This window comes from Streptomyces sp. NPDC046727 (assembly GCF_040645635.1).
Classification (GTDB): Bacteria; Actinomycetota; Actinomycetes; order Streptomycetales; family Streptomycetaceae; genus Streptomyces.
This window is the reverse complement of sequence record NZ_JBEYYR010000006.1, coordinates 113934-169191: the sequence shown is the minus strand read 5'-3', so window position 1 is coordinate 169191 and position 55258 is coordinate 113934. Positions and strand designations below refer to the sequence as shown.

The following is a 55258-nucleotide window of genomic DNA, read 5'->3' as shown; positions in this document are numbered from 1 at the left end:
CTGTGCAAGCGCCACGACCTGCCCATGGGCGAGTGCCAGAGCCCGCCGTACGCCCTGGTGCACAACGGGCGGGAGATCGGTGAGGCGTCGCAGCGTTTCCGCGAGGAGCTGTACCAGGTGCAAAAGGTGAACCGGACGTGGGACCCCTGGTGGCCCGATGAGATCCACGACATGCGGGTCGACACCCTGGAGACCGTGACGGGCAGCATCGCCGCCGGCGCGAACGCCGGCCTCGGCGAGCGAGGCGTGTGGGTCGTCCCCCGGATCACCGGCATCGGAAAGTATCGACGGGCTGACAACGAGGAGGAGCAGCGCGCATGACGCACGTAGCAGGTCGGCACTCCGAGCACTATCGGGTGCGGGACGAGGAACTTCTGGTGGGGCTTCGCCGGGAACTCCTAGGACCTGCTCCGGACGCTGCGCCGGACGACCGGGACGAGATCCTCACCCAGGACGCGCCGATCGACCGCTACCTGACCGGCGTCCTCTACCCGCGATCGGCGAACGCGGACGCGAAGCAGCGGATCCGTGAGGACGACGAGGAGCACGAAGGCCTGGACGTCGCACCGCAGCGCACCGGTGACAACCTCGAGGAATCCGGTACCGCGGACGAGGTCGGCGCGGCGGGGTCCCGCCGTCCCTCCTCGATGGGCCTCACCTTTGCGGTCGACCCGGCCATAAGCGACGCGATCGTGGTCTCGGCGCGCGCAGCCGTCTACGAGCCCACCGATGCCGACGGCAGTCCGATCCCGCCCCGCCGCGCCGAGGCCCGTACCACCGCCGACCAGCGGGAGCGGTGGCGGCGCAGGGAACTCGCCCTCCCGGACCAGCGCATCGACGTGACCCGGCCGGCTCCGAAGGACCCGATCGAGCTCGCCCCGGAAACCGCCGCGTTGCACGTCAACGTCCGGCGCCCCGACCCGACCACCGGAACGGTCACGATCACGGTCACGCTGATCAACACCCAGAAGATAGGCGAACGGGATCTCCAGGACGCCTTCTCCCTGTTCCAGTGTGGTCTGACGGTCCGAGCCGCCGACGGCTCCACCGCGTTCGTCGAGCGTTCCGCCCCGACCGCCGCTCACGACCCGGAGATCGCCACGAGTCGGCTGCTGCACCGTCATGCCCCGACCTTCGCTGTCGGTCACGGTTGCGCCGCCGAATGGGACTGGACTCCCCCGCCGATCGGCATGACCGACACCGTACGGGCCGCAGTCGCCGAGGTGCGGAGCGAGTTCGTGCCCACCGTCGAGGTGCTGCTCACCGACTCCAATCCGGAGATAGACAGCTCGGCTCTGTCCATGTTGGGGCTGGCGGAGAAGCCCGACACCGAGGTTCTGGCTGCTCTGGAGGAGCTCGCCGCGGGCTACGAGCGCTGGATCGACCGCAAGACGGCCGAGGCGAATGCGCTGACGGGCGGCACGCACGAGAAGCCCGCGCGGGACCAGGTGGAGGCCTGCTGTGTTGCGCTCGACCGGATCCGCGAGGGCATCGAGCTGCTGCGGGCGAAGCCCGATCTCATGAGGGCGTTCCGGCTCGCCAACCGCGCCATGGCCGACCAGCGCGCCCGCAGCGCGTGGGTGAAGGGCGGCCGCAGCGGTGCTCCCGACGTGGCGGCAGGCCGCTGGCGCCCCTTCCAGATCGCGTTCGTGCTGCTCTGCCTGGCCGGCATCGACGACCCGGACCACCGCGACCGGCAGGTCTCCGATCTGCTGTGGTTCCCCACCGGTGGTGGCAAGACAGAGGCCTACCTCGGGCTCATCGCCCTCACGTCGTTCCTGCGCCGTATCCGCAAAGGTGCGGACGGCGGCGGTGTCACCGTTCTCATGCGCTACACGCTGCGACTGCTTACCCTCCAGCAGTTCGAGCGCGCGGCGATCCTGCTCTGCGCCATGGAGCACATGCGACGCCACATGCCCGAGCTGGGACGTGAGCAGTTCTCCATCGGCATGTGGGTGGGCCGCTCGGCCACCCCCAACACACTGGTCGAGGCCGGCCAGAAGCTCGACGAGCTGCGCAAGAACCTCGACAAGCGCCTCGCTACCGAGAATCCCGTCCAGTTGCACGCCTGCCCTTGGTGCGGGACCCGCCTCGACGCCCGGAACTACGAGGCCGACGAGGACGCCAAGCGGATGCACGTCCGCTGCCCCGGCACGGACTGCGACTTCGCCGATGGCCTGCCCGTCCATCTGATCGACGAGGCGGTGTACGACGCCCGACCCACGCTGGTGATCGCCACCGTCGACAAGTTCGCATCCATGCCGTGGCGTCCGGCGACCTCCGCGCTCTTCAACCTTGATGACCCGGACGACGGAACCCCTCCCCCGGAATTGATCGTTCAGGACGAACTGCACCTGATTTCTGGGCCGTTGGGAACGCTCACCGGTCTCTACGAGACTGCTGTGGACGCGCTCGCCGGCCGGCCCAAGGTGATCGCCTCTACGGCGACCATCCGTCGTGCCGCCGACCAGGGCCGTCACCTCTTCGCCCGCGGAGTGCGGCAGTTCCCGCCTGCCGGGCTGGACGCCCGCGACTCGTGGTTCGCCGTGGAGACACCGCGCGAGGACAAGGCGAGCCGCCGCTACGTCGGCCTCCTGGCGCCCGGCACCAGCCAGTCCACCCTGCTGATCCGCACATACGCCACCCTGCTGCACCGGGCCAAGCACGCGGAGACCGACGACGAGGTGCGCGACGCGTACTGGAGCCTTGTCGGCTACTTCAACAGCCTCCGGCTGCTCTCCGCGGCCGAACTTCAGGTCCACGACGACGTGGTGGCCTATCTGGAGCTGCTCGCCGAGCGCGAAGGGGTGGCGGTCCGCTCGGTCGCCAACTACTCGGAGCTGACGAGCCGTGTCGACGCGAGCGAGATCCCGACCCGCCTCAAGGGCATCGAGAAGAGGCTCCCCGACGAGGACGCCGTGGACGTCCTCCTGGCCACCAACATGATCGCGGTGGGCGTGGACGTGGACCGCCTCGGTCTCATGGCCGTGATGGGCCAGCCGCAGACGACCGCCGAGTACATCCAGGCCACCAGCCGAGTCGGCCGCGCACACCCCGGCATGGTGGCGGTCATGCTCAACTCGGCCCGTTCTCGCGATCGTTCTCACTACGAGAGCTTCCAGCACTTCCACTCGGCCCTCTACCGTGAGGTCGAGTCCACCTCCGTCACCCCTTTCTCCGCCCGCGCCCGCGAGCGGGGCCTGCACGCGGTGATCGTCGCACTCGCCCGCGTCCTGATCCCGGCTGCCCGCCCCAACGAGGGTGCCGGCAAGGTCGAGTCTTACGAGCACATTCTCCGGGGCCGCATCAAGTCCGTACTTCTGGACCGCGTGGACGCAGTCACCCCGGAGGAGACCGACGCCGTGTCCCAGGCCTTCGACGAGTTCGTCGAGTGGTGGTGCGAGGAGGCCGACATCCACAGCGGCCTGCTCTTCGAACCCCGCAGGGGCAGTCGTGCCCCCTCGCTGCTGAAGGCGTACGACGACGAGTCCGAGGGTGCCGATGCCTGGTCCACTCTGTGGAGCCTGCGCGACGTCGACGCCGAGTCCGCCCTGTTCATGGAGGGAACCCGATGACCCCGCCCCCCGCCCGCCGTCGCAGGACCGGTGCGAAAGGCGCCGCACCCGCCCACAACCTCCCACGGCGCGGCACGGTCCGCCGCGCCCAGGCGATCACCACGTACGGCGTCGGATCGCTCATAGCCGTCGACCACGAGTCCTTCGTCGTCTCGGGGCTGGACGATGCCGAGGGCAGCTGGAGCATCCATGAATCCCCGCGGATCCACGAACGCCGCCTGGCCCGGCTGCTCGGCGTCGACTACTTCCGGCTGCCGCCCGCGTCCGACGACAGCAGCGAGGACGGCCTGCGGGTCCGTCGCTTCCCCCTGATGCACTCCTGCCCCGAGTGCACGGAACTGCAGCGACACCGCGACTTCAATCCGCCCGCCGGTCGTAGCGTCTGCGGCACGTGTGAGGTCGACCTCGTCCCCTCCCGCTTCGTCGTCGCCTGCGAGGCCGGACACCTCGGGGAGTTCCCGTACTGGCAGTGGGTGCACCGTTCCATCGACCGCGGTGCCACGACGGCGGGACAGTGCGGTGGGAAACTCAACCTGCGTACGTCCGGACGTACGTCTTCGCTCCGCTCGATCCTCGTCTCCTGCACCTGTGGACAGGCTCCTGAAGTCTCGATGGAGGGCTCCTTCCGCAGGAACGCGCTCAAGGATCTGGGGCTCACATGCCGGGGCTTGCGCCCGTGGCTCGGCACGTCCGCCCCCGCCCAGGAGTGCGGACTCCCCCTGCGCACGCTTCAGCGCGGTTCATCAACGGTGTGGCAGCCGGTGCTGAAGTCGGCACTCTCCATCCCTCCGTGGAGCGACGGCCGCGCGGATCCGCTCGCCGAGCACTGGGACACACTCCGCGAGTACGACAACCGCGAGCACGTCGAGATCTATCTCAAAGGCGTTTTCAAAGGAAAGTGTCCCGTCCCGCTGGACGAGGTGATGGCGCTGCTCGACGCGGAGCGTGAGGAGGACCCCGAGGGCGAGGCAGGCCCCTCCTTCGACCACCGCTACCGCGCCCTGCGCAACAAGGAGTACGAGCGTCTCCGCTCGGGCAACGACGAGCGCGAGCACTCCCGCGACGAGCAGTTCATCTGCGAGACCCCACTGGGCGACCAGAGCGTGCTCGGTCCGCTCGGCGTCACCGGCCCGATGCTGGTCAAAAAGCTTCGCGAGGTACGTGCTCTGAAGGCGTTCACCCGGCTCGCCGACCCCGATTCGACGACCGAATCGAAGGAGATGCCGCTCTCCGACTCTCCCTTGCGCTGGCTCCCGGCCATGGAGGTGCGCGGCGAGGGGGTCTTCCTTCGCCTGAAGGAAGACCGACTCGGCACCTGGGAGAAAGCCACGGCGGTGGCGGCCCGGATCGAGCGGATGCGTACCGCTCACCAACGGGTGCTGGAGCAGCGGGCCGGCGACCCGAGCCGGGTCGTCCCCTCCCCGGCCACTCCACGCATGGTGCTGCTCCACACCCTGGCCCACGTGCTCATCAACGAGTGGAGCCTGGAGGCGGGCTACCCGGCCGCTTCCCTGCGCGAGCGCCTGTACGCCGCCGACGACATGGCAGGGATACTCGTCTACACAGCGACGAGCGACTCTGCGGGCAGCCTCGGCGGGCTCGTCGCCCAGGGCGAACCGGACCGCCTCGACCGGACGATACGTTCGGCCGTCCGCCGTGCCGAGTGGTGTTCCTCCGACCCGCTCTGCGTCGAGACCGAGGCATCCGGCACTGGCAGCACCAACCTCGCCGCTTGCCACGCCTGCGTCATGCTCCCCGAGACGAGTTGCGAGCACAACAACATCCTGCTGGACCGCGCGCTGCTCGTCGGCACGCCGGACGATCCTGACCTGGGCTTCTTCACGAACATACTGGAGCACTGATCTCCGGCTGCCCCTCAAGAGGGGGACCGGAGCGGCAGTTCACGCTCCGCCTCCGGCCCCCGCCGAACCATCGTTCGGGACATCAAGGAAGACAGAGCAGACCACCTGCTACGGTCGATCCATGCCCCTCTCCGTGTCCACGGCGCGTGCTGTAGACCTGCGGACCGAGCCAGTTGATCAAGTTCTCGGCCATGTGGAGCGGTCGCTTCGGACTCGCATGGACCGGGACACAGTGGTGCGCAAGCGCCGCACGGTCGGTGCACGGACCGACCGCGGCACGTGGGTTCGTATCGAACGGCGGTCACTCGACAGGATCGGTGTCCAGGGCTGGAACGGCAGCGAGTGCGCCGCTCGTCTGGAAGGCGTCACACAACCGGCATGGCTCGGATGCCTCGTCTGGCGCGACGCGGACGAGCCCGTGATGTGGCGGGCCGACGAGACAGAGCTCCTGCCGGGGAGACCCGTCGGAACCGCCGTTCCGGGTGACGACCCGAGACTGCCGGACGAGTGGTGGCAAGCACTCAACGCCTCGCTGGACGCCCTCACCTCGCAGGAGACAAGGCGGGTGGCCACGCCGGACACCGTCACCATCACCCAGGACCACGTCACCGAGTCCATCCGCAGCGTCTTCCGCGATGACTTCGATACGACCGTCGAGCACTGGCTGCCGGCCCACGCCGACCTCAACTGGGCGAACATGACGGCGCCGGTCTTCAGCCTCTTCGACTGGGAGGACTGGGGGAACGCACCGCAGGGACTGGACTCCGCCTCGCTGTGGGCAAGCTCCCTGGCCGTCCCGGCTCTTGCCGATCGCGTACGGCGAGAGCGGCGGGCCGACTTCGGAAGCCGGGACGGCAAGCTGATGACCCTGTTCGTGTGCTCGAAGATCCTTGGGCCGCACTCGCATCCCGAGGATCCCCGGCTCGGCCCCGCGCGCCGGATGGCAGAGAAGACCATCGAGGAACTTCGGTCCGGCTGACCGCGCCTCACGCCGGCACGGGGCAAGGTCGATGCCTACACCCAGGTGTAGTTCTCGTCGGTGACGGCGTCCAGTGCGGCATCACCGACGGCGGCTCGGGGGTCGGGCAGTGCCGCCAGGGGGGAACCGACGGGCGGGAAGACGGGCAGTTCGGCGACCTTGCGGTAGTTGATCCACTCGATGATTCCGACCTCGTGGCTGCCGTCGGGGAGTTCGTCCAGCTCCTGCTCGGCGAGGGTTGCGCGGATCTCGGGAGTGATGTGGAGGCGGTAGATCAGGTGGATTTTCCGCGGTGGCGGGGTGGGCCCGGGGCGGGTGACTCGTTGGTCGACGACCCACAGGAGATCACCGCCGTCGGCCTGGTCGATGTCCAGGTTCAGTTCCTCGGCGAGTTCCCGTGCCAGGGCCTGACGGAAGTCCTCGCCGTCCTCCACGTTGCCGCCGGGCGGGGTGTAGTGAATGGATCCGGCGCGGTCACGGCGGATGAGGGCGACCTCGTTGCCGCAGAAGACAAGGGCCCCGGCTCGGACCTTGATGCGAGAGAAAGCTGCTGCCGGCGTGTCGGGAGTGCTGGTCATGGCGGCCAGTATCGCGGGGAGCAAGGTCATAGCGTCAGCCATCAGCTGAGCAGCGCCCTCTGTCGTAGGGCCGGGAAAACGGAGGTTGTCATGGCCGGACTCGTCTACTTCAAGAAGGAATCCATGCACGCCGGATTCGTTCGCTACCGCTTCGGGGCCGACCCATCCGAGATGGATCGGCGGCTCGTTCTGAACACCGTCACATGTGCGTCGGAACCGGTCGACGGGCACGTCGACTATCTGTTTCTCAAGGCCTCGCGGAAGATCAGTTCGTTGTACGAGGAGAGGGGGAGCTGGCCCGAGCGAGGGATGAGTGCCAGCTGATGTCGGGGGAGAGTGCCGGTGGTGGTGAGGCCCGAGTTGCGGGCTCCCCGTCCCCGGGGTCACGGTGGATGAGGGGTGGTCAGGGGCATCGCGTTCGTACTCGGTGGAGCCATCCGATTGTTGAATCGTTGAGTTGAGCCTGGCCGGGCGTCGGCGCATGTCCGTGTTCTGGAGATGCACGGCTACGACGTTCTGAAGCGCACAGCACGCGGCGCGGAAGCGGAGAAGGCAATGGCGGACAACATCGGGACGCGTCTCGGCGGTGAGCCCCCGGAGCGGGCAGGTGGCGGAATGGAGCCGGGCGCGGAGTACACCGGACGGTACGTGGTTCTGCTGGACCAGACGGACCCCGAGCGCGGAATGAACGCGCTGCGTTCCTCGGCCGGTGTCGCCGTCGCCGAACGGGTCAGCGGGGCCAGGCCCGAGAGCATGATGGAAGGGCTCGGGCGCCCCGACGTCTCGGTGGTCTTCGACGAGATCGGCGTCGCGGTCGTCGACGCGCAGCCGGATCAGCGGCACGCGCTGGTGACCACCGCCGAGGCGGAGCCCACGATCCTCGCGGCCGAACCGGAGCGCTATGTGTACGCCTCCGTGATCACCGAGGCCCAGCAGACGCTGACCGGGTTCTTCCCCGCCTACCGCAGCGACGAGGAAGCACTCAGCCACTTCACCGAGGCGCAAGTCGCCGCCCATCTGGGCCCCGCCTGGGACTCGTCGAACACGACGTGGGGCCTCCAGGCCATCCGCGCCAACCTGACCACGCTGACCGGGCAGGGCACGAAGATCGCCGTTCTGGACACCGGCGTCGACACCGACCATCCCGACCTGGCCGGGTGCCTGGAGGACACCGCTTCCTTCGTCCTCGGCGAGAGCGTCGAGGACGTCCACGGGCACGGCACGCACTGCATCGGAACGGTGGCCGGTCCGGCGAGCCCCGCCGAGGGACCCCGCTACGGCGTCGCCGTGCAGGCACGGATCCTCGCGGGCAAGGTCCTCGGCCGCTCCGGCAGCGGCACCGACGGCCAGATCCTCGCGGGCATCAACTGGGCGGTCGCGCACGGGGCACGGGTGATCTCCATGTCGCTCGGCGCACGGGTGATGCCCACGGAGCTGTACCCGCAGACGTACGAGCAGGTGGCCCAGCGCGCCCTCCAGCGCGGCACCGTCATCGTCGCCGCGGCCGGCAACGGCAGCCGCCGGCCCTGGAACGTCCTGCCGGTCGAGCGTCCGGCCAACTGCCCGTCCATCCTCGCCGTGGCCGCCGTGGGCAAGGATCTGTCGACGGCCCGGTTCTCCTGCTGCGCCTTCAACCTGCAGGGCGGCGAGGTCAACATCGCCGCGCCCGGTGTCGACGTGTACTCGGCCGCCCCGAACGGCGAGTACGCGACCATGAGCGGCACCAGCATGGCCACCCCGCACGTCGCCGGCGCGCTGGCCCTCATCTCCCAGGCGAACCCCGACGCCTCGGCGGCCGACCTCAAGTCCCGGCTGATGTCCGGCGCGTACCCGCTGCCGCAACCCGTCGAGGACGTCGGCGCGGGTCTGCTCCAGGTCCCGTGAGCCGGACGCCCGGAGCGGCGGAGCCGGCCGGGGTCGTCGGGGTGATTCTCTCCGTCGACCCCGACCGGTTCGCCGACGTGGTCGAAGCCGCCCGGCGCAGCGGGCTGACCGTCACCGGTGAGCAGCCGCTGATCGGTTCGCTGGCGGGCACGATCGCCGCCGACCGGATCCCGGAACTGGCGGGCCTCGACGGTGTCGAAGCCGTCGACCGCGAGCGCACGTATCAGCTCCCGCCCCCGGATTCCCCTCTCCAGTGACCCGGACCCCGGAACTTGACACACCCCGACTCAAGCTCGGTCCGCCGGCCGGCCTCGGCGTTAGCCTCAGGACGCAGACACGAGGAGGCAGGCATGGCGAAGATTCCCAGCTCGGCCATCGCGGCGACCGGGCTCGTCGGCGGCTATGGCGTCGCCCGCTGGACCAAGAAGCGGCAGCTCGGCGGGGTCGTCCTGGCGGCGGCCGGGGCCGCCGCCGCGCAGCGGTGGCGGGCGCAGGCCGGCGGCAAGGCCGCGGGCGCGCTGAGTGCCGCGTACGTCGCCGCGTTCGCCGGGTCCCACCCGCTGGCCAAGAAGATCGGCGCCTGGCCGTCCGTCCTCGGTGTCGCCGGCGCCGTCGCCCTCGCCTCCTGGGCCGTCGCCGACCGCCGGGCCGCCTGAGCCCGACCCGCCCGCTACGACACCCCCGCCCGGAACGCCCTCCGGTACGCCTGCGGGCTCGTCCCCGCCACCCGGCGGAAGCGCTCCCGGAACGCCGTCGGCGAGCCGAAACCCGTCTGTACGGCGATCCGTTCGACAGGGTGGTCCGTGGTCTCCAGCAGGTACTGGGCGCGCCGCACCCGCGCCCGGTGCAGCCACTGCAGTGGTGTCGTGCCGGTCTGCTCGCGGAAGCGGCGGTTGAGGGTGCGGGTGCTCATGCCGGCCTTCGCCGCGACCTCGTCCAGCGTCAGATTCTGGTCGCAGTGGTCCTCCAGCCACGCCAGCAGAGGCTCCAGGGTGGTGCCGGCCGGGGCCGGCGGCAGGTCGTGGACGATGAACTGGGCCTGCCCGCCCTCCCGTTCCAGCGGCATGACCGACATCCGGGCCGCGTGCGCGGCGACCGCCGAGCCGAAGTCCTTGCGGATCATGTGCAGGCACATGTCCATGGCCGCGGCGGCGCCCGCCGACGTCAGGAACTGGCCGTTGTCCACGTACAGCACGTTCGGGTCCACCGTCACCTCCGGGTGACGCCGGGCCAGGTCCGGGGCGGCGATCCAGTGCGTCGTGGCCCGCAGGCCGTCCAGCAGGCCCGTCGCCGCGAAGAGGAACGCGCCCACGCAGATCGACGCGATCCGGGTACCGTTCGCCGCCGCCGCGCGCAGGGCTTCCGCCACCCCGGGCGGCAGCGCCGCCGGAGGTTCGGCCACCCCGGGCAGGATGATCGTGTCGGCCTCCGCCAGCGCCTCCAGACCGTACGGCGCCCGCACCGTGAAGGCGCCCGCGCTCACCTCCTCCCGCACCGAGCACACCCGCACCCGGTACGGCTCCCGGCCGTCCGGCAGTCTCGCCCAGCCGAACGTGTCGATGGGAGCGGAGAGGTCGAAGGGGATGACGCCGTCCAGCGCCAGCACGGCCACGGTATGCATGGCGGGAATCTAGCTCTACGGCGGGTCCTCGCCAACCGTGCCGCAGTGGGGAAACGGGTCTCCCAGCCGCTGCCACACCGGGTGGCGGGAATCCGTCGGATACTGGCAATCTCGCCACTGGTGTCGGGATCGCGGCGCCCCTAGCGTCCCTCCGTGACCAAGTTCCTCCTCGCCGTCCACGTCATCGCCGCGATCCTCGCCATCGGGCCCGTCGCCGTCGCCGCCAGCATGTTCCCGCCCGCCGCACGCCGGGCACTGGCCGCCGGACCCGCTGGAACCGACGGCCCCGGCGCCGCCGGACCCGACGACTCCGATGCCACCGGGACACTCCGGCTGCTGCACCGGATCTGCCAGGTGTACGCCGTCGTCGGCGTCGTCGTCCCCGTCTTCGGGTTCGCCACCGCCGGCCAGATGGGCGTACTCGGCAGCGCCTGGCTGATCGTGTCGATAGCGCTCACCGCGCTCGCCGCCCTCGTCCTCGCCGCACTCGTGCTGCCCGCCCAGACCGCGTTCGTCGAGGGGACGGCGGGGCCCGGGCTGACCGCACGGCTCGCGATGTCCACCGGCGTCTTCAACCTGCTGTGGGCCGCCGTGACGGTCCTGATGATCGTGCGCCCCGGATCCACCACCGGGGCATGAGCGAGGTCACCCAGGCGTACGCGAGGTCACGGCCTGCTCGCCGCCGGCGGCGCCGTGGGACCACGGCCCTCGGTACCCGGCCGGCCGCCCGACGCCGCCGCCTTCGCCCGGTCGGCCACCGCCGTCAGCGGGCGGGCGATGTCCTCCAGGGAGCGGCGCTCCGCCTTCACCGCCAGGGCCGCCGCGACCAGACCGGCCGCACACATCAACGCCGCGCCGATGCAGAAGGCGAGGACCGTGTCGCCGACCCTGCCGGTGCCCGTGAGGTCGGCGAACAACAGCGGACCGCTGATACCGCCGGCCGCCGTGCCCAGGGCGTAGAAGAAGGCGATGGACATCGCCCTCGTCTCCATCGGGAAGATCTCGGACACGGTCAGATAGGCACTGGAGGCGCCCGCCGAAGCGAAGAACAGCACCGCGCACCAACAGGCCGTCAGCGTGCCCGCGCCCAGCACACCCCGGCCGAACAGCCACGCCGTACCGAAGAGCAGCAGGCCCGAGAGCAGATACGTGGACGCGATCATCACGCGCCGGCCCACCGTGTCGAACAGCTTCCCGAGCAGCAGCGGGCCACAGAAGTTGCCGACCGCGATCACCGCGAAGTAGTAGCCGGTACGGTCCGCGGGCACGTCGTAGAACCTGGTCAGGATCGCGCCGAAGCCGAAGGTGATCGCGTTGTACAGGAACGCCTGGCCGATGAAGAGGGAGAAGCCCAGCACCGCCCGCCTGCGGTACCGCCCGAAGACCGTACGGGCGATCTCCGTGAACGTCACGCTCCTTCGCTGCCGTATCTCCAGCTCGCCGCGCGCCTCGGGCAGCCGTACGCCCTTCTCCGCCTCCACCCGGCGTTCGATGCCGGAGACGATCTCCTCCGCCTCCCGGTCCCGGCCGTGGATCAGCAGCCAGCGCGGACTCTCCGGGACATGCCGCCGTACCAGCAGGATGACCAGGGCCAGGAAGGCGCCGAGGGCGAAGGTGAGACGCCAGCCGACGTTCCTGGCCAGCAGGCCGGTGTCGAGCGCGACGATCGACAGCAGGGAGCCGCCGACCGCGCCCAGCCAGAAACTGCCGTTGATGACGAGATCGACCCGGCCCCGGTAGTCCGCCGGGATCAGCTCGTCGATCGCGGAGTTGATCGCCGCGTACTCACCGCCGATACCGAAACCGGTCAGGAAGCGGAAGAGGAAGAACCACCAGGCCTCCCAGGACACCGCCGTCAGGGCCGTCGCCGCCAGATACACCGCCAGCGTGATCATGAAAAGTTTCTTGCGGCCGAAGCGGTCGGTCAGCCGGCCCCAGAACAGGGCACCCGAGCACGCACCCGCCACATACAGCGCCGCGGCCACACCCGTGACCTGCCCGGAAGTGATCGACAGACCACTGCCGGGCTCCGACAGCCGGCCGGCGATATTGCCGACGACCGTGACCTCCAGGCCGTCCAGGATCCACACGGTGCCCAGACCGATGACGATCGTCCAGTGCCAGCGGGACCACGGAAGGCGGTCGAGCCGGGCAGGGACGGCGGTGACGACGGTCCGGCCGGTCGAGGCCTCGACTGCGCGCATGGGCTCCCTCCTCAGCGAGGAACGGGTCACCGGGTGCCCTGACCTGACCGGAGCAGTCCGGCCCGGCCCCGGCCCGCCGCAAACGACCGAAACCAGCCGGTCGGGCCCTGCTCGCCGGTCAGACCCCGAGCCCCCGCGACACCGTATGGATCAGCAGCCCCGCCAGGGACCCCACCACCGTGCCATTGATCCGGATGAACTGCAGATCGCGGCCGATGTGCGCCTCGATCTTCCGGGTGGTGTGCTCGGCGTCCCAGCCCGCCACGGTGTCCGTGATCAGCGAAGTGATCTCCGCGCGGTACGTCGTCACGACATGCACCGCCGCACCCTCCACCCAGCTGTCGACCTTCTCCTGCACCTTCGGCTCGGTCGCCATCCGCGAGCCCAGCGACAGCAACGCCGCCCGCACCCGCAACCGCAGCTCACTGCGCTCGTCCTCGGCCGCCGCCACGATCATCGACCGTACGGCCGTCCACGCGGACGCGATCAGATCCTGCACCTCACCGCGGCCCAGCACCTCACCCTTGAGCCGCTCCACCCGCGCCCGCGTGTCCGTGTCGGACTGCAGATCGGACGCGAAGTCGGTCAGGAAGCGGTCCAGCGCACCGCGCGCCGGATGCGCCGGCATGTCCCGCATCTCGGTGACGAACCGCAACAGCTCCTTGTACACCCGCTCGCCGACCTTCCGGTCCACGAACCGCGGGGTCCAGCCGGGCGCACCACCCTCCACGGCCACCATCACATCGTCCCGGTGCAGCACCAGCCAGTCGTGCGCGCGGGCCACCACCAGGTCCACCACCCGCCGGTGCCCCCCGTCGGCGACGATCTTCTCCAGCGTCTTCCCGAGGCCCGGCGCGATCTCCTGGACGTTCGCCCGCCGCGTGATCGCCTCACCGACGACCGCCTGCACATCCGAGTCACGCAGCACGGTCAGCGCCCCGCGCAGGGCGGTGGCCAGCTCCGCCGTCACCCGGTCCGCGTGCTCCGGCTCGGCCAGCCAGGCCCCGAGCCGGCTGCCGATACCGACCGCGCGCAACCGCTGCCGTACGACGTCCGCGGAGAGGAAGTTCTCCCCGACGAACTCGCCCAGCGAGACGCCCAGCTGATCCTTCTTCGTCGGGATGATCGCGGTGTGCGGGATCGGCAGGCCCAGCGGATGCCGGAAGAGAGCCGTGACCGCGAACCAGTCGGCGAGCGCGCCCACCATGCCCGCCTCGGCCGCCGCCGCCACATAGTCCGCCCACTCCCCGGCCCCCGCGTTCCCGACCGCCTTCGCCACGACGTAGACCACCGCCACGAACAGCAGCAGGCCCGTCGCCGTGAGCTTCATCCGCCGCACCCCGCGCCGACGCTCCTCGTCGGCCGGGGTGAACGCCGTCATCGTCCGGTACGACGCCACCCGTGCCGGTGTTCCCGTCTCGGTAGGTTCCATCAGCTCCACCCGTTCGGTGATCCCGCACACAATTGTCCCTTCCTGACCGACTCCCGGAACGGAACAGGAGTTCCCGGCGTCTGTCTGAACGGGAGCAGTGGCAGGGTCCTGTCAGATCTCCCCGGCCCATGACGCATCATGGACGCAGCAAGATCGGAGCCTCGGGCTCCCATCTCCCGAGGAGAACAACACAAGCGTGACCAAGCGTCATGGTTACGGGGTGCTCGGTGCGCTGGTCGCCCTGGTCATCCTGCTGTCCGCCGCCATATACATCACCGTGGCCGCCGACGACGGAACCCCCCGCGGCACCCTCGCCGACACCCGCCCGCACCGCGGCTCCGCCGCCCCCGCCTCCACCGGCACCTGGGTCGGCGCCTGGGCCACCGCCCCCGTCGGCGGCGAACCCGGCACCGAGACACAGGGCCTCGCCGGCCACTCGGTCCGCAACGTGGTCCATACCACCGCCGGCGGCACCAGCGCCCGCGTCACGCTGTCCAACCTCTACGGCCAGTCACCCCTCACCCTCACCCACGCCACCGTCGCCCTCTCCACCGGCGACGGCACCGCCGCCGCCGACGCGGAAACGATGCGCCGCCTCACCTTCAACGGCAGCACCAGCGTGGTCATACCCGCCGGCGGACAGACGGTCAGCGACGCCGTACGCCTGACCATCCCGCACGACACCGACGTCCTCGTCACCACCTACTCCCCCACCCCCTCCGGCCCGGTCACCTACCACCCCCACGCCCGGCAGACGTCGTACGTCGCCACCGGCGACCGCACCGAGGACACCACCGGCGGCCCGTACACCGAACAGACCCCGTACTGGCGCTACCTGACAGCCCTTGACGTCCTCAGCAACGAAGCCGCCGGCACCGTCGTCGTCTTCGGCGACTCCATCACCGACGGCATCACGTCCACCGTCGGCGCCAACCACCGCTGGCCCGACATCCTCTCCGGCCGCCTGCGCAGCGCCCTCGAAAGCGGCCAGCAACTGCCCCGCTACAGCGTCGTCAACGAAGGCATCAGCGGCAACCAGGTCCTCGCCGACGGACTCGGCCGACCCGCCGAGAACCAGAGCGGCCTCGGCCGCTTCGGCCGCGACGCACTCGCCCGCACCGGCACCAAGGTCGTCGTCATCGACCTCGGCGTGAACGACATCCTGCGCAACCGCCGGCTCGCCGACCCCCACCGCATCACCACCGGCCTGCGCACCCTCGTCCGCCAGGCACACGCCCGCGGCCTCAAGGTCATCGGCGCCACCCTGATGCCCTTCAACGGCCACCGCGGCTACACCCCACAGCGGGAAGCCGTACGCCAGCAGGTCAACGCGGACATCCGGGCCGGCGGGATCTACGACGCCGTCGTCGACTTCGACAAGGCCCTCCGCGACCCCTACGACCCACGCCGACTGCGCCCCGAATACGACTCCGGCGACCACCTGCACCCCAGCGACCTGGGCTACCGCACCATGGCCCAGACCTTCGACCTGCGCACACTGACCGGCGCGGGCCAGACGGAGCTGTAGCCGCGCGGCGAGGAATACTGACGGACATGACCCGCCTGATCCTCGCCACCCGCAACACCGGAAAGATCACCGAACTGAGGGCGATCCTCGCCGAAGCAGGACTCCCGCACGAACTGATCGGCGCCGACGCCTACCCCGACATCCCCGACGTCAAGGAAACCGGCGTCACCTTCGCCGAGAACGCCCTCCTCAAGGCCCACGCCCTCGCCCGGGCCACCGGCCTTCCCGCCGTCGCCGACGACTCCGGCCTCTGCGTCGACGTCCTGGGCGGCGCCCCCGGCATCTTCTCCGCCCGCTGGGCCGGCCGCCACGGCGACGACAAAGCCAACCTGGACCTGCTGCTGGCCCAGCTCTCGGACATCGCGGACGAACACCGCGGCGCCCACTTCGCCTGCGCGGCGGCCCTCGCCCTGCCGGACGGGCGGGAGAGGGTGGTCGAGGGCCGGCTGCTGGGCGCCCTGCGGCACGCCCCCGCCGGCACGAACGGCTTCGGCTACGACCCGATCCTCCAGCCGGAGGGCGAGACGCGCACGTGCGCCGAGCTGAGCGCGGAGGAGAAGAACGCGATCAGCCACCGGGGGAAGGCGTTCCGGGCACTGGTGCCGGTGGTGCGGGAGCTGCTGGGCTGAGAGTCGCAGAGGGGCCGCCCGGATGGACGGCCCCTCTGTATGTGTGGGCCCGGTGGGACTCGAACCCACGACACACCGGACCTAAACCGGCGCCCTCTAGCCAGCTGGGGTACGGGCCCTCAGCCTCGCCTACTCTACTGGGCGCTACGGACCGCTCGTCGCCCTCCTCGGCACCAGGTGCTGGTGATCGCGTGGCAGTTGGGGCAGAGGAAACGCAGATTCTCCCGCCTGTTGTCGTGCCAGTCCCCGTTGACGTGGTCAATTTCCAGCGTCATGGGCTTCCCGAGCCACTCCGCAGCGACTCCGCACCTGGCGCACTGTTCAGGAACGCCCACTTCACGGAGCGCGCGCCGGAGGCGTTCGGTCGCGATCCGGTGTCCGCCATCGTGCCGCACCAGGACAGCTTCCGGCCGCTTGGCATTCGTACCCGGCTTCCCTCGCTGATGGGCCTGGCCGAGAAAGTGGGCGGTGTCGAGGCCGTCTTCGGCGATCCACTTGCGAAGCATCGCGCGTTGGCTGCCGTTGTTCGTACGACCGATACGGCGAAGCACCTCGGCGATGGACGCCGACTCGTCGACCACCGCCCGCAGCTCGTCCGGCGCGGGTCGCGCTTGCCTGCCAGTGAGTGAGAAGTGCGAGATGTCGATGCCGAAGTGGGCGAATCGCTTCACGAGGTATCCCCGCAGGTAGCCGTATGGCCGGGTGCCGAAGAAGGCGATGACCTCGTCAAGGTTCGAGCACTGCGCGGCCGCCTGGGCCAACCGCTCGCGCGTGTACTGCACTCCGCTGCTCATACGACACCTGCCCGGGCACGGCCCTTGCCACGCCCTCGGTAAGTGTCGGTGGTCGAGTGGCAGTTGGGGCAGAGGAACCGCAGGTTTTCGACGCGGTTGTTCCGCCAGTTGCCGTCAACATGGTCGACCTCCAGGGGGAGCCGCTCGCCGAGCCAGACCGGCTCAATACCGCACAGGGCGCAGCGCTCCTCCATGCCCAACTCGATCATCGCCCTCTTGAGTCGCTGACTCGGGACGCGCGGAGCATGCGCCGACGTGTCCTCGACGAGGATCTCCGCAGGGGTTCGGCGGCGCTGGTTGTATCGCATCCGCTCGGTTCGGACCACAGGCATGAAGTGCGAGGTGTCGATCCCGTACGCCTTGATCCGCCGGGCGATGTTGGCCTGGTGGCCACCCACGGACTCGAGCCCGAGTCGACGCACGACCTCGTTGATGCTGGTGGATACGGCGACGACCGGCTCAAGAATCTCGCGCGTCCACTTCACCCCCTCCCGCTCGAAGTGCGACGTATCGACGCCGAGCTTCTTCATCCGTTGCCTGATGTAGTCCCGCCTCGGACTCCTCGGATCCACCCCCAGCCTCTCCAACGCCTCCGACAAGTTCCGCGCCCCGCGAGCCGCCGTCTCCAGCCGCTCCTTGGTGTATGCGCCGGCCCCCATCGAGCCCCTCCGTTCCGGGCGTGCGTTCGCCACCCGTACGGAGTAACGAACCGTTTATCGGACGGTCACGCACGGAAACGAGAAAGCGGCTCGCACCGGTCACGGTGCGAGCCGCCGGTGGCGGACGTGGGGATCAGATGCCCAGGTCCTTGATGATCTTGGCCACGTGGCCCGTCGCGCGGACGTTGTACAGGGCCCGTTCGACCTTGCCGTCCTCGTCCACGACGATCGTGGAGCGGATGACGCCCATGTACGTCTTGCCGTAGTTCTTCTTCTCGCCGTAGGCGCCGTAGGCTTCGGTGATCTTCTTGTCCGGGTCGGCGAGGAGGGTGACCCTCAGGGATTCCTTGTCGCGGAACTTCGCCAGCTTCTCCGGGGTGTCGGGGGAGATGCCGATGACGTCGTAGCCGGCGCCGGCCAGGAGTTCCAGGTTGTCCGTGAAATCGCAGGCCTGCTTGGTGCAGCCGGGAGTCAGGGCGGCGGGGTAGAAATAGACGATGACCTTGCGGCCCTTGTGGGCGGAAAGGGACACCTCGGTGCCGTCGGCGTCCGGGAGGGTGAAGGCGGGGGCCACATCCCCCGGCTGGAGTCGCTCGCTCATCGGGCCAGCGTAACCGGGGGGCCTTGCGGTGCGCCGGGAGCAAGAGCTGACAGACTGTTCGGGACAGCATCAGGAGACTTCGGAGGCCGTACGGTGGCGGACACGTCGGACACCAGAACCCCGGCGCAGATCGAGGCGGACATCAAGCGCCGCCGCGAAGTGCTGGCCGAGACGCTCGACGAGATCGGGGTGCGGGTGCATCCGAAGACCATCGTCGGGGATGCGAAGGCCAAGGTCATCGCCAATGTCGATCACACGGTCGGGCGGGCGTATGTGCAGGTCAATCGGGTCGTGAGCGATGTCCGGGCGCAGTTCGTGGATGCCGAGGGCACGCCCCGGCTGGAGCGGGTCGTGCCGGTCGCGCTGGTCGTCGTCGGGGTCGTGGGGCTGCTCGCCCTGGGGGCCCGGCGGCGCAGGGACTGACCGGGACAGGTAGGTTCGAGGCGTGAGCGCCAACAGAAATGTGCACAGCACTCCCCACCACGACAAGCTGCCCATCCGGATGCTGCACGACCGGGTTCTCGTGCGGCAGGAGACCGGTGAGGGCGAGCGGCGGTCGGGGGGCGGCATCCTGATTCCGGCCACCGCGGCGGTCGGCCGGCGGCTGGCCTGGGCCGAGGTCGTCGCGGTCGGGCAGAACGTACGGACGGTGGAGCCCGGTGACCGGGTTCTGTTCGATCCGGAGGACCGGGCGGAGGTCGAGGTGCGGGGCGTGGCGTACGTGCTCATGCGCGAGCGTGATCTGCATGCCGTCGCCGCGGACCGGTTCGAGGGGTCGGAGGACTCCACGGGTCTGTATCTCTGACGTTCCGAAGCTACGCGCGCGAGGGCCGGTGACCATCGTCACCGGCCCTCTTTGTCGTGCTTTTGCTATGTTCGGAAGGAACCCGACGAGACGCGCCGTACCGGGTCGAAGGCAAAGACGACGCACCCCAGGAAGAACCGCGGACCAGGTCCGCTACGTCTCGGAGGTGCCTGTCATGGCGTGGGTTCTGCTCGTCGTCGCCGGTCTGCTGGAAGTCGGCTGGTCGATCGGGATGAAGTACACCGACGGGTTCACGCGGGTGGTGCCCAGTGTGCTCACGGGGGCCGGGATCGTCGCCAGCATGGTGCTGCTGTCGTACGCGGCGAAGTCCCTGCCCATCGGTACGGCCTACGGCGTGTGGGTGGGGATCGGTGCGGCCGGTGCGGCGGTGCTCGGCATGGTGGTGCTGGGTGAGCCGGCCACCGCCGCCCGGATCTTCTTCGTGTGTCTGCTGCTGGTCGCCGTGGTGGGGCTGAAGGCGACCAGCGGTCACTGAGCCGCGGGCACGTCAGGTGCCGGGGCCGCCTCCGGCGCCTCCGTCGGTGCCGGTGGCGCCGCCGGCACCCGTCGTGCCGCCGCCCGGGGTTCCGCCGCCGGTGGTCGCGTCACCGCCGGTCGCGTCGCCGCCCGTGGTGTCGCCGCCGGTGGTCGTGTCACCGCCGGTCGTGTCGCCGCCCGTGGTCGTGTCACCGCCGGTCGTGTCGCCGCCCGTGGTGGTGGTGCCTCCGTCGGTGGTCGGGCCGCCGTTGGTCGGGGTGCTGGTGGTGCCGCCGTCGGCCGGGGTGCTGCTCGCGCCGCCGGCGGTCGGGGTGGCGGTCGCGCCGCCGTCGTCGCCGCCGGTGTCGGTGCCGGGCTCGGCGGTGCTGGTGGCCGGGGGCTCCTGGACCTGGTCGGCACCCTCTTCGAGCTGGAGGTCGAAGTCGGCGGCCGACTTGCCCTTCAGCGCGTCACGCGTGTACTGCGCCCAGATCTGGGTGGGCGGGCCGCCGCCGTTCATGCGGGCCTGGCCGAGGGCGCCGTACAGCGGCATGTGCTTGGCCGTCACCGGGTCCTGGCCCATGACGGAGACCACCGTGGCCAGGTCGGGGGTGTAGCCCGCGAACCAGGCGGCGGTGTCGCTCTCGGCGGTACCGGTCTTGCCGGCCGCCGGGCGGCCTGCGGCCTGCGCGGCGGTGGCGGTGCCGCTCTCGACGACGCTCTGCAGGACCGACGTGGTGGTGTCGGCGGCCTCCCGGCTGACGGCCTGCTTGACCGGCTGCTCGGGCAGCTTGATCTCGTCCCTGCCGTCCTTGGTGATCTTCTCGACCAGGGTGTACGTGCCGTGCTTGCCGTGGTTGGCGAGGGTGGCGTAGGACTCCGCCATCTCCAGGACGCTGGCGGTGGCGGTGCCGAGGGCGATGGACGGGTACGGCTGCAGGTCCGGGGTGTCGGAGGGGACGCCCAGGTCGACCGCGGTCTGCTTGACCTTGGCGGGGCCGACGTCGACGGCCATCTGCGCGTAGACCGAGTTCACCGACAGGTCGGTGGCCTTGCGGACGGTGGTCGGGCCGTACGACCTCTGGTCCTCGTTCTCGGGGGCGTAGGCGCCGCCGCTCCAGCCCTGGACGGGGCGCTGGTTGGTGCCGTCGTAGACCGTGTTCGGGGTGATGGTGCGGCCGTCCTGGGTGGTGGACCCGTTCTGGACGGCGGAGGTGAACACGAACGGCTTGAACGTCGAGCCGACCTGGAAGTCACCGCGGGTGGCGCCGTTGGTGTACTGCTTCACGTAGTCGATGCCGCCGTACATGGCGACGACCTTGCCGGTCTTGGGGTCGACGGAGGCGCCGCCGGCCCGGACGTAGCTGTCGGCCTTGCGGTTCTTCTTGTCCAGCTTGGACATCAGCTGGTCGTCCACGGCCTTGACGAAGGCGTCCTGCCGGTTCTTCTGGATGGTGGTGGTGATGCGGTAGCCGCCGAGCGCGAGGTGGTCGGCGTCGATGATGTTGTTGGTGATCAGGTACTGCTTGACCGCCTCGACGAGGTAGCCGCGCTGGCCGGAGAGGCCGGTGGAGATCGTCTGCTCCTTCGGCATCGGGAACTTCATGCCGGTGCGCTTGGACTCGCTGAGCCAGCCCTTCGTGACCATGCCGTCCAGGACGTAGTTCCAGCGGGCGACGGCCGCCCTCTTGTTCTCCGGGTGGGCTACGACGTCGTACTCGCTCGGCGCGTTGACGAGCGCGGCGAGGTAGGCGGCGCGGGCGGGGTCGAGGTCGGCGGCGTCACGGCCGTAGTAGGCCTGGGCGGCGGCCTGGATGCCGTAGGCGTTGCGGCCGAAGTAGCTGGTGTTGAGGTAGCCCTCCAGGATCTCGTCCTTGGACTTGTTCTGGTCGAGCTTGATCGCGATGAAGAATTCCTTGGCCTTGCGGGTGACCGTCTGTTCCTGGGCCAGGTAGTAGTTCTTCACGTACTGCTGGGTGATCGTCGAGCCGGACTGCTTGCCCTTGCCGGTCGCGGTGTTCCAGCCGGCGCGGAGCATGGCCTTGGGGTCGACGGCGGACTCGGAGTAGAAGTCGCGGTCCTCCGCGGCCAGTACGGCGTGCTGGGCGTCCTTGGAGACCTGGGCGAGGCTGACGTTCTCGCGGTTGACCTTGCCGTCGCGGGCGAGCTGGGAGCCGTCGGCGTAGAGGTAGACGTTGCTCTGCTTGGTCGCGAACGCGTTGGCGGGCGGGATCTTCACCAGGGAGTACCCGAGGAAGAAGAGCCCGATGAGCAGCAGCACGCCGACGAAGAAGGTACCGAGCACCATGCGCCAGGTCGGAATGATCCGCCGCCAGCCGGTCCGCTTGGGCCGCTTGCCCTTCTTGGTCTTGGTCTTGCCCTTGCCGTTGCCGTTGCCTCCGGCGGTTTCGCCGTCGGTGGCGGAGAGGGCGGTGGTCCGGGCGTCGGAGGAGTCCGGCGGCGGTGTGGCACCGGCCGCGGCTGCGGATGCGGATGCGGATGCGGCGCCGGCCTTGGCGGCCTGGGCACCGGCTCCGGCGGCTGCGCCGGCGGCGCCCGCCGCGCGTGCGGCACGGGCGGCGCGTGCGGCGGCCGGGGAGGTCGGAGCGGCGGCGCCGCCCGCGCCGGCCGCGTTGGCGGCGGTGGCGCGGTTCTGGCCGCCGGGGCGGGGCACGGAGGGCCGGGGAGCGCCTGCGGCGGGCTTCGGCTCGCCCGAGCGGGGCGCGCCGACCCGCCGGAGCACCTGGGTGGTCTCGGGGGCGGGCCCGTCACCGGGCTGGTCCTGGCGCCCGCCCTTGCCGGACTGCGCCGAGGCCCCCTCGGGTCCCCTGGGCGGCCCGATACGCCGAAGCACCTGAGTACTCTCGGCCGACTGCCCCTGCCCAGCACCACCGGTCCCCTGGGGGGAGGCGGGCTTCTTGGCACCGGGGGCCTTGCCGGGGGGCGTGCCACCGCCGGCAGTGCCGGGGTTCTTGCCCGAGGCCGAGGCACCACCGGACACACCGGGGTTCTTGCCCGAGGCCGAGGCACCACCGGGGGCGGAGGCACCACCGGACATGCCGGAGTTCTTACCGGAGGCCGAGGCACCGCCGGACACCGGGCCACTGCCGGACGCCGAAGCACCCCCCGACCCCGAGCCACCCCCCGACACCGGGCCACGACCGGACGCCGAAGCATCGCCGGAGGCCGAGGCACCGCCGGCCCCCGGGCCACTGCCCGGCACCGAGGCACCGCCGGACGCCGAAGCACCCCCGGCCCCCCGGCCACCACCCGACGCCGGACCACGGCCGGACGCCGAAGCACCCCCCGACCCCGAGCCACCCCCCGACGCCGGACCACGACCGGAAACCGGGCCACGGCCGGACACCGGAGCGCCGCCGGGCACCGAGCCACCACCGGACGCCGCAGCGCCGCCGGAAGCCGACCCCTTGGCGGCGCCGGAAGCCGAGCCCCTGGTGTCGCCGGAAGGCGCCCCCTTGGCGCCTCCCGCAGCCCCTGCCGCCCCCGGCTGTTCCGTTCGGGCGTCGCGGGACGCCTGGCGGGCTCGGGCCATGGAGGTCGTCCGGTCCTGCGCCGCCGAGTCCGGCCGGCCGGTGCCGGCCCGGCCCTCGGCGCGCGCGTCAGCGCCCTCAGGCCCGGCGCCCCTCTCCGGTGTCGGCTTGGGCGGCTCGGTGGCCGGCTCCTCGCGGCCCCCGCGGTTCCCGGGCCCTTCAGCCGGCAGCGGCCGTTTCGGGGCCACGCCTTCGTTCGGCTGCTGCGGCTGCGGCTCGTCGCTCATGTCGTGCACGGACTCCTGTTTCGCGTCGTACGTTCCCGTACGCCTCGTACGCTTCTGCGCTCCCCCTGTTTGAAGACTCTCGCACCTGGCGTTCCGTTCCCGGATTCCGGCACGCTTCCGACCGGAAAATGCGTGGCCGGCCGCCGGGCTCCGGACTAGGCTCCTGCGCTTCGGTGTCGAGCAGTCCGAGGAGGTCGACTGGCGTGGGCGCGGGACGGTTGTACGCGGCCGTCGCGGCAGGGGGGTTCCGACGGTACGCGACCTATCGGGCCGCCACTGCGGCAGGGGTCTTCACCAACACGGTCTTCGGGCTGATTCTCGTCTACACCTACCTCGCGCTGTGGAGCGAGAAGCCGCACCTGGGGGGGTATGACCAGGCGCAGGCTGTCACGTATGTGTGGCTCGGGCAGGCCTTTCTGTCGACGCTTGCGATCGGGGGTGGCGGCGTCGAGGACGAGTTGATGGAACGCATCCGTACGGGGGACGTGGCGATCGACCTGTACCGGCCCGCCGATCTTCAGTTGTGGTGGCTGGCCGCCGATCTCGGCCGGGCGTTCTTCCAGTTGCTGGGCCGGGGGATCGTACCGTTCGTGTTCGGTGCCGTGTGCTTCCCCGTGTACCTGCCGGCCGACGCCGGCACCTGGGCGGCCTTCCTCGTCTCCGTCGTCCTCGCGATGCTGGTCGGTTTCGGCATCCGGTACCTGGTGGCGCTGAGCGCGTTCTGGCTGCTGGACGGCACCGGTGTGGTGCAGATGGCATGGCTGGCGGGGTTCTTCTGCTCGGGCATGCTGCTGCCGCTGAACGTGTTCCCGGGCACGCTCGGCGAGGTGGTGCGCGCCCTGCCCTGGTCCTCGCTGCTGCAGGCGCCCGCGGACATCCTGCTCGGGCACGGCGACCCGCTGCGGACGTATCTCTTCCAGGCGGGCTGGGCGGCGGCGCTGCTGGGCGGCGGGCGTCTGGTGCAGTCGGTGGCGACGCGCCGGGTGGTGGTGCAGGGTGGCTGAGCGGGGCCTGGCGGTGCCGGAGAGGTGGACGCGGCGGCTGGCCGAGGGGGTACGGGCGTACCGGCTGATCGCGGCGATGTGGGTGCGGTCCACGATGGCCTATCGCGCGTCGTTCGTCATGACCACGTTCGGGAATTTCGCGGCGACCTTCCTGGACTTCGTGGCGATCATGCTGATGTTCTCCCGGGTGGACGCGCTGGGCGGCTGGCCGCTGCCCGAGGTGGCGTTCCTGTACGGGCTGTCCGCGACCTCCTTCGGGCTGGCGGACCTGGTGATCGGGTCGATGGACCGGCTGGGCCGGCGGGTGCGGGACGGCACGCTGGACACGCTGCTGGTGCGCCCGGCGCCGGTGCTGGCGCAGGTGGCAGCCGACCGGTTCGGGCTCCGGCGCCTCGGCCGGGTGACGCAGGGGGCGCTGGTGCTGGGCTGGTCGCTGGCGCGGGTGGACATCGACTGGACGGCGGGCAGGCTGCTGCTGATGCCGGTGATGGTGGTGAGCGGCTGCGGGATCTTCTGCGCGGTGTTCGTGGCGGGCGCTGCCTTCCAGTTCGTGGCGCAGGACGCCTCGGAGGTGCAGAACGCCTTCACCTACGGCGGTACGACGCTGTTGCAGTATCCGCCGACGGTGTTCGCGAAGGAGTTGGTGCGTGGGGTGACCTTCGTGCTGCCGCTGGCCTTCGTCAACTGGCTGCCCGCGACCTATGTGCTGGGGCGGCCGTATCCGCTGGGCCTGCCGGGGTGGACCGCGTTCACGCCGCCGCTGGTGGCGGTGGTGTGCTGCGCGCTGGCGGGGCTGGCCTGGCGGGCGGGACTTCGTTCGTACCGCAGCACAGGGAGCTGAGCGTGGCTGACTTCATCGCGTTGGAGCAGGTCGAGAAGGTCTTCGAGGTGCGCCGGAAGACCGGGTTCCTCAAACGGGAGCGGCGCGAGGTGCGGGCGGTGGACTCGATCTCGTTCACCGTGGCGCGCGGGGAGATGGTCGGGTACATCGGGCCGAACGGCGCCGGGAAGTCGACGACGATCAAGATGCTGACGGGGATCCTGACGCCGAGTGCCGGGCGGCTGCGGGTGGCGGGGATCGACCCGTCGCGGGAGCGGGCGCGCCTGGCGCACCGGATCGGGGTGGTGTTCGGGCAGCGGACCACGCTGTGGTGGGATCTGCCGCTGATCGACTCGTACCGGCTGGCGCACCGCATGTACCGCATCCCGGACGCCCGTTACCGGGAGAACCTGGACCGTCTGGTGGAACTGCTGGAGCTGGGCGATCTGTTGGACGTGCCGGTGCGGCAGTTGTCGCTGGGGCAGCGGATGCGGGGGGACATCGCGGCGGCGCTGTTGCACGATCCGGACGTGCTGTACCTGGACGAGCCGACGATCGGTCTGGATGTCGTCTCGAAGGCGAAGGTGCGGGAGTTCCTGCGGGAGTTGAACGCCGAGCGCGGTACGACGGTGCTGTTGACCACGCATGACCTGCAGGACATCGAGCAGTTGTGCTCGCGGGTGATGGTGATCGACCACGGGCGGCTGGTGTACGACGGTCCGCTCGCGGGGCTGCACGAGGCCGGGGAGAGCGAGCGGACGCTGGTGGTGGACCTGGAGCGGGAGTTGCCGCCGGTGGACGTGCCGTCGGCGCGGGTGGTGCGGGTGGAGGGGCCCCGGCAGTGGCTGGCGTTCCCGGCGGGGCAGTCGGCGGCGCCGGTGGTCGCGCATCTGGCGGCGCGGTATCCGCTGGTGGACCTGTCGGTGCGGGAGCCGGACATCGAGGCCGTCATCGCGCGGATGTACGCCGAGAAGGCGGTCTCGTAGGCTGCTGGCATGAGCGACGACGCAGCCGCCGACCTGAGGGCGTCCGACGCCGACCGTGATCGGGTCGCCGAGGTCCTGCGGGACGCCCTCGCCGAGGGCCGGCTCGACATGGACGAGTTCGAGGAGCGGCTGGAGGCGGTCTACGCGTCCCGTACCTACGGCGAGCTTGCGCCGCTGACCCGCGATCTGCCGGCGGCGGGGGCGGCGGCTCCGCCCGTCCCCGTCTCCTTCGTCAAGGAGCCGGAGCGCGGTGCGGGTTGGGCGGGCCGGATCACCGGCGGCGAGGGTTCCTCGACGGGGGCGGTGGCGATCCTGTCGGGCTTCGAGCGCAAGGGCCGCTGGACGGTGCCGAAGCGGTTCTCCTGCTTCACGTTCATGGGCGGCGGCGAGCTGGACCTGCGGGACGCGGACTTCGCGGACCGCGAGGTCGAGATCAACTGTGTGGCGGTCATGGGCGGTGTGCAGGTGATCGTGCCGCCGGGGGTCGAGGTCGTCGTCCGCGGCATCGGTGTGATGGGGGCCTTCGAGCATCCGAGGGACGACGGCCCGCCCGAGCCGGGAGCTCCGCGGGTGGTCATCGGCGGTTTCGCGTTCTGGGGCGGGGTGGGCGTGGAGCGCAGACTCCCCCGCGCCGAGCGTCGGCGCCTGAAGGAGCAGCGCCGGCAGGAGCAGCTGGAGCGCCGCGCGGAACGGCATGAGCTGCACCGGGCGCGGCGCGAGGAGCGGCACGAACTGCACCGGGCGCGCCGGGAAGAGCGGTACCAGGGGCGGTACGAGCGGTACGAGGAGCGGGAGCGCCGGCGCGAGGAGGAGCGCTAGAGCGCCCCGCTCCCGCCGCCGGCGCTCACTTCCGGCGGCGCCCGGGGGGCACTACGACGTACACACCTTGGTCAGTTCGCCGGCCGCGTCCGTGACCGGGCTGACGTCCGGTGTCTGGTCCCCGTTCTTGATCGCCGTACGGACGTTGCCGACGGCCTTGGTCACGTCGTCCACGGCCTTGTTCACGTCGGCGTTGTCCGTCTTGTCGCCGATCTTCCGCAGGCTCTTGTCGATGGAGTCGAGCGAGTCCTCGGTCTGGGAGGGGTCGTTCGCGGCGTTCTCCACGGCCTGCTGCAGATCGGTGACGCTGTCGGCGATGGCGTCGGCGGTCTGCACACAGTCCAGCGCCTTGTCCACGGCGTCACAGCCGGTGGTGAGGCCGGCGGTGAGTGCGACGGTCGCTACGGCGGCGGCGACGGCGGTGAGTCGGCCTCGGCGTCGACTGGCGGCCATGGTGGGTTCCCTCCCCTGTTACGGCTGGCCGGGCGCACGCCGGTGAGCTGTGCGCCCGTACCCACAGGGACGCGGGAAAGGCACGCCGGGTTGCCCCGGCCCTTGAAGGATTCTTTACGCGCGCGTGGCCGTCAGCGCCGCCTGCTGGATCGCGGACAGTTCCGTGCAGCCGGTGACGGCGAGGTCGAGCAGGGCGTTGAGCTCGTCGCGGGCGAACGGCTCGGCCTCGGCGGTGCCCTGGACCTCGACGAAGCGGCCGTCGCCGGTGCAGACGACGTTCATGTCGGTGTCGGCGCGCACGTCCTCCTCGTAGCAGAGGTCGAGGAGGGGGATCCCTCCGACGATGCCCACGGAGACGGCGCTGACGGTGCCGGTGAGCGGCTGCCGGCCGGCCTTGATCAGCTTCTTGCCCTGGGCCCAGGCGACGGCGTCGGCCAGTGCCACGTACGCGCCGGTGATCGCGGCCGTACGCGTGCCGCCGTCGGCCTGGAGGACGTCGCAGTCGAGGACGATGGTGTTCTCGCCGAGGGCCTTGTAGTCGATGACGGCGCGCAGGGACCGGCCGATGAGCCGGGAGATCTCGTGGGTCCGGCCGCCGATCTTGCCCTTGACGGACTCGCGGTCGCCGCGGGTGTTGGTGGCGCGGGGCAGCATGGCGTACTCCGCGGTGACCCAGCCCTCGCCGCTGCCCTTGCGCCAGCGCGGGACGCCTTCGGTGACGGAGGCGGTGCAGAAGACCTTGGTGTCGCCGAAGGAGATGAGGACGGAGCCCTCGGCGTGCTTGCTCCATCCGCGTTCGATGGTGACCGGGCGGAGCTGTTCGGGGGTACGGCCGTCGATGCGAGACATGGCATGGAGCCTAGCCGGAGATGCGGAAGGGGCTCCTCCCGCATCGGGAAGAGCCCCTCGCCGGTGAGCCCGGAGGCTCACATCATGTCTTCGATCTCCGCGGCGATCGGGTCGGCGTCGGTGCCGATGACGACCTGGATGGCGGTGCCCATCTTGACGACGCCGTGGGCGCCGGCGGCCTTCAGGGCGGCTTCGTCGACCAGGCTGGCGTCGGACACCTCGGTGCGCAGCCGGGTGATGCAGCCCTCGATCTCCTCGATGTTGTCGATGCCCCCGAGACCGGCGACGATCTTCTCAGCCTTGCTGGCCATGTTCCTTCTCCCTGATCCGAACCGCTTTGTCGCAGTAACCCACAGTTGGCCCATCTTTGCGAGCGGTCATGCCGTGCGTGCCGAATGATGGCGATCACGACAGCGGAACCGTCCGCCAACTGGTCTACACCACCGTGGGGAAGGTCGCCAAACCCATGAGCGCCGAGAGCACGGTCAGCCCCGCCCGGGTCCGCTGGAACCGCCTCTTCCAGGGCATGCAGAAGATGGGCCGCAGCCTGCAGCTGCCCATCGCGGTGCTGCCGGCGGCGGGCATCCTGAACCGGCTGGGCCAGTCCGACGTGTTCGGCAAGGACGGCCTGGGCTGGATCGACGTCTCCAAGGTGATGAGCGGGGCGGGCGGCGCCCTGCTGGACGGCACGCTCGGGCTGCCGCTGCTGTTCTGCGTGGGCGTCGCGATCGGCATGGCGAAGAAGTCCGACGGCTCGACCGCGCTCGCGGCGGTGGCGGGCTTCCTCGTCTACTACGGCGTCCTGCGCCAGTTCCCGCAGACGTGCCCGGCGGGCGCCAAGGTGGTGGTGACCGGCTGCCAGGCGGCCGAGGGCACGGTGTCCCCCTTCACCTACCAGAACCCCGGCGTCTTCGGCGGCATCGTCATGGGCCTGCTCTCCGCCTTCTTCTGGGCCCGCTTCCACCGCACCAGGCTGGTGGACTGGCTGGGCTTCTTCAACGGGCGGCGGCTGGTGCCGATCATCATGTCTTTCGTCGCCATCGCCTTCGCGGTGCTGTGCCTGTGGGTCTGGCCGCCGATCGGTGACGCCCTGGAGAGTTTCAGCCAGTGGCTGCGGGACGCGGGCTCCTGGGGTGCGGGCGTCTTCGGTGTCGCGAACCGCGCGCTGCTGGTGGTGGGCCTGCACCAGTTCCTGAACGTGCCCATCTGGTTCCAGTTCGGCAGCTACATCAAGCCCGACGGCACGGTGGTGCACGGCGACATCAACATGTTCCTGCAGGGCGACCCGAACGCCGGCCAGTTCACCTCGGGCTTCTTCCCGATCATGATGTTCGCGCTGCCCGCCGCCGCGCTGGCGATCACGCACTGCGCCCGGCCGGAGCGCCGCAAGGAGGTCGGCGGCCTGATGCTGTCGGTCGCGCTGACCTCGTTCGTCACCGGCATCACCGAGCCGCTCGAATACTCGTTCCTGTTCATCGCGCCCGCGCTGTACGCCGTCCACGCGGTGCTCACCGGCGCCTCGATGGCGGTGACCTGGGCGCTCGGGGTGCACGACGGCTTCAGCTTCTCGGCGGGCCTGATCGACTACGTCATCAACTGGCACCTGGCGACGAAACCCTGGGGGATCATCCCGATCGGCCTGGGCTTCGCGGCCGTGTACTACGCCGTCTTCCGGTTCGCCATCACGAAGTTCGACCTGAAGACGCCGGGCCGGGAGCCGCGGGAGCTGGCGGAGGAGATGGAGCGGGACAACGTCAGGTGAGCCGCACAGAGGGCGGTCGGGGCGAGCACGATACGTAGCGCGGCGGTAGCGGATCCGTGGGTTCCTTATACCGCCTTCATCGTGCTACAACAGGTCTACACCACTGGGTGGTGTAGACCAGAGACGCTGCCGTCCCTCCCCCTTCCGTGGTTCCCCGGGCGGCGCCTTGCCCACTGGAGGAACTTGTGACCACGGCCAGCGCCGCTCCCGCGGCGGAGAAGAAGAAGGGCGCGGGCGTGATGGCTGTTCTGCAGCGCATCGGCCGCAGCCTGATGCTGCCGGTGGCCGTGCTGCCGGCCGCCGCCCTGCTGGTGCGCCTCGGCAACCCCGACATGCTGGGCCGCCCCTCCTTCCCGGCCTTCCTGACGAAGATAGCGTCCTTCATGGCCGCCGGCGGAAACGCGATCCTCGACAACATGGCGCTGCTGTTCGCCGTGGGCATCGCGATCGGCTTCGCGAAGAAGTCGGACGGCTCCACGGCCCTCGCCGCGGTCGCCGGCTACCTGGTCTTCAAGAACGTCCTCGCCACGTTCACCGACAAGAACCTGCCGCAGGTGGCGACCGTCGTCGACGGCAAGGTCGTCATGGTGGACGCCCCGGTGGACGCCAAGGTCCTCGGCGGTGTCGTGATGGGCCTCGTGGTGGCCCTGCTCTACCAGCGCTTCTACCGCACCAAGCTGCCCGACTGGGCGGGCTTCTTCGGCGGCCGCCGGCTGGTCCCGATCCTGTCGGCCTTCGCCGGCCTGGTCATCGGCATCGTCTTCGGTTACATCTGGCCGGTCCTCGGCACGGGCCTGCACAACTTCGGTGAGTGGCTGGTCAAGTCGGGCGCGGTCGGCGCGGGCATCTTCGGTGTCGCCAACCGTGCGCTGATCCCGATCGGCATGCACCACCTGCTCAACTCGTTCCCGTGGTTCCAGGCCGGCGAGTACCACGGCAAGAGCGGTGACATCGGGCGCTTCCTGGCCGGCGACCCGCACGCGGGCCAGTTCATGACCGGCTTCTTCCCGATCATGATGTTCGCCCTGCCGGCCGCCTGCCTCGCGATCGTGCACTGTGCCCGCCCGGAGCGCCGCAAGGTCGTCGGCGGCATGATGTTCTCGCTGGCGCTGACGTCCTTCGTCACCGGCGTCACCGAGCCCATCGAGTTCACCTTCATGTTCATCGCGCCGGTCCTGTACGCGATCCACGCGGTCCTCACCGGTGTCTCGCTGGCGCTGACCTGGGCGCTGGGCATGAAGGACGGCTTCGGCTTCTCGGCGGGCGCGGTCGACTTCGGACTGAACCTGGGCATCGCCAGTAACCCGTGGGGGCTGGTCCTGGTGGGCCTGTGCTTCGCGGCGGTCTACTACGTGATCTTCCGCTTCGCGATCACCAGGTTCAACCTCCCGACCCCGGGCCGCGAGTCCGACGAGGAACTGGCGGAACTGCAGAAGGCCGAGGCCAAGTAGCCAGGCAGCACATGCGCAAGGGCCCCGGAACCTCGTCGGTTCCGGGGCCCTTGCGCATGCCTGGGGGTCAGATCTCGTACGTGACCCGCGGAGCGGCCAGTTCCACCGGCCCGGTGAACACCTCGCGCGCGTCCCGCAGATTGACCTGCGGGTCGGTCCACGGCGGGATGTGGGTGAGGACCAGGCGGCGGGCGCCCGCGCGGGCCGCCGTCTCACCCGCCTCGCGGCCGTTGAGGTGCAGGTCGGGGATGCTCTCCTTGCCGTGCGTGAACGCGGCCTCGCACAGGAACAGATCGGTGTCCCGGGCCAGCGCGTCCAGCACCTCGGTGACGCCCGTGTCGCCGGAGTACGTCAGGGACGTCCCGCCGTGCTCGACGCGGATGGCGTAGGCCTCCACGGGGTGGCGGACCCGCTCGGTGTGCACGGTGAACGGGCCGATCTCGAACGTGGACGGCTTGACCGTGTGGAAGTCGAAGACCTCGCTCATGGAGGAGGCGGAGGGGGTGTCCGCGTAGGCCGTGGTCAGACGGTGTTCGGTGCCCTCGGGGCCGTAGACCGGGAGGGGGGCGCAGCGACCGCCCTCGTGGCGGTAGTAGCGCGCGACGAAGTACGCGAGCATGTCGATGCAGTGATCGGCGTGCAGATGGCTCAGGAAGATCGCGTCGAGGTCGTAGAGACCGCAGTGGCGCTGCAGCTCGCCCAGGGCGCCGTTGCCCATGTCGAGAAGCAGCCGGAAGCCGTCGGCCTCGACGAGGTAGCTCGAACAGGCCGATTCCGCGGACGGGAACGACCCCGAGCAGCCGACGACGGTGAGCTTCATGAAGCAGAAACCTCCGTTGGCGGGAAAGTGATGGTCGGGACGAGAGGCCACTCAGGATGAGGGCTGTCGGGGGTCGTGCGGTTTGTCGAGCGTAAGGCGCAAAAGCGCGGGTCGCTCCTCCGCCAGGGGCCGTTGTGGGCGAACTCACCTGTGCTGTCACCGGTTCGGCTGGACTCGGGGCGCACAGGCTTTGGAAGAGGGCGCGCGATGTTCGGCGCGCGCCGGTAACGTCGTCGTATGGACACGTCCTGGTGGCTGGCGCTCGCGGCGGTGGTGCTGCTCGCGCTCGTCGCGACGCTCGTCGACGGCTGGGGCCGCGGTCGCCGCCCCGCTGGACGGCGCCTGAGGCCGCCGGGCCGGGCGGGCATCCGGGGGCCGCACGCGCAGCGGCCGGCCCCGGGGGACATCTGGTGGGCGAACGTCCCCTACGAGGACCGGGCCGGCACGAAGGACCGGCCGTGTCTGGTGCTGGCCGTGCGCGGCGACCGGGCCACCGTCGCGAAGATCACCAGCAAGTACCACGACGAGCGCTGCGGGGTGATCCCGCTGCCGCCCGGCGCGGTCGGTGACGCCCAGGGCCGGCCCAGCTTCGTGGAGACCGACGAGCTGCGCGAGGTACCGGTGGACGGCTTCCGCCGCCGGGTGGGCGTGGTCGACCCGGTCCTGTGGGACCAGGTCAGGCACCTGGCGGGTTAGTCCACCCGCACGGTGACCGCCCACTCCTCGATGCCCTTGCAGGAGACCTGGCCGGGGGCGGTGGGCTCGGCGCACAGCGGGCGGGACGAGGTGAGCTTCACCGTGCCGGCGGCCACCGCCCGGTACGCGGCCGTGGCGTCACCCGGCTGGAGTACGAAGCCCGCGTTGATGGCCTCCAGGCCCGTGCCGCTCGCGGCGACCGGCTTCCAGGGGCGGGCCTTGGTGCCGTCCAGGGTCAGCCGCACCTCGCCGCCCTTGGTCACGCAGACGGTACGGCCGTGATCGGCGGCGGTCAGCTCCGCCTGGCCGGTGCAGTCGCCCGCGGACCGGGTGGGCGACGGCGCCGAGCCGCGGGGCGGCGCCGACACCTTGTCGCTGCTGCCCCCGGTGTCCTGCTGGGAGCCGCAGCCCGCGAGGAGCAGCGCTGCCGCCGCGAGGGCGATGGGCGTCGTACGGCGCATGGGGTCCGCCTTTCTGCCGGTGTCCTGGTACGGATGTGACGTACCACCGGCGTGCGCGGATCCGCCGCTATGCCCAGAGCTGGCCCTGGAGCGTGTCGATGGCCTCCTCGGTGGTGGCCGCCGTGTAGACGCCGGTGGAGAGGTACTTCCAGCCGCCGTCGGCCACGATGAAGACGATGTCGGCGCTCTCGCCCGCCTTGACGGCCTTCTTCCCGACGCCGATCGCCGCGTGCAGGGCGGCGCCGGTGGAGACGCCCGCGAAGATGCCCTCCTGCTGGAGGAGTTCACGGGTGCGGGTGACCGCGTCGGCCGAGCCGACCGAGAAGCGGGTGGTGAGGACGGAGGCGTCGTACAGCTCGGGGACGAAGCCCTCGTCGAGGTTGCGGAGGCCGTAGACCAGGTCGTCGTAGCGCGGTTCGGCGGCGACGATCTTCACGTCCGGCTTGTGCTCGCGCAGGTAGCGGCCGACGCCCATCAACGTCCCCGTCGTCCCCAGACCCGCCACGAAGTGGGTGATCGAGGGGAGGTCGGCGAGGATCTCCGGGCCGGTGGTCGCGTAGTGGGCGCCCGCGTTGTCCGGGTTGCCGTACTGGTAGAGCATCACCCAGTCGGGGTGCTCGGCGGCCAGCTCCTTGGCGACGCGCACCGCGGTGTTGGAGCCGCCGGCGGCCGGCGAGGAGATGATCTCGGCGCCCCACATGCCGAGCAGGTCCCGCCGCTCCTGGGAGGTGTTCTCCGGCATGACGCACACCATCCGGTAGCCCTTGAGCTTGGCCGCCATCGCGAGGGAGATGCCGGTGTTGCCGGAGGTGGGCTCCAGGATGGTGCAGCCCGGGGTGAGCCGGCCGTCCTTCTCCGCCTGCTCGATCATGTGCAGGGCGGGGCGGTCCTTGACCGAGCCGGTGGGGTTGCGGTCCTCCAGCTTGGCCCAGATGCGGACGTCCGGGGACGGCGACAGCCGCGGCAGGCGCACCAGAGGGGTGTTGCCCACCGCGGCCAGCGGGGAGTCGTAGCGCATCGCTGCTCAGCGACCGATCAGCGCATGCCGCCGGCCACGGCCGGCAGGATGGTCACGGTGTCGCCGTCGGTCAGCTTGGTGTCGATGCCGTCGACGAAGCGGACGTCCTCGTCGTTCAGGTACACGTTGACGAAGCGGCGCAGCTTGCCCTCGTCGACGATGCGGGCCTGGATGCCCGTGTGCCGGGTCTCGAGGTCGGCGAAGAGCTCGGCGAGGGTGCTCCCGCTGCCCTCCACCGCCTTCTGACCGTCGGTGTACTGGCGGAGGATGGTCGGGATGCGGACCTCGATGGCCATGGCTCAGGGCTCCTGTCGGAAGGTGTCTGGTCGGTGGGCGCGCGGCGGCGCGGGGCGCACGGGCGACGTACGCGGGTCTGGGCGCCGCGGCTCACGGCCGTACGGCGGCAGGCCGGCGTCAACAGATGGCGCTGGCGAGCCTGCACAGGTCGACGTGCAGCCGCGCCACGAGCAGCAAGCCCGGCGTCTTCTCGCTCACGTCGTGGAAAACCATGGGCTCATCGTATCGATTCCCCCTTCGGTTCCCGGAGTGTGATTCCACATGCCGGACGCAATCCGTCCGGAGATCGAGACCCTGTCCTTGCCGGCGAGCGACAGGCCCCTAGTAGGTCTCCACGACCTTCACTTCCTCCTCCGTGACCTCGCCCTCCACGATGCGGTACGAGCGGAACTGGAACTCGCCGAGGCCGTCGGTGTCGGCGGTGGACACCAGGACGTAGTGCGCGCCGGGCTCGTTGGCGTAGGAGATGTCCGTGCGGGAGGGGTAGGCCTCGGTCGCGGTGTGGGAGTGGTAGATGACCACCGGGTCCTCGTCGCGGTCGTCCAGCTCGCGGTAGAGCTTGAGCAGGTCGCCCGAGTCGAACTCGTAGAACGTGGGCGACATGGCCGCGTTCAGCATCGGAATGAAGCGCTCGGGGCGGTCCGAGCCGGCCGGGCCCGCGACGACGCCGCACGCCTCGTCGGGGTGGTCCTTGCGCGCGTGGGCGACGATCTGGTCGACGAGTGCCTGGGTGATGGTCAGCATGGGGGTCAGGATAAGCAAAGGGGCCGTCCCGTACCGAGGGATGGTACGGGACGGCCCACATGGCGGACGTCCTGAGCGGCGGCCGTCGGGGGCGCCACGAGTGCTCCCGACGGCCGGACGTCCTGGGGAGGGTGTCCGTCAGCGCTTGTGGAAGGCGGCGGCCTCCGGGTTGCGGCGCTTGAGCACCAGGTACGCGACACCGAGGATCAGGCCCCACAGCGGCGCACAGTACAGCGAGACCCGGGCGTCCTTGTCGATGCCCATCAGCACGATCACCATGCCGATGAAGGCGAGGGCGATCCAGGTGGTGAACGGCGCGCCCGGCGTGCGGAACTCCGACTGGGGCAGCTCCCCGCGGTTGGCCTTGGCACGGTAGCGGATCTGGCAGAGCAGGATGACGATCCAGGCCCACATGCCGGAGATGGTCGCGAAGGAGACCACGTAGTCGAACGCCTTGCCCGGCCACTGGTAGTTGATCCAGACGCCGACGAGCATCAGCGCGGCGGAGACCGTGGTGCCGACGAGCGGGGTGCCGCTGCGCGTCAGCTTGGTGAAGATCTTCGGACCCTGGCTGTTGAGCGCCAGGTCGCGCAGCATGCGGCCGGTGGAGTACATGCCGGAGTTGCAGGACGAGAGCGCGGCGGTGAGCACGACGAAGTTGACGATGCCCGCGCCGGCGGCGAAGCCCATCTTCTCGAAGGCGGCCACGAAGGGGCTGACGCCCGGGTGGAAGTTGGTCCACGGCACGACCGACAGGATCATGATCAGCGCGCCGACGTAGAAGACGGCGATGCGCCACGGCACGGTGTTGATCGCCTTGGGCAGCACGGTCTTCGGGTCCTTGGACTCGCCCGCGGTCACGCCGACCAGCTCGACGGCGAGGAAGGCGAACATGACCATCTGGAGCGTCATCAGCGTGTTGCCGACGCCGTGCGGGAAGAAGCCGCCGTCGCTCCACAGGTGGCTGACGGAGGCGGTGTCACCGGCGTCGGAGAAGCCGACGGTCAGGATGCCGACGCAGATCAGGATCATGCCGATGATGGCGGTGACCTTGACCATGGAGAACCAGAACTCCAGCTCACCGAAGAGCTTCACGGAGATCAGGTTGGCGCCGTAGAGGATGATCGTGAAGATCAGGGCCGACACCCATTGCGGGATGTCGAACCAGTACGTCATGTAGGCAGCCGCCGCGGTGACCTCGGTGATGCCCGTGACCACCCAGAACAGCCAGTACGTCCAGCCCGTGACGAAGCCGGCGAACGGGCCGATGAACTCGCGCGCGTACTCCGAGAAGGAGCCCGACACCGGGCGGTACATCAGCAGCTCGCCGAGTGCCCGCATGATGAAGAAGATGACGAGGCCCGCGACGGCGTACGCCAGGATCAGGCTCGGGCCGGCCTTGGAAATGCCCTTGCCCGCGCCGAGGAACAGACCGGTGCCGATGGCACCGCCGATGGCGATCATCTGGATCTGCCGGGCGCCGAGCCCGCGCTGATACCCCTCGCCCTCGGTGCCCTCCGCACGCACGGCCTCATTGCCGTCGCGATACTGGTCGACCTGCGCTGAGGTCATGTGTGGTGCGCCTTTCTCCATGCCGACCCGGGCCTTTCGTCGGCCTCGGATCGGGTCTCGATCCCCCCGGATTGATGGAGCTGTTGCCTGGCCGACGGTCGTCGGCTCGGTGGCGCACCCGGCCGAACATGGGTGGTGTTGGCCGGGCGGTCGTGAAGATTTATCACGGCCGCAATATTGATCACAGCGAGCCGATGTGGCGCATCACACAGGAAGAACCGGACAAAGTGCCGCCGAATGCATCAAAACCGGCCACAAAGGTGACGGGATCGTTATCCGGATTTGAGCGTCCTCTGAGCGAACACTTGTAGGGGGCAAATCCACCCGATTACGGCATAAGGGTCGTAACCAGGGTCTCCTGGAGCCCACCCAGCCAGAGATAGGCCAGCACCATCGGCTTGCGGGGGTCCTCCTCCGGCAGCCGGTAGAGCAGATCGGTGTCGTCCTCGTCGGTGATCTCCAGCCGGGAGCCGATCGCCAGCCGGAGGTCGTTGAGGGCGCCGAGCCACTGCCGGGACTCCTGCGGGGACAGCTTGAGCACCGCCCCGCCCTCGTCGACCGGGGCGAGCGCGTCCAGGGAGCGGATCACCCCGAGCGCGTTCTCCCGCTTGCCGGCCCGCAGGTCGTTCTCGGTGTAGCGGCGGAACTCGGCGGAGTGCGCCCGCCGCTCCTCGGCCTCGGCCGCGGAGGCCGGGTCCCGCTCCGGGTCGCTGTAGGCGTCCGGGAAGAGCCGGCGCAGCACCGGGTCGGCCGGCGGCTCGCTCGGACCCTCGGCGAACAGCTCGGCGAGCGGGTCCTCCGGGGCGTCGGCACCGGGACCGGGGCCGATCAGCTCCAGCAGCTGGACGGCCAGCGACCGGATGATGGAGATCTCGACGTCGTCGAGTGCGACGGCCGCGCCGCCGCCGGGGAGCGGTTCGAAATGTCCGGGCATGTGGGTTCGGTCGCTACTTCCGGTCCTGCTGAAGGGTGGCCCACAGACCGTAGCCGTGCATGGCCTGCACGTCGCGCTCCATCTCCTCGCGGCTCCCGCTGGAGACGACCGCCCGGCCCTTGTGATGGACGTCCAGCATGAGGCTGGTGGCCTTGTCCTTGGTGTAGCCGAAGTACGTCTGGAAGACGTACGTCACATAGCTCATGAGGTTGACCGGGTCGTTGTGGACGATCGTGACCCAGGGGACGTCGGGCTCGGGTACGGCGAAGACCTCCTCCGCCGACTCGGTGCGTTCGATCTCTACGGGCGCGGGTGACGTCACACAGCCCATGCTGCCACGGCCCGCACAAATCGTCACACCGACGAAAAGGGGTGTACGCTTCTCGTCATGAACACAGCGGACCTTGGGCTGCCGGTGGATGTTCCCTCGACGGCGCTCTTCACGGACCAGTACGAGCTGACCATGCTGCGGGCCGCCCTGAAGGCCGGTACGGCCGAACGGCGGAGCGTGTTCGAGGTCTTCACCCGGCGGCTGCCGAACGGGCGCCGCTACGGCGTGGTGGCCGGCACCGGCCGGGTCCTGGACGCGGTGGAGAACTTCCGCTTCGACAACGGCGTCCTCGGCTTCCTGCGCGAGCGGCAGATCGTCGACGAGGAGACCCTGGAGTGGCTCGCCGGCTACCGCTTCAGCGGGGACATCTGGGGCTATCCCGAGGGGGAGGTGTACTTCCCCGGCTCGCCGATCATGCGCGTCGAGGGCAGCTTCGCCGAGTGCGTCCTGCTGGAGACGGTGATCCTCTCCATCCTCAACCACGACTCCGCGATCGCCGCCGCCGCCTCCCGGATGGCCTCCGCAGCCGGTGACCGCCCGCTGATCGAGATGGGCGCCCGCCGCACCCACGAGCTGTCGGCGGTGGCCGCCGCGCGCGCCGCCTACGTGGGCGGCTTCGCCACCACCTCCGACCTGGCCGCCGGCTTCCGCTACGGCATCCCGACCGTCGGCACCTCGGCGCACGCCTTCACGCTGCTCCACGACCGCGAGCGGGACGCCTTCCGGGCCCAGGTGGAGACCCTCGGCCGGGGCACGACCCTGCTGGTGGACACCTACGACGTCGCCGAGGCCGTCCGTACGGCGGTGGAGGTGGCCGGGCCCGAGCTGGGCGCGGTCCGCATCGACTCCGGCGACCTGCTGCTGGTGGCCCACCGGGTGCGGCAGCAGCTGGACGAGCTGGGCGCGACACACACGAAGATCGTCGTGACGTCCGACCTGGACGAGTACGCCATCGCCTCGCTGGCCGCGGCGCCCGTGGACGCGTACGGCGTCGGCACCCAGCTGGTGACCGGCTCCGGGCACCCCACCTGCTCGATGGTCTACAAGCTGGTCGCCCGGGCCGAGTCCGCCGATCCGAAGGCACCGCTGGTGCCGGTCGCGAAGAAGTCCAGCGGCGGCAAGATCTCCGTCGGCGGGCGCAAGTGGGCCGCGCGCCGGCTGGACGCGGAGGGCGTCGCGGAGGCCGAGGTCGTCGGCACCGGGCCGGTCCCGGCGGAGCTGGCCGACCGGCAGCTGCTGGTCGAGCTGGTCAAGGGCGGCGAGGTGGTCGCCCGCGAGCCGCTGGACGTGCCCCGGGACCGTCACATCGCGGCCCGCGCGAATCTGCCGCTCTCCGCTACCCAGCTCTCCCGTGGGGAACCCGTCATCCCGACGGAGTACGTCCACGGGCGCTCGGGTAGCTAATGCGGGACCCCGTCCGCCCTCGAACGCCCCCTCCCGCACGGGCCCGGAAGTCTCTAGGCTCAGTTACTTCACTCTCAGTCGAAGGACACCCACCATGCGCCGCGCCTTGATCGTCGTAGATGTGCAGAACGACTTCTGCGAGGGGGGCAGTCTCGCGGTGGCCGGGGGCGCCGACGTGGCCGCCGCCGTCACCGAGCTGATCGGGCAGGCGGCGGGGGCCGGGTACCGGCACGTGGTCGCCACCCGCGACCACCACATCGCGCCCGGCGGCCACTTCGCGGACAACCCCGACTACGTCCGCTCCTGGCCCGCGCACTGTGTCGCGGGCACGGAGGGCGTGGGCTTCCACCCGAACTTCGCCCCCGCCGTCGCCTCCGGCGCGGTCGACGCGGTGTTCGACAAGGGGGCGTACTCGGCGGCCTACAGCGGCTTCGAGGGCACCGACGAGAACGGGGTCCCGCTGGCCGAGTGGCTCCGCGCCCGCGAGATCACCGAGGTGGACGTCGTCGGCATCGCCACGGACCACTGCGTGCGGGCCACCGCGCTGGACGCCGCCCGGGAGGGCTTCCGCACCCAGGTCCTCCTGGACCTCACGGCGGGGGTCGCCCCGGAGACGACCGACCGGGCCTTGGAGGAACTGCGGGAGGCGGGCGTCGAGCTGACGGGCAAGCCCGTGGTGAACGCCTAGGGGCAGCGCCGGGCGGGGCACCCGAGCAACCCCTACTGGACCACCGCTGACCTGCGCAGCAGCGCGCGGATGGGATGCCACAACTCGGTCACGATGACACCGTTGTCCGTAGGGGACGTCCGCCATATCAGCCCGTCGGGATGGTGCAGGACCGCCGTGATCTCGTCCGGCGTGGGCGGTGCGGCGTTGCCCCGGAGGTAGATCGCCCGCAGGCCCAGATTGCGGAGCCTGGTCAGGGCCCGGGCGCGGTTCTGGGCGTGCACGAGCACCCGCACCCCGGCGGAGCCGTACGGCAGGTTCAGCGCCACCACCACCGTGCCGTTCGGCAGTTTGCAGAAGCCTCCTGCGGCCATGCGGTCACATCCCCGTTTCGGTCGGTGTCAATAAGAGAGCCACAGGACGCACCTAAACACGATCGGCGGCAGCCCGCCAAGGGGCTGCCGCCGATACGTCTGTGACCTGCGGTTTTGCTGACTACTTGACCGCGGGGCCGACCTTGATCTGGATCGTGGAGCCGTCCTTGGCTTCCTTGACGATCGCGATCTTGGTGTTGGTGTCAGTGACCTTCACCCCGCCCGTCGGGTTCGACGGGTCGTAGTAGGTGTTGGTGTGGTCGTTGAAGACCGAGACACCCTTCGAGCCCTTGATCTTCAGCGCCACATCGGCCTTGTGCAGGGTGATGCCGTCCGTGCCGTAGAGGCTGAACGGGGAGTCGTAGGCCTGGATGCGGTTGCGCAGCAGCGTGCCGTCGGCCCACTTCAGCGCCTTCGGGTGCGAGTCGACCGGCAGGATCAGACCGGTGCCCGGGTGGCCGTTGGTGCTGTTGGTGTTGTCGTCCGCCTGGGAGGTGTCCCACTTCCAGATCAGCAGACCGTTCTGGTACGGGTAGTGCTCCACCCAGTCCGGACGCGACGAGAAGCCGTAGTTGTACGGGCCGACCTTGAGGGTCTTGTCGTACGACACGTACTGCCGGTTCTCGGCGATGTAGTACTGCTTGTAGTCCTTGGTGAAGGACGCGCCGATGCGGGAGAAGCCGGCCGCGGTCCAACCGGCGTCCGCGGTCTCGGCGTTGTCCGAGAACAGCGGGGTGCCGTCGGCGGTCACGGTGATCTTGTCGGCCGTGAAGCCGTTCTCCGCGACACCGCCGTCGGTGGCGTAGCGGAAGCGCAGGTCGATCTTCTTGCCCGCGTAGGCGTCGAGGGAGAACGCCAGCTTCTTGTGCGTCTGCGAGAAGCCGGTCAGGGCCGGCTTGCCGCTGGCGTCCTTCGGCAGGGCCTGGCCGTCCGCGGTGCCGTCAAGGGCGGTCCAGTTGGCGCCGCCGTCCGTCGACACCTCGGTGTAGACGAAGTCGTAGCCGTCCTCGGTGGCCCACCAGCCGTCCAGGTCCAGGCTCGCCGACGACTTGCCGGTCAGGTCGACCGACCGGGTCAGCGTGTTCTTGAGGTCGTTGCCGCTGCCGCTCCACCACTGGGTCGAGCCCTCGGCGGGCTGGGTGATGGTGGTGGTGACGGCCTTGTCCGGCAGGGTCACCAGGAGGGCCTGCTTGTCCCAGGTGTTGTACTCGGCGACACCCAGCTTGTGCGTGGACTGCTTGCCCGCCTTGGCGGTGTCGTAGTTCAGCCAGCCCAGCTGCAGCTTGTCCCAGGCGTTCATGTCGCCGGGCAGGTTGCCGATGGACTCCTTGCCGGTGCCCAGCCAGGAGCCGGAGGACATCAGGGTCCAGAAGCCGGTGGAGTTGTCGCCGCCCGCGGTGTCGTACTCGTCCGGCAGGCCGAGGTCGTGGCCGTACTCGTGGGCGAAGACGCCCAGGCCGCCGTTCTCCGGCTGGATGGTGTAGTCGCCGACCCAGATGCCGGTGCTGCCGACCTGCGTGCCGCCGAGCTTGTTGCCCGCGGGGCCGGTCGCGCCGGCGTCGGTGCCGAAGGCGTACCAGCGGTGGGCCCAGATCGCGTCCTTGCCCTGGGCGCCGCCGCCCGCGGACTCGTCCTCACCGGCGTGCACGATCTGGAAGTGGTCGACGTAGCCGTCGGGCTCGTTGAAGTTGCCGTCGCCGTCGAAGTCGTAGCGGTCCCACTGGTCGTACTTGGCCAGGTCCGCCTTGATGTCGGCGTCGGTCCGGCCGGCCGCCTTCTGCTGGGCGACCCAGGCGCTCAGGCCGTCGCTGACGACGTTCCACACGCTCGGGCAGTTGGTCTGGCCGCAGGCGTTGTTGCCGTAACGGGCCTCGTTGTAGGGGACCTTGACCCAGTCCGTGACCTCGCCGGCGACCGAGTAGCGGCCCGAGGACTGCTTCTCGTAGTACTTCTTCAGCGACTCGGTCTTCTTGCCGGTGCCGAAGTAGAGGTCCTGGTAGTGCTTCTTGTCGTAGTCCTTCTGCCAGGCCGTCGAGTTGTCCTTCTTGCGGTCCGGCTCGGCGATCTTGTTGTGGCGCGGGCCCGCGGTGCCGCCGTACTTGGGGTCGGTCTGGTCCCCGAACTCCACCAGGATGGTGAAGATCTTGTCGGTCTTCTCGCGGCTCAGCTCGACGTACTTGCTCCGGCCCTTGCGGCTCTTGAGCTTCACGACCTTGGAGCCGTTGCGCTCCTGGGCCTTCGCCTTGCCCGATATGAGCTGGTTCAGGGCCTCTTCACGCTGGGCGTCCTGGGTCTTGCTCAGCGGGCCGTCCAGGTCGTGCTTCTGCTGCTTCACCGGGGCCGGGTCGTGCCGGTTGGCGGCGGCGGACCGGGCCGGGGTGCTCGCCTCCGCGACGGCGAAGGTCGCGAACGTGGCGGAGGCCGCCGCGAGCGTCACGCCGATGGCGGCCGCTCTGAACGTCCAGGATCTGCTGGTCACTTGAGTTCCTCCCCCGCGCCGCGCACACGGACAGGGGGTTCCGGGTCATGGAGGAATCCGTGCGCGCATGATCAACGCGTGTAATCAAGTGACGACATTTGACTAGAGGTTTAGCGGAAAAGACAGACCTTGACTTGAGCAGGACAAGTGCACTATGCGGAGGTGACGTTCGCTTTGCGGACACATGTCCGTCAGCCAACGGGCGCAGGGCATCGCCCATTTGGCGGGCGGGGTGACTCCATGCGCCCCCTGTGCACCCGGTACCGTGGGTTAGGTCACGCTTACCGGGCGTTCCGCTCGGGCATGCACGCCAAGAGAGTCGAACGGCACCCCCCGCACCCCGCCTCCGAAGACTGCCGAGGACACGATTGCCATGCCTCGTCCGACCGCCGCACAGCTCGCCTACGGTTCCTGCACCGTGATCTTCTCGACGCTCGCCATGCTGCTGCTGTCCCAGACGAGTTCGGGCCTCGGGATCACCGTCATCGCCCTCGCGGCACTCGCGCTGGGCCTCCTGGTCGCCATGACGGTCCCCGTCCCCGGGGCGCGCACGGAGCAGGCGCCCGCCGAGCCCGTGGCGGACGAGGAGCGGGTCCCGACGACCCTGTGACCGTACGACGCGCTCGGCTCAACCGGTGCTGACCACCACCGTCTTGGCCGCCTTGTCGTGCAGACCCTGCTTGTACGGCTTGTCGAAGAAGCTCCAGCCGCCCGCGAGTACGAGCCAGAGACAGGAGCAGCAGTAGCACGGAAGCCACAGCACGAGCGCGCGGATCAGAGCGGTCTGCGTGGCGGGCGTGGAGCCGTCATTGAGGTTGGCCACCCTGAGGCGCAGCCACTTCTTGCCGAGGGTCTGCCCCCACTTGGCGGTCGTGAAGGTGTCGTAGGCGATGGGGATCACCATGATGAGCAGCAGCCACACGATACCCAGCGCGGACTGGGCCGTCTCGCTGTTCACAGGGAGCCCCAGGAGCAGGGTGAGCACCACATCGACGACGGCGAGGAGGACGATGTCGACGAGCCTCGCGAGGGTCCTCATGCCACTGTCAGCCAGTGGGGGCATACCGGCCAGCGGGTCGGCGGGGTAACCGCCGTAGGGCGAGCCGCCGTACGGGCCGCCGCCGTAGGGGGGTGGCTGCCGGCCCCCACCGGGCGGGGTGTCGTACGGCGAGCCCGACCCCTGGTCCGACGGGGGCCGCTTCCTGAACGGGTCGTCCTCGGGGGGCTGCTCTCCGGAGCCGGGGGGCGGTTCGCTGGTCATGGCCCGAGTGGAACCCGAACCTCCGGACTCCGCATCCGGCAGGCGGCCGTACGGAGTACGCCCCCCGCTCCGCGCGTCAGCCCGCCACGAACGTGTGCGCCGCCTTGTCGTGCCAGCACTGGTGCCAGGGCCGGTCGAACAGGCACCACAGCACGCCCACGATCCCGACGACCAGCAGCCCCGGCACGCTGAACACGAGCCAGCGGCGCAGCGCCGGACCGAATGTCGGCGGCTCGTGCGCCTCGATGTCCCGCACCTCAAGACCGCACAGCTTCTTGCCGAGGGTGCGGCCCCACTTGACGGTGGGCAGCACCTCGTACAGGACACCGGCGAGGAGCAGCACGGCGAGGATGACGCCGAGGCTGGTACCGGTCGTGCCGTCGAGCAGCCAGACGGTGACCTCGCGGCCGGAGAGCCGGGCCGCGTCGATCTTCTCCTGGACGTGGTCCACGGCCCGGATGCCGAGCGGGACCGCGGCGGCGGCCGTCACGGCGCCCAGCGCCAGCAGGTCGATCAGCCGTGCGGCGAGCCGCTTGCCGACGCCGGCGGGGCGGGCGGCGGCCTGCCGGCGCGCGGCGGCCTGGAAGACGTCCTCCACCGGCGGCTTCCACGGCGCCACGGACTGCTCGTCCCCGCCCCCGGCCAGCTGGTGCACCTGCTGCGCCCAGGACGCCTGCCCGCCACCGGGACCGCTGGTCAGCGGGGTGCCGGAAGCACCGGATGGCGGGGGCCCGGCCTGTCCGGGTCCCGCCTGCGGCGGGCCCGCTTGCTGCGGTACCGAAGGGGCTACGGCGGAGGGGGTCGGGGGCGGGGAGGGCTGCGGGATGCGCGGTGACTGCGGGCCCTGGGACGCCGGGGACGCCTGGGGCGGCTGCGCGGAGGTGGCGCGGGCCGCGGCGGCCTTGCCGGCGCCGAAGCCGGGGTTCGCGGGCGCGCCGACGGGTCCCTGCGTGGGGAGGCCGGCCGGGCCCGAAGCACCGCCCTCGGCACCGGAGGGGCCGGGCGGCACCGGCCGGAACGTCATCGTGCCGTCGTCGCCGTGGACGGCGGCCGGGCCGGGGATCGGCCGGCGGAAGATGAAGGTGCCGGGGTCCGGGGCGTCGCCGTCCTCCGCCGGGGTGCCGTCGCTACGGGCGGTGCCGTGGCCGTCGGGCGCGCTCGGGGAGTCCGCGGGAAGGCGGGGGTCGGCACCCCAGGGTGCGGCATGTCCGGGGTCACCCCCGAAGGCGGACGACGGCGCGGACTGGCCGGACCGGGCCGACGAGCCCGCCTGACCCGACTGGCCCCACTGCGCGCCCTGCGCGGCCTGACCCGACGAGCCCGGCTGGCCTGCCTGAGCCGACTGACCCCACTGCGCGCCCTGCGCGGCCTGACCGCCCTGAGCCGACCGACCCGACGAGCCCGGCTGACGTGCCTGACCCGCCTGACCCCACTGCGCACCCTGCGCAGCCTGGCCGGACGAGCCCGGCTGACCCGACTGGCCTGCCTGACCCCACTGCGCCGCCTGGCCGCCGTGTCCACCCTGCGCGCCCTGACCGCCACCGTGTCCGCCCTGGCCCTGCTGTGCCCACTGGTCCGTGCCGGTCGTCGCCGGTGGGTCCTCGTCGAAGAAGTGGGGGCCCGTCTCCTCCACGGACGCCGGGGCCGGGTGGACGCCGGGCGGCGGGGTGAGCGGTTCGCCGTCCTTCGGCGCCGGGCGGCTGGTGCCGGGCACCCAGGAGGCGCCGTTCCAGTACCGGACGTAGCCGGGGATGGACGGGTCCGGGTAGTAGCCCTCGCGGGGCCGGTCGTCACCTGGGGCCGGGGTTGGGGCGCTCATGTCCGTCGTCCCGTATCTGCTCGGGGGTGGGATGGGGGCCTCCACATCTATCAGACCGCGGCAGTCCGCAGCGCCAGTCCCACAGGACCCACCCCTTTCCGGGCTACACCGTGCCGGGCTCACGGCCCCGCGAAAGAAATTTCCCCGAACCCGCGTAATGGCCCGGCCCGTGCCCCCTCTCCCTCGTGCGGGCCCGGTCCGAGCGGCCCCGGTCAGAAGGGAAACGCAGGTCATGCATCACACCGTGGTGGAACGCGAGCTGGAGCTGAAGCTGATTCTGTCGCCGGAACGGAGGGTGCCGGTCCCGGCCCGGCTCCGCTACCGCTGCGACGACCCCTACGCCGTCCACATCACCTTCCACATCAACTCCGAGCACCCCGTCAACTGGACGTTCGCCCGCGACCTGCTGGTGGAGGGGGTGTTCCGGCCGTGCGGGCACGGGGACGTGCGGGTGTGGCCGGCGAAGACCGACGGGCGCAGTGTCGTGCTGATGGCGCTGAGTTCGCCGGACGGGGACGCCCTGCTGGAGGCGCCGTCCGCCCAGGTGTCGGCCTGGCTGGAGCGGACGCTGCGGGCGGTGCCGCCGGGGGCGGAGGGCGGGCAGCTGGGCATCGACGACGCGCTCGACCAGCTGCTCGCCCGGTGACCCCGGCCGGGGCTTCAGAAGAGCTTGCCGGGGTTGAGGATGCCGAGGGGGTCGAAGACCTGCTTCACCGCCCGCTGCATCTCCACCCCGACCGGGCCGATCTCGCGGGCCAGCCACTCCTTCTTCAGTACGCCGACGCCGTGTTCGCCGGTGATGGTGCCGCCCAGTTCCAGGCCGAGGGCCATGATCTCGTCGAAGGACTCGCGGGCCCGGCGGGACTCGTCGGGGTCCTGGGCGTCGAAGCAGACGGTGGGGTGGGTGTTGCCGTCGCCGGCGTGCGCGCAGACGCCGATCGTGAGGTCGTACTTGTCGGCGATCCGCTCGACGCCGTCCAGCATGGCGCCGAGCCGGGAGCGGGGCACGCACACGTCGTCGATCATCGTCGTGCCCTTCACCGCCTCCAGCGCGGTCAGCGAGAGCCGCCGCGCCTGGAGGAGGAGTTCGGACTCGGCGGCGTCCTCGGCCGGGACCACCTGGGTGGCCCCGGCCGCCTCGCACAGGGCGCCGACGGCGGCCAGGTCGGCGGCAGGGTCCGGGCTGTCGAAGGCGGCCAGCAGCAGCGCCTCGGTGGTCTCGGGCAGCCCCATGTGGGCGAGGTCGTTGACCGCCTTGACGGTCGTACGGTCCATCAGTTCGAGGAGGGAGGGGACGTGCCCGCCCTCCATGATCCGGCACACGGCGTCGCAGGCGGCGGTCGCGGAGGCGAACTCGGCGGCCAGGACGAGCTGCTGGGGCGGCTTGGGCTTCAGCGCCAGGACGGCCCGGACGACGATGCCGAGGGAGCCCTCGGAGCCGACGAAGAGGCGGGTGAGGTCGTAGCCGGCGACGCCCTTGGCGGTACGCCGGCCGGTGGACATCAGGCGGCCGTCGGCGAGGACGACGTCCAGGCCGAGGACGTACTCGGCGGTCACGCCGTACTTGACGCAGCACAGGCCGCCGGAGGCGGTGCCGATGTTGCCGCCGATGGTGCACATCTCCCAGCTGGAGGGGTCCGGCGGGTAGTACAGGCCGTGTTCCTCGACCGCGCGGGACAGGGTCGCGTTGATCACGCCGGGTTCGACCACGGCGATCCGGTCGACGGGGCTGATCTCCAGGACGCGGTCCATCTTGGTGAGGGACAGCACGATGCAGCCGTCGGTGGCGTTGGCGCCGCCGGACAGGCCGGTGCGGGCGCCCTGCGGGACGACCGGCACGCGCAGTTCGGTGGCGGTGCGCATGACGTGCTGGACCTGCTCGACGGTGCGCGGGAGGACGACGACGGCGGGGCTGCCGGCCGGGCAGAAGCTCGCCATGTCGTTGGCGTAGGAGGCCGTGACGTCGGGGTCGGTCAGGACGGCCTCGGGCGGCAGGCCGGCCAGGAGCCGGTCGGTGAGGTTGCCCGTGTGCTCGTCGCGCGGTGCTTCGATGCGGCTCATGATCACAGCGTGGCACTCGCGGCCATCGGTGTGAACCCCGGCCGCCCCGCCCTTGGGCCACCCGGATGTGCTCGTCGTACTGACGCACAGTGAGCGCCATGGACAACCGGCAGTGCGTGGGTACGTCCCTGATCTCCGAGCCGCCGGCACCGCGCCGGCCCCGGCGGGTGCTGCGGCGGGTGCTGGTCGCCGCCCTGGCGGCCGGTGTCGTGGCCGGCACGGTGCTGACCCTGCTGCCGACGGAGCGGCAGCAGCGGGCGGCCCGGCCGCCCGCCGCGGGTCCGCAGGCACAGGCGCCGACGCTGACGACGGTGACGTACGGGGTGCCGGCCGCGCTGCCCGGCCTGTCGGCGCTCATCGCGCGGCAGGAGGGGCGGGTGCGGGCGCGGCCGAAGGACGCCCGGGCGTGGGCGCTGCTGGGCTCGGCCTACGTGGAGCGGGGGCGCCGGGCGGGGGACGTGGCGGACTATCCGCGGGCCGAGCGGGCGCTGCGGACCTCGCTGGAGGTGCGCGGCACCCGGAACACCGACGCGCTGGACGGTCTGGCCGCGCTGGCGCTGGCGCGCCGGGACTTCCCGGCGGCGAAGCAGTACGGCGAGCAGGCGCTGAAGGCGGCGCCGAAGCGGTGGACGGCGTATCCGCCGCTGATCGACGCCTACACCGGGCTCGGCGACTACAAGAACGCCCGCGCGACCCTGGACAGGCTGCTGGCGCTGCGCACCGGCGCCGAGGCGCGGCCGGCGGTGATGGCGCGGGCCGCGGCGGTGTACCGGGACCGGGGCTGGCGCGAGGACGCGGTGGCCCGGCTGACCGACGCGGCGGCCGCCGCCCGCACCCCGGCCGAGCGGGCCGCCTGGCTGACCGGGGTCGGGCAGCTGGCCTGGGAGCGCGGGGACCTGCAGGACGCGCTGCGGCACTTCGTGGCCGCGCTGCGGCTCGACCCCGACCAGCGGGCGGCGTCGGCGGGGCGGGCGCGGACGCTGGCCGCGCTGGGGCGCACCGACGAGGCGCTGGCCGCGTACCGGGCCGTCGTCGCGCAGCGGCCGGACCCCGCGGACCTGCTGGAACTGGGCGAGCTGTACGAGTCGCTGGGGCAGCCCGAGCTCGCCGAGGAGCAGTTCACGCGGCTGAAGACCGCGGTACGGGAGTCGGTGGCGGGCGGGGTCGACCAGGAGCTGCTGATCGGGCGGTACGAGGCGGACCACGGGGACCCGTGGGAGGCGGTGGAGCGGTTGCGGGAGGAGTGGCAGCGGCAGCCGGGGATCGAGGTGGCCGACGCGCTGGGCTGGGCGCTGCACCGGACCGGCGAGGACACGGAGGCGCTGACCTACGCGACCGTCGCGACGGACAAGACGAAGGGCGGCGGGGTGCGCAGCGCGCTGTACGCGTTCCACCGGGGGGTGATCGAGGGCGAGCTGGAGAAGTACGCGTCCGCGCGGCGGCATCTGCAGGAGGCGCTGCGGATCAACCCCTTCTTCTCCCCGCTGAGGGCGCCCGACGCCCGGGGCGCCCTGGCCGCGCTGGGCGACGTACCGGACGAGCCGCTGCCCGAGACCTAGGCGGCCCTGGGTCTCGGGCAGCGGCTCCACGGTCCCCCTGGACGTCCGGCGGGGGACCCGTCGGCTACAGGTTGCCCCGCTTGGCCTGCTCGCGTTCGATCGCCTCGAACAGTGCCTTGAAGTTGCCCTTGCCGAAGCCCATCGAGCCGTGCCGCTCGATGAGTTCGAAGAACACGGTCGGCCGGTCCTGGACCGGCTTGGTGAAGATCTGCAGCAGGTAGCCGTCCTCGTCCCGGTCGGCGAGGATCTTCAGCTCGCGCAGGGTGTCGATCGGCACCCGGGTGTCGCCGACCCACTCGCCGAGGGTGTCGTAGTACGAGTCGGGGGTGTCGAGGAACTCGACGCCGGCCGCGCGCATGGTGCGGACCGTCGCCACGATGTCGTTCGTGTTGAGCGCGATGTGCTGGACGCCCGCGCCGCCGTAGAACTCCAGGTACTCGTCGATCTGGGACTTCTTCTTGGCGACGGCGGGCTCGTTGATCGGGAACTTGACCTTGAGGGTGCCGTCCGCGACCACCTTCGACATCAGGGCGCTGTACTCGGTGGCGATGTCGTCGCCCACGAACTCCTTCATGTTCGTGAAGCCCATGACCTTGTTGTAGAAGGCCACCCATTCGTTCATCCGGCCGAGTTCCACGTTGCCGACGCAGTGGTCGATGGCCTGGAAGGTGCGCTGGGCGGGCGGCTCGACGAGCGGGGCGGCGGCGGTGTAGCCGGGGAGGTAGGGGCCGTCGTAGCCGGAGCGGTCCACCAGGGTGTGGCGGGTCTCGCCGTAGGTGGCGATCGCGGCGAGGACGACGGTGCCGTGCTCGTCCTTCACCTCGTACGGCTCGGCGACGCTCTTCGCGCCGTGCTCGATCGCGTACGCGTACGCGCGGCGGGCGTCGGGGACCTCGATGGCGAGGTCGACGACGCCGTCGCCGTGCTCGGCCACGTGCCGGTCCAGGAAGTGGCCCCAGTCCGTGCTCGCCTTGATGACCGAGGTGAAGACGAAGCGGGCGGAGCCGTTCTCCAGCACGTAGGCGGCGGTCTCGCGGCTGCCGTTCTCCGGTCCGGAGTAGGCGACCAGCCGCATGCCGAAAGCGGTGGAGTAGTAGTGCGCCGCCTGCTTGGCGTTGCCCACGGCGAAGACGACCGCGTCCATTCCCTTGACCGGGAAGGGGTCGTCCTGCCGGGCGGTCGTGTCGGGAGTGTGCTGTGTGGTCTGCGTCATGGCGGAAGGGTGGCTCTGCTCGGCAAGGTGCGCAATAGTTCGCTTCATCGCTGGGCAATCTGACCAGCACTATGGCCGTATCGGCGGTCTTTCTGTACAGGATGACCATCTCAGGGGGTCCCGTGGCGATCGATCATCTGGACGGGCGGATCATCGTGCTGCTGGCCGAGGAACCGCGCATCGGCGTGCTGGAGATGTCCCGGCGGCTGGGCGTGGCCCGGGGCACGGTGCAGGCGCGGCTGGACCGGCTTCAGTCGAACGGAGTCATCCGCGGGTTCGGCCCGCAGGTGGACCCGGCGGCCCTCGGCTACCCGGTCACCGCGTTCGCCACGCTGCAGATCCGGCAGGGCCAAGGCCCCGACGTGCGGGCGTACTTGGCGACGGTGCCGGAGGTGCTGGAGCTGCTGACCACCACCGGCAGCGGGGACATGCTGTGCCGGCTGGTGGCCCGCTCGAACGCCGATCTTCAGCGGGTGATCGACCGGGTTGTCGGTTTTGATGGCATCGTCCGGGCCTCCACGGCGATCGTCATGGAGAACCCCGTCCCGCTGCGGATCATCCCGCTGGTGGAGCAGGCGGCCCGGGACCGGGAAGAGACGTGACCGACCGGGGGTGAGCGCGGGTGAGCTTCTGGGAGTACCTGGGCAGCCGGCACCAGCAGCTGCTCACGGACGCCTACCAGCACGCCAGCGCGGTGTTCCAGTGCATGGTCCTGGCGACCCTCCTCGGCGTGCTCGTCGCCGTCGTCACCTACCGCTCCGAGTGGGCCGGGAACCTCGCCACCACCGCCACCTCGACCATTCTGACCATCCCCTCGCTCGCCATGATCGGTCTGCTCGTCCCGGTCGTCGGCCTGGGCGTGCCGCCCACGGTGATCGCGCTGACGCTGTACGGGCTGCTGCCGATCGTGCGGAACGCGATCGTGGGCCTGCGCGGGGTGGACCCGGCACTGGTGGACGCGGCCCGCGGCATCGGCATGTCGGGGCCGATGCGGCTGGTGCGGGTGGAGCTGCCGCTGGCCTGGCCGCCGATCCTGACCGGCATCCGGGTCTCCACCCAGATGCTGATGGGCATCGCCGCGATCGCCGCGTACGCCTCCGGACCCGGCCTGGGCAACGAGATCTTCCGCGGGCTCGCCTCCCTGGGCAGCAGGAACGCGCTGAACCAGGTGCTCGCGGGCACCCTCGGGATCATCGTCCTCGCCCTGCTGTTCGACGCCGCGTACGTCCTGATCGGGCGGCTGACCATTCCGAGGGGGATCCGTGTCTGAGTCCTCCGTCGCGGGTGCGGCCATCGAGCTGGAGAACCTGACCAAGCGCTACCCGGGCAGCTCCCAGCCCGCCGTCGACAGCGTGAACATGGAGATCAGGGCCGGGGAGACGGTGATCTTCGTCGGCCCGTCCGGCTGCGGCAAGTCCACGACCCTGAAGATGATCAACCGGCTGATCGAGCCGACCGGCGGCCGGATCCGGATCGGCGGCGAGGACGTCACCGGCATCGACGCGGTGAAGCTGCGCCGCAAGGTCGGGTACGCGATCCAGTCGGCCGGGCTGTTCCCGCACATGACGGTCGCCCAGAACATCGCCCTGGTCCCGGGGATGCTCCGCTGGCCGAAGGGCCGGATCCGCTCCCGCGTCGAGGAACTGCTCGACCTGGTCGGCCTGGACCCCGGCGAGTTCCACGGCCGCTATCCGCGCCAGCTCTCCGGCGGCCAGCAGCAACGCGTGGGGGTGGCGCGGGCGCTGGCCGCCGATCCCCCGGTCCTCCTCATGGACGAGCCGTTCGGCGCGGTCGACCCGATCACCCGCGATCACCTCCAGGACGAGCTGATCCGGCTCCAGCGCGAACTGCACAAGACGATCGTGTTCGTCACCCACGACTTCGACGAGGCGATCAAACTGGGCGACCGGATCGCGGTGCTGCGCGAACGCTCGCACATCGCCCAGTTCGACACCCCGGAGGCGATCCTCACCAACCCCGCCGACGACTTCGTGTCCGGTTTCGTCGGCGCCGGCGCGGCCCTGAAGCGGCTCAACCTGACCCGGGTGCGGGACGTGGAGATGCGGGACTACCCGACGGTGACCGTGGACACCCCGCTCCAGCAGATCTTCGGGTACCTGCGGGGCAGCGGCACCAACGAGATCCTGCTCCTGGACAGGCGCCGCCGGCCCTACAAGTGGCTGCGGCGCGGCGACCTGATGCGGGCCCGCGGCTCGCTCGCCCGCGCGGGCACGCTGGTGCACGACACGGTGACCCGGGACGCCACCCTCCGGGACGCGCTGGAGGCCGTACTGACGGACAACGCGGGCCGGGTCGCGGTGACCGGGCGGCGCGGCGAGTACATCGGCGTGGTCGACATGGAGACGCTGATGAACTCCGTGCACGAGCTGCTGGAGGCCGACCGGCTGGAGGCCATGGAGGCGCAGGCCGAGCTGGAGGAGGCGCGCGCCCAGCAGACCCACTTCGAGCAGGAGGGTCCCGGCGGGGTGACGAAGGCATGAGCACCGCTCAGCGGCCGAAGGGCGAGCACGAGGCCGAGCAGCCCGCCTTCCATGACGAGGGCGAGGCGGAGCAGGAGGCCCCGCCCCCGCCCCGGCGCCCGCCCGGCCGCCGGCTGACCTGGCCGCGGCTGACCGTGCTGCCCGCGTTCCTGATCGCCGTACTCCTCGCGACCTGGCTGTGGTTCCGGCAGGCGGACCTGGACACGATCTCCCGGAACGCGCTGTCGGGCGGCCAGGTCTCGAAGGCGCTGTGGCAGCACGTGCGGCTGACGGTGATCTCCACCTTCTTCGTGCTGGTCATCGCCGTCCCGCTGGGCATCGTGCTGACCCGGCGGGCGTTCCGGAAGGCCACCCCGGCGGCCATGACGCTGGCCAACGCGGGCCAGGCGACCCCGGCGATCGGCCTGCTGGCCCTGCTCGTCATCTGGCTCGGCACCGGTGCGAAGGCGGCCCTGATCGGCATCATCGTCTACGCGGTCCTGCCGGTGCTCTCCAACACGATCGCCGGCCTGCAGGCCAACGATCCCGCCCTGCTGGAGGCGGCCCGTGGCATCGGCATGTCCCCGCTCGGCGTGCTCGGCCGCGTCGAGCTGCCCCTCGCCGTCCCGCTGATCCTCGCCGGCGTCAGAACCGCCCTGGTGCTGAACGTCGGTACGGCCACCCTGGCGACCTTCGGCGGGGGCGGCGGCCTCGGCACGCTGATCACCACCGGCATCACCACCCAGCGCATGCCGGTGCTGGTGCTGGGCTCGGTGCTGACCGTGGCGCTGGCCCTGCTGGTGGACTGGCTGGCCTCGCTGGCGGAGGTGCTGCTGCGGCCACGGGGTCTGGAGGCGGGCACATGAGGCGCCGGGTGTGCCCGGTGCTGGCCGCGCTGCTCCTCGTACCGGCCGGCTGCGGGCTGAGCAGCGGCTCCCCCATGACCGACGACGTCGGGCCCGGCACGATCGGCCGGGGCGAACCGCTCAAGGGAGCCCGTCTCACGGTGACCTCGAAGGAGTTCACCGAGCAGCTGATCCTCGGCGCGATCATGGGGATCGCCTTCCAGGCGGCCGGCGCGGACGTCGTCGACCGGACCGGGATCCAGGGGTCCATCGGCTCCCGGGAGGCGGTCCGGAAGGGGGACGCGGACGCCCAGTTCGAGTACACCGGCACCGGCTGGATCACCTACCTGGGCAACAGCGACCCCATCCCCGATCCGCGGAAGCAGTGGCAGGCCGTCAGGGACTCCGACCTGCGCAACGGGCTGACCTGGCTGCAGCCCTCGAAGCTCGACAACACCTACGCGCTCGCCATGAACCGGGCCGGCTTCCGGAAGTACCGCACGAGGACGCTGTCCGAGGTGGCCGCGCTGTCGAAGAAGGACCCGGGCGCGGTCACCCTGTGCGTGGAGGGGGAGTTCGCCAACCGGGCCGACGGGCTGCCCGGCATGGAGAAGGCGTACGGCATGAGCCTGCCGGCGCGGAACGTCACCCAGATGGACACCGGGATCATCTA

The 55258-nt window shown here is 70.7% G+C and carries 57 protein-coding genes, 1 tRNA gene and 1 riboswitch (2 of these 59 only partly in view); of the genes, 31 read left to right on the top strand and 27 right to left on the bottom strand.

The features are described from left to right. The 4 genes from ABZ937_RS09715 to ABZ937_RS09700 all read left to right on the top strand — a co-directional run. Positions 1 to 321 carry the 3' portion of a UvrD-helicase domain-containing protein gene (locus ABZ937_RS09715; RefSeq protein ID WP_361688186.1) on the top strand. It extends 1584 nt beyond the left edge of the window, so 321 of the gene's 1905 nt are visible here — the last part of the coding sequence; its start codon lies off the left edge, out of view; it ends in the stop codon at positions 319 to 321. Then, positions 318 to 3575, top strand: a complete 3258-nt coding sequence (locus tag ABZ937_RS09710) for a helicase-related protein (RefSeq protein ID WP_361688183.1) — start codon at positions 318 to 320, stop codon at positions 3573 to 3575. The genes ABZ937_RS09715 and ABZ937_RS09710 overlap by 4 nt, the downstream gene beginning before the upstream one ends. After that, on the top strand, positions 3572 to 5437 hold the full coding sequence (locus ABZ937_RS09705) for a DUF1998 domain-containing protein (RefSeq protein WP_361688180.1): 1866 nt from the start codon (positions 3572 to 3574) through the stop codon (positions 5435 to 5437). The genes ABZ937_RS09710 and ABZ937_RS09705 overlap by 4 nt, the downstream gene beginning before the upstream one ends. 121 nt (positions 5438 to 5558) lie before the next feature. Further along, on the top strand, positions 5559 to 6416 hold the full coding sequence (locus tag ABZ937_RS09700; RefSeq protein WP_361688177.1) for a hypothetical protein: 858 nt from the start codon (positions 5559 to 5561) through the stop codon (positions 6414 to 6416). A gap of 35 nt (positions 6417 to 6451) precedes the next feature. On the opposite strand, the gene ABZ937_RS09695 is transcribed toward ABZ937_RS09700, so the two are convergent. Continuing rightward, on the bottom strand, positions 6452 to 6994 hold the full coding sequence (locus ABZ937_RS09695; protein WP_361688174.1) for an NUDIX hydrolase: 543 nt from the start codon (positions 6992 to 6994) through the stop codon (positions 6452 to 6454). 90 nt (positions 6995 to 7084) lie between these two features. On the opposite strand from ABZ937_RS09695, the gene ABZ937_RS09690 reads away from it, so the two are divergent. From ABZ937_RS09690 to ABZ937_RS09675, 4 genes are all read left to right on the top strand, one after another. Then, positions 7085 to 7318, top strand: a complete 234-nt coding sequence (locus ABZ937_RS09690) for a hypothetical protein (RefSeq protein WP_361688171.1) — start codon at positions 7085 to 7087, stop codon at positions 7316 to 7318. A 231-nt stretch (positions 7319 to 7549) separates the two neighbouring features. Then, positions 7550 to 8878 carry a S8 family serine peptidase gene (locus tag ABZ937_RS09685; protein WP_361688168.1) on the top strand — a complete coding sequence of 443 codons (1329 nt, stop codon included), beginning with the start codon at positions 7550 to 7552 and terminating at the stop codon, positions 8876 to 8878. Continuing rightward, on the top strand, positions 8875 to 9135 hold the full coding sequence (locus ABZ937_RS09680; RefSeq protein ID WP_361688165.1) for a hypothetical protein: 261 nt from the start codon (positions 8875 to 8877) through the stop codon (positions 9133 to 9135). Before ABZ937_RS09685 ends, ABZ937_RS09680 begins: the two co-directional genes overlap by 4 nt. 93 nt (positions 9136 to 9228) lie before the next feature. Further along, positions 9229 to 9534, top strand: a complete 306-nt coding sequence (locus ABZ937_RS09675; RefSeq protein ID WP_361688162.1) for a hypothetical protein — start codon at positions 9229 to 9231, stop codon at positions 9532 to 9534. Between the two features lie 14 nt (positions 9535 to 9548). On the opposite strand, the gene ABZ937_RS09670 is transcribed toward ABZ937_RS09675, so the two are convergent. Further along, entirely contained in the window at positions 9549 to 10499 is a 951-nt protein-coding gene (locus tag ABZ937_RS09670) for a helix-turn-helix domain-containing protein (RefSeq protein WP_361688159.1), read from the bottom strand. A 153-nt stretch (positions 10500 to 10652) separates the two neighbouring features. Here ABZ937_RS09670 and ABZ937_RS09665 point away from each other — a divergent pair, with 153 nt between their 5' ends. Beyond that, positions 10653 to 11138 carry a hypothetical protein gene (locus tag ABZ937_RS09665; RefSeq protein ID WP_361688156.1) on the top strand — a complete coding sequence of 162 codons (486 nt, stop codon included), beginning with the start codon at positions 10653 to 10655 and terminating at the stop codon, positions 11136 to 11138. Between the two features lie 26 nt (positions 11139 to 11164). Here ABZ937_RS09665 and ABZ937_RS09660 read toward each other — a convergent pair whose 3' ends face one another. Together ABZ937_RS09660 and ABZ937_RS09655 are read right to left on the bottom strand one after the other, a co-directional pair. Then, positions 11165 to 12703, bottom strand: coding sequence for an MFS transporter (locus ABZ937_RS09660; protein ID WP_361688153.1), 1539 nt, complete (start codon positions 12701 to 12703; stop codon positions 11165 to 11167). A gap of 118 nt (positions 12704 to 12821) precedes the next feature. Next, entirely contained in the window at positions 12822 to 14135 is a 1314-nt protein-coding gene (locus tag ABZ937_RS09655; protein WP_361688151.1) for a DUF445 domain-containing protein, read from the bottom strand. A 196-nt stretch (positions 14136 to 14331) separates the two neighbouring features. Between ABZ937_RS09655 and ABZ937_RS09650 the strand changes: the two genes are divergently transcribed. After that, complete coding sequence (locus tag ABZ937_RS09650; protein ID WP_361688148.1) at positions 14332 to 15663, top strand: SGNH/GDSL hydrolase family protein; 1332 nt, start codon at positions 14332 to 14334, stop codon at positions 15661 to 15663. A 26-nt stretch (positions 15664 to 15689) separates the two neighbouring features. Next, positions 15690 to 16292 carry an RdgB/HAM1 family non-canonical purine NTP pyrophosphatase gene (rdgB, locus tag ABZ937_RS09645; RefSeq protein ID WP_361688145.1) on the top strand — a complete coding sequence of 201 codons (603 nt, stop codon included), beginning with the start codon at positions 15690 to 15692 and terminating at the stop codon, positions 16290 to 16292. 44 nt (positions 16293 to 16336) lie between these two features. Here rdgB and ABZ937_RS09640 read toward each other — a convergent pair. The 4 genes from ABZ937_RS09640 to bcp form a co-directional block, all read right to left on the bottom strand. Further along, positions 16337 to 16411, bottom strand: a tRNA-Leu gene (locus ABZ937_RS09640). A gap of 15 nt (positions 16412 to 16426) precedes the next feature. Beyond that, positions 16427 to 17086 (bottom strand): HNH endonuclease, encoded by a 660-nt coding sequence (locus ABZ937_RS09635; protein ID WP_361688142.1) that lies wholly within the window; start codon positions 17084 to 17086, stop codon positions 16427 to 16429. Next, the gene (locus ABZ937_RS09630) at positions 17083 to 17745 is read right to left on the bottom strand and encodes an HNH endonuclease (protein ID WP_361688588.1); all 663 of its coding nucleotides are present in this window, start codon (positions 17743 to 17745) and stop codon (positions 17083 to 17085) included. The genes ABZ937_RS09635 and ABZ937_RS09630 overlap by 4 nt, the downstream gene beginning before the upstream one ends. Before the next feature lie 133 nt (positions 17746 to 17878). Beyond that, a complete protein-coding gene (gene bcp, locus ABZ937_RS09625) occupies positions 17879 to 18346 on the bottom strand; it encodes a thioredoxin-dependent thiol peroxidase (RefSeq protein WP_361688140.1) in 468 nt (155 codons plus the stop codon). A gap of 93 nt (positions 18347 to 18439) precedes the next feature. On the opposite strand from bcp, the gene ABZ937_RS09620 reads away from it, so the two are divergent. The 3 genes from ABZ937_RS09620 (at position 18440) to ABZ937_RS09610 (ending at position 19647) form a co-directional block, all read left to right on the top strand. Beyond that, complete coding sequence (locus ABZ937_RS09620) at positions 18440 to 18769, top strand: DUF3618 domain-containing protein (RefSeq protein ID WP_361688138.1); 330 nt, start codon at positions 18440 to 18442, stop codon at positions 18767 to 18769. Positions 18770 to 18791: 22 nt separating this feature from the next. After that, positions 18792 to 19151 (top strand): co-chaperone GroES, encoded by a 360-nt coding sequence (locus ABZ937_RS09615; protein WP_361688135.1) that lies wholly within the window; start codon positions 18792 to 18794, stop codon positions 19149 to 19151. A gap of 54 nt (positions 19152 to 19205) precedes the next feature. Then, positions 19206 to 19278: riboswitch (guanidine-III (ykkC-III) riboswitch) on the top strand. A gap of 48 nt (positions 19279 to 19326) precedes the next feature. Next, the gene (locus ABZ937_RS09610; protein ID WP_361688132.1) at positions 19327 to 19647 is read left to right on the top strand and encodes an SMR family transporter; all 321 of its coding nucleotides are present in this window, start codon (positions 19327 to 19329) and stop codon (positions 19645 to 19647) included. A gap of 12 nt (positions 19648 to 19659) precedes the next feature. Here ABZ937_RS09610 and ABZ937_RS09605 read toward each other — a convergent pair whose 3' ends face one another. After that, entirely contained in the window at positions 19660 to 22482 is a 2823-nt protein-coding gene (locus ABZ937_RS09605; protein ID WP_361688129.1) for a transglycosylase domain-containing protein, read from the bottom strand. A 1127-nt stretch (positions 22483 to 23609) separates the two neighbouring features. Here ABZ937_RS09605 and ABZ937_RS09600 point away from each other — a divergent pair. The 4 genes from ABZ937_RS09600 to ABZ937_RS09585 are packed head-to-tail and all read left to right on the top strand — an operon-like array spanning position 23610 to position 27035. Continuing rightward, entirely contained in the window at positions 23610 to 24410 is an 801-nt protein-coding gene (locus ABZ937_RS09600) for an ABC-2 family transporter protein (protein ID WP_361688126.1), read from the top strand. After that, positions 24403 to 25251 carry an ABC transporter permease gene (locus ABZ937_RS09595; RefSeq protein ID WP_361688123.1) on the top strand — a complete coding sequence of 283 codons (849 nt, stop codon included), beginning with the start codon at positions 24403 to 24405 and terminating at the stop codon, positions 25249 to 25251. The genes ABZ937_RS09600 and ABZ937_RS09595 overlap by 8 nt, the downstream gene beginning before the upstream one ends. Beyond that, positions 25248 to 26216: an ATP-binding cassette domain-containing protein gene (locus ABZ937_RS09590; protein ID WP_361688585.1), complete on the top strand. Its 969-nt coding sequence runs from the start codon at positions 25248 to 25250 to the stop codon at positions 26214 to 26216. The genes ABZ937_RS09595 and ABZ937_RS09590 overlap by 4 nt, the downstream gene beginning before the upstream one ends. A 9-nt stretch (positions 26217 to 26225) precedes the next feature. After that, positions 26226 to 27035, top strand: a complete 810-nt coding sequence (locus ABZ937_RS09585; RefSeq protein ID WP_361688120.1) for a DUF1707 domain-containing protein — start codon at positions 26226 to 26228, stop codon at positions 27033 to 27035. A gap of 51 nt (positions 27036 to 27086) precedes the next feature. Here ABZ937_RS09585 and ABZ937_RS09580 read toward each other — a convergent pair whose 3' ends face one another. The 3 genes from ABZ937_RS09580 to ABZ937_RS09570 form a co-directional block, all read right to left on the bottom strand. Further along, on the bottom strand, positions 27087 to 27488 hold the full coding sequence (locus tag ABZ937_RS09580) for a hypothetical protein (protein ID WP_361688117.1): 402 nt from the start codon (positions 27486 to 27488) through the stop codon (positions 27087 to 27089). A 114-nt stretch (positions 27489 to 27602) separates the two neighbouring features. Beyond that, positions 27603 to 28337, bottom strand: coding sequence for a ribonuclease PH (gene rph / locus ABZ937_RS09575; RefSeq protein ID WP_361688114.1), 735 nt, complete (start codon positions 28335 to 28337; stop codon positions 27603 to 27605). A 77-nt stretch (positions 28338 to 28414) separates the two neighbouring features. Next, positions 28415 to 28648 (bottom strand): PTS glucose/sucrose transporter subunit IIB, encoded by a 234-nt coding sequence (locus ABZ937_RS09570; protein WP_030610403.1) that lies wholly within the window; start codon positions 28646 to 28648, stop codon positions 28415 to 28417. A 155-nt stretch (positions 28649 to 28803) separates the two neighbouring features. Between ABZ937_RS09570 and ABZ937_RS09565 the strand changes: the two genes are divergently transcribed. Both ABZ937_RS09565 and ABZ937_RS09560 read left to right on the top strand, forming a co-directional pair. Further along, positions 28804 to 30099, top strand: coding sequence for a PTS transporter subunit EIIC (locus ABZ937_RS09565; protein WP_361688110.1), 1296 nt, complete (start codon positions 28804 to 28806; stop codon positions 30097 to 30099). A gap of 185 nt (positions 30100 to 30284) precedes the next feature. Then, positions 30285 to 31550: a PTS transporter subunit EIIC gene (locus ABZ937_RS09560; RefSeq protein ID WP_361688107.1), complete on the top strand. Its 1266-nt coding sequence runs from the start codon at positions 30285 to 30287 to the stop codon at positions 31548 to 31550. Positions 31551 to 31617: 67 nt separating this feature from the next. Here the strand turns inward: ABZ937_RS09560 and ABZ937_RS09555 are convergent, their stop codons facing one another. Further along, positions 31618 to 32370, bottom strand: a complete 753-nt coding sequence (locus ABZ937_RS09555; protein ID WP_361688104.1) for an MBL fold metallo-hydrolase — start codon at positions 32368 to 32370, stop codon at positions 31618 to 31620. Between the two features lie 237 nt (positions 32371 to 32607). Between ABZ937_RS09555 and ABZ937_RS09550 the strand changes: the two genes are divergently transcribed. Beyond that, positions 32608 to 33066 (top strand): type II toxin-antitoxin system PemK/MazF family toxin, encoded by a 459-nt coding sequence (locus ABZ937_RS09550; RefSeq protein WP_361688101.1) that lies wholly within the window; start codon positions 32608 to 32610, stop codon positions 33064 to 33066. Here the strand turns inward: ABZ937_RS09550 and ABZ937_RS09545 are convergent. The 8 genes from ABZ937_RS09545 to clpS form a co-directional block, all read right to left on the bottom strand. Further along, positions 33063 to 33527 (bottom strand): hypothetical protein, encoded by a 465-nt coding sequence (locus ABZ937_RS09545; RefSeq protein ID WP_361688098.1) that lies wholly within the window; start codon positions 33525 to 33527, stop codon positions 33063 to 33065. The genes ABZ937_RS09550 and ABZ937_RS09545 overlap by 4 nt on opposite strands. Before the next feature lie 67 nt (positions 33528 to 33594). Further along, a complete protein-coding gene (locus tag ABZ937_RS09540) occupies positions 33595 to 34545 on the bottom strand; it encodes a cysteine synthase (RefSeq protein WP_361688095.1) in 951 nt (316 codons plus the stop codon). A 17-nt stretch (positions 34546 to 34562) separates the two neighbouring features. Then, on the bottom strand, positions 34563 to 34841 hold the full coding sequence (locus ABZ937_RS09535) for a MoaD/ThiS family protein (RefSeq protein ID WP_361688092.1): 279 nt from the start codon (positions 34839 to 34841) through the stop codon (positions 34563 to 34565). Positions 34842 to 34959: 118 nt separating this feature from the next. Then, positions 34960 to 35055, bottom strand: coding sequence for a putative leader peptide (locus ABZ937_RS09530; RefSeq protein WP_323378004.1), 96 nt, complete (start codon positions 35053 to 35055; stop codon positions 34960 to 34962). A 108-nt stretch (positions 35056 to 35163) separates the two neighbouring features. Further along, positions 35164 to 35586 carry a M67 family metallopeptidase gene (locus tag ABZ937_RS09525; protein ID WP_361688089.1) on the bottom strand — a complete coding sequence of 141 codons (423 nt, stop codon included), beginning with the start codon at positions 35584 to 35586 and terminating at the stop codon, positions 35164 to 35166. A 138-nt stretch (positions 35587 to 35724) separates the two neighbouring features. Then, positions 35725 to 37158, bottom strand: a complete 1434-nt coding sequence (locus ABZ937_RS09520) for an amino acid permease (protein WP_361688086.1) — start codon at positions 37156 to 37158, stop codon at positions 35725 to 35727. A gap of 328 nt (positions 37159 to 37486) precedes the next feature. Then, positions 37487 to 38092 (bottom strand): DUF2017 domain-containing protein, encoded by a 606-nt coding sequence (locus ABZ937_RS09515; protein ID WP_361688083.1) that lies wholly within the window; start codon positions 38090 to 38092, stop codon positions 37487 to 37489. Positions 38093 to 38105: 13 nt separating this feature from the next. Next, positions 38106 to 38423 carry an ATP-dependent Clp protease adapter ClpS gene (gene clpS, locus ABZ937_RS09510; protein WP_361688081.1) on the bottom strand — a complete coding sequence of 106 codons (318 nt, stop codon included), beginning with the start codon at positions 38421 to 38423 and terminating at the stop codon, positions 38106 to 38108. Positions 38424 to 38480: 57 nt separating this feature from the next. Here clpS and ABZ937_RS09505 point away from each other — a divergent pair, with 57 nt between their 5' ends. Further along, a complete protein-coding gene (locus ABZ937_RS09505) occupies positions 38481 to 39827 on the top strand; it encodes a nicotinate phosphoribosyltransferase (protein ID WP_361688078.1) in 1347 nt (448 codons plus the stop codon). Positions 39828 to 39921: 94 nt separating this feature from the next. Beyond that, complete coding sequence (locus ABZ937_RS09500; protein ID WP_361688075.1) at positions 39922 to 40515, top strand: isochorismatase family protein; 594 nt, start codon at positions 39922 to 39924, stop codon at positions 40513 to 40515. Between the two features lie 32 nt (positions 40516 to 40547). Here ABZ937_RS09500 and ABZ937_RS09495 read toward each other — a convergent pair whose 3' ends face one another. Further along, on the bottom strand, positions 40548 to 40868 hold the full coding sequence (locus ABZ937_RS09495) for a hypothetical protein (RefSeq protein WP_361688072.1): 321 nt from the start codon (positions 40866 to 40868) through the stop codon (positions 40548 to 40550). Positions 40869 to 40989: 121 nt separating this feature from the next. Continuing rightward, positions 40990 to 43347: an immune inhibitor A domain-containing protein gene (locus ABZ937_RS09490; RefSeq protein WP_361688069.1), complete on the bottom strand. Its 2358-nt coding sequence runs from the start codon at positions 43345 to 43347 to the stop codon at positions 40990 to 40992. Between the two features lie 373 nt (positions 43348 to 43720). Between ABZ937_RS09490 and ABZ937_RS09485 the strand changes: the two genes are divergently transcribed. Beyond that, positions 43721 to 43957: a hypothetical protein gene (locus ABZ937_RS09485; protein ID WP_361688066.1), complete on the top strand. Its 237-nt coding sequence runs from the start codon at positions 43721 to 43723 to the stop codon at positions 43955 to 43957. Between the two features lie 18 nt (positions 43958 to 43975). Here the strand turns inward: ABZ937_RS09485 and ABZ937_RS09480 are convergent, their stop codons facing one another. Then, positions 43976 to 44608, bottom strand: coding sequence for an RDD family protein (locus ABZ937_RS09480; protein ID WP_361688063.1), 633 nt, complete (start codon positions 44606 to 44608; stop codon positions 43976 to 43978). 76 nt (positions 44609 to 44684) lie between these two features. Continuing rightward, positions 44685 to 46427, bottom strand: a complete 1743-nt coding sequence (locus tag ABZ937_RS09475) for an RDD family protein (RefSeq protein ID WP_361688060.1) — start codon at positions 46425 to 46427, stop codon at positions 44685 to 44687. 232 nt (positions 46428 to 46659) lie between these two features. Here ABZ937_RS09475 and ABZ937_RS09470 point away from each other — a divergent pair, with 232 nt between their 5' ends. Continuing rightward, positions 46660 to 47073: an SsgA family sporulation/cell division regulator gene (locus tag ABZ937_RS09470; protein ID WP_361688058.1), complete on the top strand. Its 414-nt coding sequence runs from the start codon at positions 46660 to 46662 to the stop codon at positions 47071 to 47073. 14 nt (positions 47074 to 47087) lie between these two features. Here the strand turns inward: ABZ937_RS09470 and ABZ937_RS09465 are convergent, their stop codons facing one another. Further along, the gene (locus ABZ937_RS09465; protein ID WP_361688055.1) at positions 47088 to 48494 is read right to left on the bottom strand and encodes an FAD-linked oxidase C-terminal domain-containing protein; all 1407 of its coding nucleotides are present in this window, start codon (positions 48492 to 48494) and stop codon (positions 47088 to 47090) included. A 92-nt stretch (positions 48495 to 48586) separates the two neighbouring features. On the opposite strand from ABZ937_RS09465, the gene ABZ937_RS09460 reads away from it, so the two are divergent. Next, positions 48587 to 50047 carry a tetratricopeptide repeat protein gene (locus tag ABZ937_RS09460; RefSeq protein WP_361688052.1) on the top strand — a complete coding sequence of 487 codons (1461 nt, stop codon included), beginning with the start codon at positions 48587 to 48589 and terminating at the stop codon, positions 50045 to 50047. Positions 50048 to 50111: 64 nt separating this feature from the next. Here ABZ937_RS09460 and hppD read toward each other — a convergent pair whose 3' ends face one another. Next, positions 50112 to 51260 (bottom strand): 4-hydroxyphenylpyruvate dioxygenase, encoded by a 1149-nt coding sequence (gene hppD / locus ABZ937_RS09455; RefSeq protein ID WP_361688049.1) that lies wholly within the window; start codon positions 51258 to 51260, stop codon positions 50112 to 50114. 122 nt (positions 51261 to 51382) lie between these two features. Between hppD and ABZ937_RS09450 the strand changes: the two genes are divergently transcribed. The 5 genes in view from ABZ937_RS09450 to ABZ937_RS09430 are tightly spaced (at most 20 nt apart) and all read left to right on the top strand, a layout consistent with a single transcriptional unit that may run on beyond the window. Continuing rightward, a complete protein-coding gene (locus ABZ937_RS09450; RefSeq protein ID WP_361688046.1) occupies positions 51383 to 51862 on the top strand; it encodes an Lrp/AsnC family transcriptional regulator in 480 nt (159 codons plus the stop codon). Between the two features lie 20 nt (positions 51863 to 51882). Next, on the top strand, positions 51883 to 52530 hold the full coding sequence (locus tag ABZ937_RS09445) for an ABC transporter permease (protein ID WP_361688043.1): 648 nt from the start codon (positions 51883 to 51885) through the stop codon (positions 52528 to 52530). Then, positions 52523 to 53761 (top strand): betaine/proline/choline family ABC transporter ATP-binding protein, encoded by a 1239-nt coding sequence (locus ABZ937_RS09440; protein WP_361688040.1) that lies wholly within the window; start codon positions 52523 to 52525, stop codon positions 53759 to 53761. The genes ABZ937_RS09445 and ABZ937_RS09440 overlap by 8 nt, the downstream gene beginning before the upstream one ends. After that, positions 53758 to 54606, top strand: coding sequence for an ABC transporter permease (locus ABZ937_RS09435; protein WP_361688037.1), 849 nt, complete (start codon positions 53758 to 53760; stop codon positions 54604 to 54606). Before ABZ937_RS09440 ends, ABZ937_RS09435 begins: the two co-directional genes overlap by 4 nt. Continuing rightward, positions 54603 to 55258: the 5' portion of a glycine betaine ABC transporter substrate-binding protein gene (locus ABZ937_RS09430; RefSeq protein WP_361688034.1), read on the top strand. The gene runs 304 nt beyond the window's last position; only the first 656 of its 960 coding nucleotides appear in the window; its start codon is at positions 54603 to 54605; the stop codon falls past the right edge of the window. Before ABZ937_RS09435 ends, ABZ937_RS09430 begins: the two co-directional genes overlap by 4 nt.

Coding starts and splice junctions, on each gene's coding strand:
- ABZ937_RS09710 (WP_361688183.1), top strand. CDS start 318: ATGACGCACGTAGCAGGTCGGCACTCCGAGCACTATCGGGTGCGGGAC.
- ABZ937_RS09705 (WP_361688180.1), top strand. CDS start 3,572: ATGACCCCGCCCCCCGCCCGCCGTCGCAGGACCGGTGCGAAAGGCGCC.
- ABZ937_RS09700 (WP_361688177.1), top strand. CDS start 5,559: ATGCCCCTCTCCGTGTCCACGGCGCGTGCTGTAGACCTGCGGACCGAG.
- ABZ937_RS09695 (WP_361688174.1), bottom strand. CDS start 6,994: ATGACCAGCACTCCCGACACGCCGGCAGCAGCTTTCTCTCGCATCAAG.
- ABZ937_RS09690 (WP_361688171.1), top strand. CDS start 7,085: ATGGCCGGACTCGTCTACTTCAAGAAGGAATCCATGCACGCCGGATTC.
- ABZ937_RS09685 (WP_361688168.1), top strand. CDS start 7,550: ATGGCGGACAACATCGGGACGCGTCTCGGCGGTGAGCCCCCGGAGCGG.
- ABZ937_RS09675 (WP_361688162.1), top strand. CDS start 9,229: ATGGCGAAGATTCCCAGCTCGGCCATCGCGGCGACCGGGCTCGTCGGC.
- ABZ937_RS09670 (WP_361688159.1), bottom strand. CDS start 10,499: ATGCATACCGTGGCCGTGCTGGCGCTGGACGGCGTCATCCCCTTCGAC.
- ABZ937_RS09660 (WP_361688153.1), bottom strand. CDS start 12,703: ATGCGCGCAGTCGAGGCCTCGACCGGCCGGACCGTCGTCACCGCCGTC.
- ABZ937_RS09655 (WP_361688151.1), bottom strand. CDS start 14,135: ATGGAACCTACCGAGACGGGAACACCGGCACGGGTGGCGTCGTACCGG.
- rdgB (WP_361688145.1), top strand. CDS start 15,690: ATGACCCGCCTGATCCTCGCCACCCGCAACACCGGAAAGATCACCGAA.
- ABZ937_RS09635 (WP_361688142.1), bottom strand. CDS start 17,086: ATGAGCAGCGGAGTGCAGTACACGCGCGAGCGGTTGGCCCAGGCGGCC.
- ABZ937_RS09630 (WP_361688588.1), bottom strand. CDS start 17,745: ATGGGGGCCGGCGCATACACCAAGGAGCGGCTGGAGACGGCGGCTCGC.
- bcp (WP_361688140.1), bottom strand. CDS start 18,346: ATGAGCGAGCGACTCCAGCCGGGGGATGTGGCCCCCGCCTTCACCCTC.
- ABZ937_RS09610 (WP_361688132.1), top strand. CDS start 19,327: ATGGCGTGGGTTCTGCTCGTCGTCGCCGGTCTGCTGGAAGTCGGCTGG.
- ABZ937_RS09585 (WP_361688120.1), top strand. CDS start 26,226: ATGAGCGACGACGCAGCCGCCGACCTGAGGGCGTCCGACGCCGACCGT.
- ABZ937_RS09580 (WP_361688117.1), bottom strand. CDS start 27,488: ATGGCCGCCAGTCGACGCCGAGGCCGACTCACCGCCGTCGCCGCCGCC.
- rph (WP_361688114.1), bottom strand. CDS start 28,337: ATGTCTCGCATCGACGGCCGTACCCCCGAACAGCTCCGCCCGGTCACC.
- ABZ937_RS09570 (WP_030610403.1), bottom strand. CDS start 28,648: ATGGCCAGCAAGGCTGAGAAGATCGTCGCCGGTCTCGGGGGCATCGAC.
- ABZ937_RS09565 (WP_361688110.1), top strand. CDS start 28,804: ATGAGCGCCGAGAGCACGGTCAGCCCCGCCCGGGTCCGCTGGAACCGC.
- ABZ937_RS09555 (WP_361688104.1), bottom strand. CDS start 32,370: ATGAAGCTCACCGTCGTCGGCTGCTCGGGGTCGTTCCCGTCCGCGGAA.
- ABZ937_RS09550 (WP_361688101.1), top strand. CDS start 32,608: ATGGACACGTCCTGGTGGCTGGCGCTCGCGGCGGTGGTGCTGCTCGCG.
- ABZ937_RS09545 (WP_361688098.1), bottom strand. CDS start 33,527: ATGCGCCGTACGACGCCCATCGCCCTCGCGGCGGCAGCGCTGCTCCTC.
- ABZ937_RS09540 (WP_361688095.1), bottom strand. CDS start 34,545: ATGCGCTACGACTCCCCGCTGGCCGCGGTGGGCAACACCCCTCTGGTG.
- ABZ937_RS09535 (WP_361688092.1), bottom strand. CDS start 34,841: ATGGCCATCGAGGTCCGCATCCCGACCATCCTCCGCCAGTACACCGAC.
- ABZ937_RS09530 (WP_323378004.1), bottom strand. CDS start 35,055: ATGGTTTTCCACGACGTGAGCGAGAAGACGCCGGGCTTGCTGCTCGTG.
- ABZ937_RS09525 (WP_361688089.1), bottom strand. CDS start 35,586: ATGCTGACCATCACCCAGGCACTCGTCGACCAGATCGTCGCCCACGCG.
- ABZ937_RS09520 (WP_361688086.1), bottom strand. CDS start 37,158: ATGACCTCAGCGCAGGTCGACCAGTATCGCGACGGCAATGAGGCCGTG.
- ABZ937_RS09515 (WP_361688083.1), bottom strand. CDS start 38,092: ATGCCCGGACATTTCGAACCGCTCCCCGGCGGCGGCGCGGCCGTCGCA.
- clpS (WP_361688081.1), bottom strand. CDS start 38,423: ATGGGCTGTGTGACGTCACCCGCGCCCGTAGAGATCGAACGCACCGAG.
- ABZ937_RS09505 (WP_361688078.1), top strand. CDS start 38,481: ATGAACACAGCGGACCTTGGGCTGCCGGTGGATGTTCCCTCGACGGCG.
- ABZ937_RS09500 (WP_361688075.1), top strand. CDS start 39,922: ATGCGCCGCGCCTTGATCGTCGTAGATGTGCAGAACGACTTCTGCGAG.
- ABZ937_RS09495 (WP_361688072.1), bottom strand. CDS start 40,868: ATGGCCGCAGGAGGCTTCTGCAAACTGCCGAACGGCACGGTGGTGGTG.
- ABZ937_RS09485 (WP_361688066.1), top strand. CDS start 43,721: ATGCCTCGTCCGACCGCCGCACAGCTCGCCTACGGTTCCTGCACCGTG.
- ABZ937_RS09480 (WP_361688063.1), bottom strand. CDS start 44,608: ATGACCAGCGAACCGCCCCCCGGCTCCGGAGAGCAGCCCCCCGAGGAC.
- ABZ937_RS09475 (WP_361688060.1), bottom strand. CDS start 46,427: ATGAGCGCCCCAACCCCGGCCCCAGGTGACGACCGGCCCCGCGAGGGC.
- ABZ937_RS09470 (WP_361688058.1), top strand. CDS start 46,660: ATGCATCACACCGTGGTGGAACGCGAGCTGGAGCTGAAGCTGATTCTG.
- ABZ937_RS09460 (WP_361688052.1), top strand. CDS start 48,587: ATGGACAACCGGCAGTGCGTGGGTACGTCCCTGATCTCCGAGCCGCCG.
- hppD (WP_361688049.1), bottom strand. CDS start 51,260: ATGACGCAGACCACACAGCACACTCCCGACACGACCGCCCGGCAGGAC.
- ABZ937_RS09435 (WP_361688037.1), top strand. CDS start 53,758: ATGAGCACCGCTCAGCGGCCGAAGGGCGAGCACGAGGCCGAGCAGCCC.